Origin of the sequence: Enterovibrio gelatinilyticus (assembly GCF_028683095.1) — a bacterium.
GTDB lineage: Bacteria > Pseudomonadota > Gammaproteobacteria > Enterobacterales > Vibrionaceae > Enterovibrio > Enterovibrio gelatinilyticus.
The window spans coordinates 1-57,671 of record NZ_JAJUBC010000029.1; the positions used below are offsets into that span (position 1 = coordinate 1).

At 45.3% G+C, this 57,671-nt stretch carries 55 protein-coding genes and 1 pseudogene; 37 read left to right on the forward strand and 19 right to left on the reverse strand.

Translation table 11 applies throughout. The features are described 5' to 3' along the window. Positions 1-744: pseudogene (locus LRP50_RS25765) on the reverse strand (hypothetical protein); the annotation flags it as partial. 272 nt (positions 745-1,016) lie between these two features. Here LRP50_RS25765 and LRP50_RS19940 point away from each other — a divergent pair. From LRP50_RS19940 to LRP50_RS19955, 4 genes are read left to right on the forward strand one after another with little or no spacing between them, the layout of a single operon-like run. Continuing rightward, entirely contained in the window at positions 1,017-2,246 is a 1,230-nt protein-coding gene (locus tag LRP50_RS19940; RefSeq protein WP_274166205.1) for an ankyrin repeat domain-containing protein, read from the forward strand. Next, the gene (locus tag LRP50_RS19945; protein WP_274166206.1) at positions 2,243-3,151 is read left to right on the forward strand and encodes a radical SAM protein; all 909 of its coding nucleotides are present in this window, start codon (positions 2,243-2,245) and stop codon (positions 3,149-3,151) included. The genes LRP50_RS19940 and LRP50_RS19945 overlap by 4 nt, the downstream gene beginning before the upstream one ends. Continuing rightward, entirely contained in the window at positions 3,148-4,410 is a 1,263-nt protein-coding gene (locus LRP50_RS19950) for an AAA family ATPase (RefSeq protein WP_274166207.1), read from the forward strand. Before LRP50_RS19945 ends, LRP50_RS19950 begins: the two co-directional genes overlap by 4 nt. 2 nt (positions 4,411-4,412) lie before the next feature. Continuing rightward, positions 4,413-4,976 carry a uracil phosphoribosyltransferase gene (locus tag LRP50_RS19955; protein WP_064626280.1) on the forward strand — a complete coding sequence of 188 codons (564 nt, stop codon included), beginning with the start codon at positions 4,413-4,415 and terminating at the stop codon, positions 4,974-4,976. Between the two features lie 72 nt (positions 4,977-5,048). Here LRP50_RS19955 and LRP50_RS19960 read toward each other — a convergent pair whose 3' ends face one another. Further along, positions 5,049-5,516 (reverse strand): CreA family protein, encoded by a 468-nt coding sequence (locus LRP50_RS19960; RefSeq protein WP_061897517.1) that lies wholly within the window; start codon positions 5,514-5,516, stop codon positions 5,049-5,051. Positions 5,517-5,588: 72 nt separating this feature from the next. Here LRP50_RS19960 and LRP50_RS19965 point away from each other — a divergent pair, with 72 nt between their 5' ends. Then, a complete protein-coding gene (locus LRP50_RS19965) occupies positions 5,589-5,753 on the forward strand; it encodes a hypothetical protein (RefSeq protein ID WP_274166275.1) in 165 nt (54 codons plus the stop codon). Positions 5,754-5,990: 237 nt separating this feature from the next. On the opposite strand, the gene LRP50_RS19970 is transcribed toward LRP50_RS19965, so the two are convergent. Then, a complete protein-coding gene (locus LRP50_RS19970; RefSeq protein ID WP_274166208.1) occupies positions 5,991-6,320 on the reverse strand; it encodes a hypothetical protein in 330 nt (109 codons plus the stop codon). 245 nt (positions 6,321-6,565) lie between these two features. Here LRP50_RS19970 and LRP50_RS19975 point away from each other — a divergent pair, with 245 nt between their 5' ends. The 4 genes from LRP50_RS19975 to gltS all read left to right on the forward strand — a co-directional run bounded on the left by LRP50_RS19975 (position 6,566) and on the right by gltS (position 9,896). Continuing rightward, positions 6,566-7,021 carry a hypothetical protein gene (locus tag LRP50_RS19975; RefSeq protein WP_274166209.1) on the forward strand — a complete coding sequence of 152 codons (456 nt, stop codon included), beginning with the start codon at positions 6,566-6,568 and terminating at the stop codon, positions 7,019-7,021. Between the two features lie 209 nt (positions 7,022-7,230). Continuing rightward, positions 7,231-7,749 carry a hypothetical protein gene (locus LRP50_RS19980; RefSeq protein ID WP_274166210.1) on the forward strand — a complete coding sequence of 173 codons (519 nt, stop codon included), beginning with the start codon at positions 7,231-7,233 and terminating at the stop codon, positions 7,747-7,749. Positions 7,750-7,960: 211 nt separating this feature from the next. Then, positions 7,961-8,401 (forward strand): L-alanine exporter AlaE, encoded by a 441-nt coding sequence (locus LRP50_RS19985; RefSeq protein WP_274166211.1) that lies wholly within the window; start codon positions 7,961-7,963, stop codon positions 8,399-8,401. Between the two features lie 265 nt (positions 8,402-8,666). After that, a complete protein-coding gene (gltS, locus tag LRP50_RS19990) occupies positions 8,667-9,896 on the forward strand; it encodes a sodium/glutamate symporter (protein ID WP_274166212.1) in 1,230 nt (409 codons plus the stop codon). A gap of 148 nt (positions 9,897-10,044) precedes the next feature. Here gltS and LRP50_RS19995 read toward each other — a convergent pair whose 3' ends face one another. Both LRP50_RS19995 and LRP50_RS20000 read right to left on the reverse strand, forming a co-directional pair. Next, positions 10,045-10,398 (reverse strand): VOC family protein, encoded by a 354-nt coding sequence (locus LRP50_RS19995; protein WP_274166213.1) that lies wholly within the window; start codon positions 10,396-10,398, stop codon positions 10,045-10,047. A 27-nt stretch (positions 10,399-10,425) separates the two neighbouring features. Continuing rightward, positions 10,426-10,866: a DUF3291 domain-containing protein gene (locus tag LRP50_RS20000; protein WP_274166214.1), complete on the reverse strand. Its 441-nt coding sequence runs from the start codon at positions 10,864-10,866 to the stop codon at positions 10,426-10,428. A 541-nt stretch (positions 10,867-11,407) separates the two neighbouring features. On the opposite strand from LRP50_RS20000, the gene LRP50_RS20005 reads away from it, so the two are divergent. From LRP50_RS20005 to LRP50_RS20035, 7 genes are all read left to right on the forward strand, one after another. Next, on the forward strand, positions 11,408-11,959 hold the full coding sequence (locus LRP50_RS20005; RefSeq protein ID WP_274166215.1) for a PepSY domain-containing protein: 552 nt from the start codon (positions 11,408-11,410) through the stop codon (positions 11,957-11,959). Positions 11,960-12,059: 100 nt separating this feature from the next. Then, positions 12,060-12,317, forward strand: coding sequence for a hypothetical protein (locus LRP50_RS20010; protein ID WP_274166216.1), 258 nt, complete (start codon positions 12,060-12,062; stop codon positions 12,315-12,317). A 26-nt stretch (positions 12,318-12,343) separates the two neighbouring features. Beyond that, complete coding sequence (locus tag LRP50_RS20015; protein WP_274166217.1) at positions 12,344-13,078, forward strand: response regulator transcription factor; 735 nt, start codon at positions 12,344-12,346, stop codon at positions 13,076-13,078. Then, entirely contained in the window at positions 13,075-14,283 is a 1,209-nt protein-coding gene (locus LRP50_RS20020; protein WP_274166218.1) for a sensor histidine kinase, read from the forward strand. Before LRP50_RS20015 ends, LRP50_RS20020 begins: the two co-directional genes overlap by 4 nt. Before the next feature lie 377 nt (positions 14,284-14,660). Further along, a complete protein-coding gene (locus LRP50_RS20025; protein ID WP_274166219.1) occupies positions 14,661-15,032 on the forward strand; it encodes a hypothetical protein in 372 nt (123 codons plus the stop codon). 90 nt (positions 15,033-15,122) lie between these two features. Continuing rightward, positions 15,123-15,599, forward strand: coding sequence for a GNAT family N-acetyltransferase (locus LRP50_RS20030; protein WP_274166220.1), 477 nt, complete (start codon positions 15,123-15,125; stop codon positions 15,597-15,599). A 96-nt stretch (positions 15,600-15,695) separates the two neighbouring features. Then, the gene (locus tag LRP50_RS20035) at positions 15,696-16,181 is read left to right on the forward strand and encodes a GNAT family N-acetyltransferase (RefSeq protein WP_274166221.1); all 486 of its coding nucleotides are present in this window, start codon (positions 15,696-15,698) and stop codon (positions 16,179-16,181) included. 33 nt (positions 16,182-16,214) lie between these two features. Here the strand turns inward: LRP50_RS20035 and mltC are convergent, their stop codons facing one another. From mltC to LRP50_RS20055, 4 genes are all read right to left on the reverse strand, one after another. Then, the gene (gene mltC, locus LRP50_RS20040) at positions 16,215-17,318 is read right to left on the reverse strand and encodes a membrane-bound lytic murein transglycosylase MltC (protein WP_274166222.1); all 1,104 of its coding nucleotides are present in this window, start codon (positions 17,316-17,318) and stop codon (positions 16,215-16,217) included. A gap of 179 nt (positions 17,319-17,497) precedes the next feature. Further along, the gene (lhgO, locus tag LRP50_RS20045) at positions 17,498-18,688 is read right to left on the reverse strand and encodes an L-2-hydroxyglutarate oxidase (protein WP_274166223.1); all 1,191 of its coding nucleotides are present in this window, start codon (positions 18,686-18,688) and stop codon (positions 17,498-17,500) included. Positions 18,689-18,798: 110 nt separating this feature from the next. Beyond that, positions 18,799-22,545, reverse strand: coding sequence for an EAL domain-containing protein (locus LRP50_RS20050; protein WP_274166224.1), 3,747 nt, complete (start codon positions 22,543-22,545; stop codon positions 18,799-18,801). Between the two features lie 262 nt (positions 22,546-22,807). After that, positions 22,808-23,167 carry a nucleotide pyrophosphohydrolase gene (locus LRP50_RS20055; RefSeq protein ID WP_274166225.1) on the reverse strand — a complete coding sequence of 120 codons (360 nt, stop codon included), beginning with the start codon at positions 23,165-23,167 and terminating at the stop codon, positions 22,808-22,810. A gap of 233 nt (positions 23,168-23,400) precedes the next feature. Between LRP50_RS20055 and LRP50_RS20060 the strand changes: the two genes are divergently transcribed. From LRP50_RS20060 to LRP50_RS20090, 7 genes are all read left to right on the forward strand, one after another. Next, on the forward strand, positions 23,401-23,979 hold the full coding sequence (locus tag LRP50_RS20060; RefSeq protein WP_274166226.1) for a DedA family protein: 579 nt from the start codon (positions 23,401-23,403) through the stop codon (positions 23,977-23,979). Between the two features lie 47 nt (positions 23,980-24,026). Beyond that, positions 24,027-25,103 (forward strand): D-alanine--D-alanine ligase, encoded by a 1,077-nt coding sequence (locus tag LRP50_RS20065; RefSeq protein WP_420791243.1) that lies wholly within the window; start codon positions 24,027-24,029, stop codon positions 25,101-25,103. Between the two features lie 65 nt (positions 25,104-25,168). After that, the gene (locus LRP50_RS20070) at positions 25,169-25,732 is read left to right on the forward strand and encodes a DinB family protein (protein WP_274166228.1); all 564 of its coding nucleotides are present in this window, start codon (positions 25,169-25,171) and stop codon (positions 25,730-25,732) included. Then, positions 25,733-26,482, forward strand: a complete 750-nt coding sequence (locus tag LRP50_RS20075) for an NRDE family protein (protein WP_274166229.1) — start codon at positions 25,733-25,735, stop codon at positions 26,480-26,482. A 121-nt stretch (positions 26,483-26,603) separates the two neighbouring features. Continuing rightward, positions 26,604-27,032 (forward strand): YHS domain-containing (seleno)protein, encoded by a 429-nt coding sequence (locus LRP50_RS20080; RefSeq protein WP_274166230.1) that lies wholly within the window; start codon positions 26,604-26,606, stop codon positions 27,030-27,032. 15 nt (positions 27,033-27,047) lie between these two features. Further along, positions 27,048-27,479, forward strand: coding sequence for a YHS domain-containing (seleno)protein (locus tag LRP50_RS20085; RefSeq protein WP_274166231.1), 432 nt, complete (start codon positions 27,048-27,050; stop codon positions 27,477-27,479). 134 nt (positions 27,480-27,613) lie between these two features. Continuing rightward, positions 27,614-29,365, forward strand: a complete 1,752-nt coding sequence (locus tag LRP50_RS20090; RefSeq protein ID WP_274166232.1) for a lysophospholipid acyltransferase family protein — start codon at positions 27,614-27,616, stop codon at positions 29,363-29,365. Between the two features lie 211 nt (positions 29,366-29,576). Here LRP50_RS20090 and LRP50_RS20095 read toward each other — a convergent pair whose 3' ends face one another. Together LRP50_RS20095 and LRP50_RS20100 are read right to left on the reverse strand one after the other, a co-directional pair. After that, entirely contained in the window at positions 29,577-30,092 is a 516-nt protein-coding gene (locus LRP50_RS20095; RefSeq protein WP_274166233.1) for an outer membrane beta-barrel protein, read from the reverse strand. A gap of 271 nt (positions 30,093-30,363) precedes the next feature. After that, positions 30,364-31,071, reverse strand: a complete 708-nt coding sequence (locus tag LRP50_RS20100) for a DUF445 domain-containing protein (RefSeq protein WP_274166234.1) — start codon at positions 31,069-31,071, stop codon at positions 30,364-30,366. A gap of 167 nt (positions 31,072-31,238) precedes the next feature. Here LRP50_RS20100 and LRP50_RS20105 point away from each other — a divergent pair, with 167 nt between their 5' ends. Beyond that, positions 31,239-31,928, forward strand: a complete 690-nt coding sequence (locus tag LRP50_RS20105) for a hypothetical protein (protein WP_274166235.1) — start codon at positions 31,239-31,241, stop codon at positions 31,926-31,928. 9 nt (positions 31,929-31,937) lie between these two features. Here the strand turns inward: LRP50_RS20105 and LRP50_RS20110 are convergent, their stop codons facing one another. Beyond that, on the reverse strand, positions 31,938-32,390 hold the full coding sequence (locus LRP50_RS20110; protein ID WP_274166236.1) for a DUF1353 domain-containing protein: 453 nt from the start codon (positions 32,388-32,390) through the stop codon (positions 31,938-31,940). A 142-nt stretch (positions 32,391-32,532) separates the two neighbouring features. Here LRP50_RS20110 and LRP50_RS20115 point away from each other — a divergent pair, with 142 nt between their 5' ends. The 4 genes from LRP50_RS20115 (at position 32,533) to LRP50_RS20130 (ending at position 39,489) form a co-directional block, all read left to right on the forward strand. After that, positions 32,533-32,940: a DUF3047 domain-containing protein gene (locus LRP50_RS20115; RefSeq protein WP_274166273.1), complete on the forward strand. Its 408-nt coding sequence runs from the start codon at positions 32,533-32,535 to the stop codon at positions 32,938-32,940. A 245-nt stretch (positions 32,941-33,185) separates the two neighbouring features. After that, positions 33,186-36,029, forward strand: coding sequence for an ATP-binding protein (locus LRP50_RS20120; RefSeq protein ID WP_274166237.1), 2,844 nt, complete (start codon positions 33,186-33,188; stop codon positions 36,027-36,029). 778 nt (positions 36,030-36,807) lie between these two features. Beyond that, positions 36,808-38,004: an EAL domain-containing response regulator gene (locus tag LRP50_RS20125; RefSeq protein WP_274166238.1), complete on the forward strand. Its 1,197-nt coding sequence runs from the start codon at positions 36,808-36,810 to the stop codon at positions 38,002-38,004. Between the two features lie 393 nt (positions 38,005-38,397). After that, positions 38,398-39,489: an NAD(P)H-dependent flavin oxidoreductase gene (locus LRP50_RS20130; RefSeq protein ID WP_274166274.1), complete on the forward strand. Its 1,092-nt coding sequence runs from the start codon at positions 38,398-38,400 to the stop codon at positions 39,487-39,489. Here LRP50_RS20130 and LRP50_RS20135 read toward each other — a convergent pair. Further along, entirely contained in the window at positions 39,476-39,901 is a 426-nt protein-coding gene (locus tag LRP50_RS20135) for a MarR family winged helix-turn-helix transcriptional regulator (RefSeq protein WP_274166239.1), read from the reverse strand. The genes LRP50_RS20130 and LRP50_RS20135 overlap by 14 nt on opposite strands. Positions 39,902-40,327: 426 nt before the next feature. On the opposite strand from LRP50_RS20135, the gene LRP50_RS20140 reads away from it, so the two are divergent. Continuing rightward, on the forward strand, positions 40,328-40,651 hold the full coding sequence (locus LRP50_RS20140) for a DMT family transporter (RefSeq protein ID WP_274166240.1): 324 nt from the start codon (positions 40,328-40,330) through the stop codon (positions 40,649-40,651). Between the two features lie 61 nt (positions 40,652-40,712). Next, positions 40,713-41,102, forward strand: a complete 390-nt coding sequence (locus LRP50_RS20145) for a DMT family transporter (protein WP_274166241.1) — start codon at positions 40,713-40,715, stop codon at positions 41,100-41,102. A 110-nt stretch (positions 41,103-41,212) separates the two neighbouring features. Here the strand turns inward: LRP50_RS20145 and LRP50_RS20150 are convergent, their stop codons facing one another. The 5 genes from LRP50_RS20150 to LRP50_RS20170 all read right to left on the reverse strand — a co-directional run bounded on the left by LRP50_RS20150 (position 41,213) and on the right by LRP50_RS20170 (position 45,610). Then, positions 41,213-41,842 (reverse strand): bifunctional 4-hydroxy-2-oxoglutarate aldolase/2-dehydro-3-deoxy-phosphogluconate aldolase, encoded by a 630-nt coding sequence (locus LRP50_RS20150; protein ID WP_274166242.1) that lies wholly within the window; start codon positions 41,840-41,842, stop codon positions 41,213-41,215. 1 nt (position 41,843) lies between these two features. Further along, positions 41,844-42,779, reverse strand: a complete 936-nt coding sequence (locus tag LRP50_RS20155; protein WP_274166243.1) for a sugar kinase — start codon at positions 42,777-42,779, stop codon at positions 41,844-41,846. A 42-nt stretch (positions 42,780-42,821) separates the two neighbouring features. Beyond that, positions 42,822-43,214 carry a RidA family protein gene (locus LRP50_RS20160; RefSeq protein ID WP_274166244.1) on the reverse strand — a complete coding sequence of 131 codons (393 nt, stop codon included), beginning with the start codon at positions 43,212-43,214 and terminating at the stop codon, positions 42,822-42,824. 63 nt (positions 43,215-43,277) lie between these two features. Next, a complete protein-coding gene (locus LRP50_RS20165) occupies positions 43,278-44,717 on the reverse strand; it encodes an N-acyl-D-amino-acid deacylase family protein (RefSeq protein ID WP_274166245.1) in 1,440 nt (479 codons plus the stop codon). A gap of 29 nt (positions 44,718-44,746) precedes the next feature. After that, positions 44,747-45,610 carry a MurR/RpiR family transcriptional regulator gene (locus LRP50_RS20170; protein ID WP_274166246.1) on the reverse strand — a complete coding sequence of 288 codons (864 nt, stop codon included), beginning with the start codon at positions 45,608-45,610 and terminating at the stop codon, positions 44,747-44,749. A 168-nt stretch (positions 45,611-45,778) separates the two neighbouring features. On the opposite strand from LRP50_RS20170, the gene LRP50_RS20175 reads away from it, so the two are divergent. From LRP50_RS20175 to LRP50_RS20190, 4 genes are all read left to right on the forward strand, one after another. Next, on the forward strand, positions 45,779-47,044 hold the full coding sequence (locus LRP50_RS20175; protein WP_274166247.1) for an alanine racemase: 1,266 nt from the start codon (positions 45,779-45,781) through the stop codon (positions 47,042-47,044). 456 nt (positions 47,045-47,500) lie between these two features. Beyond that, positions 47,501-48,034, forward strand: coding sequence for a TRAP transporter small permease (locus LRP50_RS20180; RefSeq protein WP_274166248.1), 534 nt, complete (start codon positions 47,501-47,503; stop codon positions 48,032-48,034). Then, positions 48,031-49,305: a TRAP transporter large permease gene (locus LRP50_RS20185; RefSeq protein ID WP_274166249.1), complete on the forward strand. Its 1,275-nt coding sequence runs from the start codon at positions 48,031-48,033 to the stop codon at positions 49,303-49,305. Before LRP50_RS20180 ends, LRP50_RS20185 begins: the two co-directional genes overlap by 4 nt. 124 nt (positions 49,306-49,429) lie before the next feature. Continuing rightward, complete coding sequence (locus LRP50_RS20190; RefSeq protein ID WP_274166250.1) at positions 49,430-50,482, forward strand: TRAP transporter substrate-binding protein; 1,053 nt, start codon at positions 49,430-49,432, stop codon at positions 50,480-50,482. Positions 50,483-50,810: 328 nt separating this feature from the next. On the opposite strand, the gene LRP50_RS20195 is transcribed toward LRP50_RS20190, so the two are convergent. Beyond that, on the reverse strand, positions 50,811-53,372 hold the full coding sequence (locus tag LRP50_RS20195; RefSeq protein WP_274166251.1) for a methyl-accepting chemotaxis protein: 2,562 nt from the start codon (positions 53,370-53,372) through the stop codon (positions 50,811-50,813). Between the two features lie 545 nt (positions 53,373-53,917). Between LRP50_RS20195 and zwf the strand changes: the two genes are divergently transcribed. The 3 genes from zwf to gnd are packed head-to-tail and all read left to right on the forward strand — an operon-like array spanning position 53,918 to position 57,617. Next, entirely contained in the window at positions 53,918-55,417 is a 1,500-nt protein-coding gene (gene zwf, locus LRP50_RS20200; protein ID WP_274166252.1) for a glucose-6-phosphate dehydrogenase, read from the forward strand. Beyond that, positions 55,414-56,154, forward strand: a complete 741-nt coding sequence (gene pgl, locus LRP50_RS20205) for a 6-phosphogluconolactonase (protein ID WP_274166253.1) — start codon at positions 55,414-55,416, stop codon at positions 56,152-56,154. Before zwf ends, pgl begins: the two co-directional genes overlap by 4 nt. A 14-nt stretch (positions 56,155-56,168) precedes the next feature. Beyond that, positions 56,169-57,617, forward strand: coding sequence for a decarboxylating NADP(+)-dependent phosphogluconate dehydrogenase (gnd, locus tag LRP50_RS20210; RefSeq protein WP_274166254.1), 1,449 nt, complete (start codon positions 56,169-56,171; stop codon positions 57,615-57,617). Positions 57,618-57,671 lie beyond the last annotated feature (54 nt).

Consider the following 57,671-nt stretch of genomic DNA (forward strand, 5'->3'; position numbering starts at 1 on the left):
CTTGTGTTGGTGGTTATGATAGTGGGTTAATGTTGTCTGCGTTGTTACAATGTCACGGTTGATTTGTTCCAGTGTATGGTTAGCTGCTTTGATTCTTTCATTTACCTGTTCAAGTTCACTTAAAGCTCGTTGCTGTTCGTTCTCAATCGAGGATTGTTCAATTGATGCGATATTTCTGGTTAGGGAGTGAAGAGGCTTGAAAGAAAGCCAAGTACAACGTTTGTGAAATTGGTCATCTAAAACCTTGTCGCTTAGATAAGAAGTAAAGTCGGTAGATGGGACAGTAAGATTGCTAAGATTCAGCTCAATCACACTCTCGAACCGCTTTCTGAGATTAAGAATCTGGTTTTGGTCAACTTCGGAGTCATCTAACGTTACTGTAAGATAGATCGCTTGATTATCTTGCAGTGTTAGTTCGATTAGAGGTCTAGTATCTGTGTCGATTAATAGGGAGCAGTGTGTCACATCTACACTAATGCTGTTTGTGCAAGTGTAATCAATAGGTATGGTTAGTCGTTGTTGAGCTGAAATTAAATAGGTTAAACGTTCACAGATTTCGGATAGAACTAGGTGGTCGCATTGTTTATCTGAATGTTGAAATAGTTGAAAACTTTTCTCACGTTGGACGCTCTTACCGCAAACACGACAATGACCTGTTAAGTCATTGCTTTCCTTTGAGTCTATCAAAACCCCATTGTCATTAAGGCAAAATCGAATTCCCATTCTTTGAGTGCTACACAACATAGCTAAACTTCCACAAGATCAGATACATAGTCATATTGAACCAGATTTTAGAGTAGAAAAATATGCAATTCGATTGGTATTTAAGGAATTAATTACAAATTTGGTAAAAATGGCTTTCCAAAGGTTAACCACAGAATGCGTGTCACGCATAGTTACACGCTGTAAAGTATTTATACATCAGCCACTTGCTTCTTGTGCCTGTGTTAACGCCCTGTTATGTTTCAATACACATAAGGCGTTGAGTGCATAGCCAAAGGATATGAGTGTAAATTATGCTGACAGAACTAATCGGAAAGAACATCAAAACATTTAGAGACGAACAAAAGCTGTCTCAAAAAGAACTTGCGGAGCAGCTTAACGTGGCTAGACCTGTGATATCAAATTGGGAAAATGGGAAAAACGAGCCATCCTCGTCTCAGTTACTAAAACTATCGAAAATTTTCAAAACTTCAACTGATGAGCTAGTAGGTAATACTTCAATCAAGAAGAAGGTTATTGTTGTTGATACGTCTGCGTTGATCAAAAGACCATCGATCATTGATGAACTTGAAGAGTTCTTTGAAGAGGTCGTGATACCAGAAGTAGTGATTTCAGAATTGAATAATCTGAAAGACAGAGGCAACCCTTCTACAAAACAAAAAGCTTGGTTGGTAATGAAATCCATTACTGAGAAGAAAGAAAAATTCTGTATAGAAAAAAGCATCAAAACAGATGGAAACAATGATGAAAGGATCGCTGATGTGGCAATTAAGAGATCGAAAGCTTGCCCTTACGATGATGTGTATTTGCTAAGTGATGATATCTATTTTCAGTTCTTGACTAGAGAGCCAAGAAATCTCACAGCAATAACCCCCAATATGTACATAGAGAAGTTCCATACCGCAGACAACGATTATGATGTTGTGCGCTCCATTGAGTTCGGTTCTTTAGTTAAAGGAAAGAAACTTCAAGAAGCTATGGATTTTGATATGCAGGGCGTTGATGTCAATTTTCATAGTCCTGATAGTGGCTTAACACCATTGATTTGTGCTGTACGAAATCGTGACCTACCGATGCTCAAATACCTTCTCACACTAAAAGAAATCAATCTTGATGTGAGGGATAAGCACAAATACCGATTCTCAGCTATCCATCACGCAACACAGATTAAAAAAATTGAAATAATAAAGTTGTTGGTCGAAAACGGGGCTGATCTTGACTATGGGAGTGGAGGTAAGAATGCTGGTAATACACCACTAATGATTGCTGCGTGGAGTGGTTTTTTACAAGCGGCAGATTACTTTTTGTCTCACGATTCTTGTACCAATCAACAAGATAATAATGGCTACACACCTTTGATGAAAGCTTGTATTAAGCACGATATAAAAATGGTCAGAATGCTAATTGAAAAAACTGACTTGATGATTAGGTGTAGAAATAACAAAACAGCAGTTGACTATTTAGATGCTAACAACCCGAAAAGTAGTGATATATTTGAACTGTTTAAAGGATACTTGAAGTGATTGATAGAGCTTGTATATCTCTTGGAGAAAAATGTAACTTAAAATGTGCTTACTGCCACTTTCATAATGAAGATAATGGAAAGTTAAGTGGAATTTCGCAAGAGTTTACTACTGATGAGCTAATAAAAATAGCAAAAAACCTAAATGATTATGCAAGAATTAACAACTTATCCACTTTCAAAATTGGGATAGTTGGTTCTGGTGAGCCTATTTTGCAATATAGAAAAATTGTTGGCCTTATTGAGTATGTAAAAAATAATAATCTTGACCGATTAGCATTTTATACCATTACAAATGGAACAATATTAACAGAGAAAATGTTGGATTTTTTCTTGGAGCATAAAGACTCGATAAAAATGTGCTTCTCATTGGATGGTTATGAAGAGCTTCATAATTTAGGTCGAGAGAAATATAATGTTGTTTTTAATGGAGTGAAAAAGTATGAGTATAAATTTGGGCATAAGCCACCCATAAACTGTACAGTGCATAGCCAAACCATTTTGAATAAAACTAAACTTAGAACGTATCTTGAAGACAACAACTTTAAGGATGTAACGTTCTCACGCCTTTTCGATTCTCACGATGAAAGTATGACAGTATCAAAGGACGAATATCAATCTTTACTTGAAGATTTTAAAGGTAGTCAGTTCGAAGTACGTCAACTTGATGACAATAATAAAAAGAAATATGACTGTACAATGTATGGCACACTCTGTGGAGTAGGTCGTACCAATATTTTCATCACCAAACGTGGTATCTATCCGTGTGGCAGATTCTATGGAAATGAAGATTACAATTATGGAGCATTCGATATGGACCTTGAAAATTTGGAGTTTCAAATGGGTCAGATGAGGTCTCTAGAGGACGGTGAATGTTACTACGATAAATATGTTGAGGTTAAATGATGAAGTTAGCTATATACGGTGTATCCAGAGCTGGTAAAGACTATCTAATCAAGAATGTGATAGCTTATTTACAGGAAACTACGCTGTTAACTGCTATTCATATTGAGGGGTCAAAGACATTAAATGCTCTTGCGCAAGATATGTTCCAAAAACCCTTCAAAAGTCTTGAAGAATCAAGAAAAAAAACGCTACGAGAAAAATTCACTGAGATCGTGAATGAAAAAAATTCAGAATACGATCTCGTACTAGTAGATGGTCACTATTCTTTTATAGATGGTGATTCTTACAAAGTAGTCTTCACTGAACAGGATAAAAATGTTTACGACCACTTCTTCTACTTGGATACTCCATCAGAAATGATTGTAGAATTTTCAAGAAAAAGCACAGGAGAAAAAAGAAATTTAGATATTACTGTAGAACAAATAAGAAATTGGAAAAAGTATGAAAAATGTGAATTAGAAAAAATATGTAATAGTCACAGAAAAGAGCTAGTGATCTTAGATGAAGACACTAAGTCAACGATTCAGTTTATTTCTTTTTGGTTGGACTCATATACATCAAAATTTTGTAATCAATCCTTAGCTCTTAACTTTTATACTAGCTATAAAGAGTTACTAGAAAAATCAAATCAGGTTATCCTTGTTGACTGTGATAAGACTGTTTCAATTAATGATGGGACTTATGATTTTTGTAGATATTTAGGAATAAAAAAAGATGAGTTAAAATCTATATTTAGAAATGATAGGTATACTTCATACCAATTTTTTAAAGTTTGGAATCTATACAAAAAGCATAATCCTATGAAAGTGGGAGAATCAGCGACTCAAACTTTGGAAAATATAAAACTGAGCCAGAGCATATTCGACTATTTAACTAATCAGAAAGACTCTATTGTTATCGGTGTTACGTCAGGCGTATTTGATATATGGAACTTAGTTAACGAAAAGCATCAAATATTTGACATTTTGCTAGGAAACATTTGCAAGCCAGAAATTGAATATCTTGTTACGCCATTGTTCAAGAAAGAAATATCGAATCTACTAAGAGACAAAGGAAAACACGTAGTAGCCATTGGCGATTCGTTGATTGACATTCCAATGTTAGAAGCAGCAAATCAAGGGTATTTGGTTGCTCACGAAAAGTTAAACAAAGCAGTGGAGGCTTACTTAGCAGAAACGGAGTGTACAAATATCGAATCAATGTTTGAGGTTGGATTGTCATATGACCTCAATAAATGCTGTGAACTAGAAGAAGTATAATAATGTATGTATTAAATGAAAGCTGCCAAAATAATAATGTTGAACAATTGATTGATATTTGTAAGAGCAGTTCAATGTCGATGGGCTACAAACTTCGTACCGCACACTATCAGTTAGGAGAGGTCATTGCAGAACCAATAGCAAAATCTTCAAATCAACAACGAAACTATGCTGTATTGATTTTGATGCGGGCAGGTTTGTGCTTTGGTAATGGTATTGCAGACAAGCTTGAACAGCTAGGTAGCAATGTATCAATAATTTTCGTCAATGATGATCTGATTTCTAACGAAGACCTCGAAATTGTTAGAGACAAGAACATTATCATTGTTGATGCAGTAATAAATTCAGGTAAAAGTGTTTTTGGCCTGATTGACCAACTTCCAGATACGGACTCTGTAAAGCTCGCTACAACAGTGATCCCAAGTTCTTCGACTGAGCTACTTGAGAGCTATGATTTATATACTGTACGAGTATCAGATAACAAGTATGAGGGAGCAAAGGTTCAAGTCATCTCAGGTGGAAAGGGACCTGATACTGGCGATAGACTGTTTAATACATATAGCTAAGACATTTACCAAGCAAGAGCAGTATCATTTACCATATTGCTCTTGTTTGGTGTTTTATGAGTCAATAGAAAACTATTGGTCAGTATTCGCTACTATATAAGCAGCAGTACCCCATAGAGGGACTGTAGAAAGGCTGTGTTTGAAACTACCGTCAGTTTCCTTGGTGGTGTATGACAAATAAAGTAGGGTTTGATTCTCAGAGTCGTAAATTCTACGTACTTTCATTGTCTTAAAGAAAATACTTTTTGACTGCTTAAACACAACTTCACCAGATTTACTCTTGTCAATTTTGGCTATCATTTCAGGAGTAATATCACCTGTTTGACGGCAAGAAATGGAACTGTCACTTGGATCGGCAAGGCTCAAATCTGCTTCAATCGAAGCAATATGACACGTTACCCCTGTAACTTCCTCATCAACTAAGCTCGAAATTGAAATGTCCTTTAAGGTGAACCAACCCAAGCCTACGTCACCAACCTCATTATCTGAACAGCCAGAAAGCAGTCCTGAAAGGAATAGGGCAGTCATAAGTTTCTTCATACTAAGTCCTTGTTATTAAATATGTAAATTCTAACCTGGGGAGTTATGATTCATTCTGTTATAGTGTTGGTAATGGTTTATACATCTTTGGTGGTGAATAGACCTAAGCTTACGTCTCCCACTTCATTGTCTGAGCAACCCGTTAAGGAGAGCGCGAGTACTGAAGCCGCAAGTAAAGGGCGTGAAAAAGTACGAAGAGAAGCCAAAGCTGAAGTGTTAGGTCGCATAGCGGGATAACCTGCTTATTGGTTGGTTTAAAAAGAGTACAAACAATGATGCGTTTCACTTTAACAGTGGCTTGCACCATTTGTCTAACAACGACTTATCATTGCGCTTTACAGTCACAGGGCATTCACATAAAGCGGCAATAATCGCGCCGCGGTGAGGCGACGCGATGCAGATTTGTTAGTACTCAGTGATGCATGAGGGGAAACAGTGAAAGCGGGACTGCTTGGGTACAGTGTTCGAGCCTAGTTAGTTAAATTGAGCATCACCCGGCTTGCGATCCAAATTTTCGGGATTGAAGGTTTGGAGTTCATCATAAGCATCGCAGTAACTTGCCGTTAGGTTGTATTTCTCACGGGCTGCCTCGATTTTTCGTTCAGCGACTCGACGACTGTCGGCGCCATTACGATTTGAGCTAAAAATACGTTGCTGAGTAAACAATTCCTGCGTGAACTTTTGTTTACAAATTGACTCGTTTCTTTCGGTTACGACTTCCCCCAATGTTTCTTTCTTGGTTGCAAAAGCAGTGGATGTTGCCATAAGAACAAAAAGTATCGTTGTTACAAGGAGATAACGCATCAAGTGAACCTCATAATGAACCGCCTAGATTAAAGATAGTTCACGCATGACCGCCTCTCCAGTGCGACAAGTGAATGATTTTTGATGCAGTACAATTTATCCTCATTTGACGGCGAGATTATTTGTGTTGTTGAAAATGTGCGCAGATATCGGTGCGGGTTAACATTCTTGTGAAAAGACAGATGAAGCGAAGGAAGGTTTGGCGTTATCTTCTTCTTTTTGATGGAACGACAGTGACGTAGCAGATGCCAAAACAGGTTAATAGTTCATACTTACAACTCTTTATGCGTGAGTCAGACACCGCAGCCATGCTAAATATTGAGCAATTGCCAGATGTGTCAGACGTCGATGCGATTGCGCTTTTTGATTGGATGTCGAGCAAGCGGTCCTTTTCAAATGCTGACGTGAGTGGTCAGCGTTGGATCAAAACGTGCAGCGCAGGTTATGTGACTGAGTTGTTTTTGCATCTGGATGGGTCGTTGGAAGAATATACGCTCTTCAATCGACTCCCGACGAAAGGAAGTTGGAAGTTAGAACAAGGTGTTTTGGATATTGAAATCATCAAGGGTAACAATATCTACCAAAGCCGTGTGATTGCCAATAAATCGGTAAATATCCACTCTGCCATCGAATATAAGAACGGCGAATTACACTCTTATTTGAAGCTTGCCCATATCATGCCGGTTGCGCAAAGCGCGTAGACCTTCGTTCTGAACCCTCTTTCTCTGAGCATGCACAAAGCCAGCATTATGCTGGCTTTGTTTCGTTTTAATGCTAAGAAAAACACAGTATTGAAAGTAATCGGGTATCCGCACGTTCTGTTCTCAACTATACCTGAAGTTGTATACGGGTTTGGTGGCGTCCATGGTTAGGGATGTGATCATGTAAGGAATAAACAAGGAGTGAAGGTGTGCGAATAGGAATGCCAACGTGGGTGATTGTTGCCATAGGCCTTGTGCTGAATATTGTAGCAGCCTTGATGACAAACTTTGTGATTGATGACTTGGGCGAGGAGGCCGCCTTAGTGATTGAAACGCAAACCAACAATAACCAAATCATTCAACTCACATGGCAACAAGTCGACGCACTTGAGCGACGCCGTGAAACCATCACGATCATCTTGGCGAGTAGCACGGAAAATAACGCCTTAACTGAAATGTTTAGCAAACGATTGTTGGCATCGTTTAGTGACATGGCGGATATCAACATTTCTCTGCAGAACATGCCTATGATTATGTCCAGCATAGACAAGAAGCAGGATCTCCTAAGAAATAAGATTGATACGTTATATCTCGATAACCTTTCCTTGGCGGAAACCCAACGCGATTTGGGTGGGAAAATTTCGGCCTATCGAAACCTCGCATTGTTCTTACAGGTACTTGGGCTGGCGCTTATCATGGCAAGAGACCTTTCTAGGAAATCAAAATAATCCTATAAACACAGCAAGATACCCTTTCAATATGTCGTAGTGTTTAATTCTGGTTTTTACATATAAGTTAAAATTAAAAACTGTGTATTTCGATAAATATGTTGTCAAAATTTGCCCGTCTTTTGTTCTAATAGCCGAATAACGTGTTCACGTTTTAAGACTTTTTAGCAGCGTTTTGCTGCACTATTTTGATGCGATTTTGGGGTGAGAAATGAAAGGCGCTAACCGCGTTCGTTCTGTCGTGGCTGACATGTTTGCCATGGTGGTGTTTTGCTTTGTGACAGGCATGATGATCGAGATCTTCGTGTCTGGTATGTCATTTGAACAATCGCTGGCATCCAGACTGCTATCGATCCCAGTTAACATTATGATCGCGTGGCCTTACGGCGTTTTCCGAGACAGCATCCTTGCATTTGCAAAGCACCACTCGTCGTCTCGCTTGAGCAAACGTGCTGCGGATTTCTTTGCTTATGTGACGTTTCAATCGCCAGTTTATGCTGCCATTTTGTTTAGTGTGGGCGCAGAGCCGAGCCAAATTATTACTGCTGTCGCGAGTAATGCGGTGTTATCAGGCATCTTGGGCATGTTCTATGGCGTGTTTCTTGAGCGTTGCCGCCGAGTTTTCCGTGTCGAGGTGCTTACTGCGGTTTGATAGCGCTATGGTGCAACCGCACTGAATGTCAGCGAACGAGATTACTCATTGTCGATCGTTACCGATGATAAGCTTTGTCGCTGACCGTTTTTCAACAGCAAGTCTGTTTCTTCCGAACAGTCGTGCTTGTTGTAGAGTCACTCGCAAAATCAATCATCACAATCCCTCGCCCATATAACGGTCAGAATATTACTGTTTCTCTTTATTTTCGTGTGGTTAGCTATCTGCATTCATTAATCATCAACAATGATGGGTCAGATAAACAATGGACGTTTTGCTCGAACAAAATCTCATTCAAATTAATGCGTTCTTCGCCGTAACGATAGGGATCCTTGTGCTCTTTATTGGTCGACGACTTAACCAAGCGATTCCCTTTTTAAAAGAATTCAGTATTCCAGAACCCGTCACAGGCGGTATTTTGTTCTCGGTGCTTTTCTCTCTTTTCTATGCATTTACCAGCCTTGAGGTGTCATTTAACCTAGTGGCGAGAGACATTCTTCTCGTCTACTTCTTTACCACGATTGGCATTAACTCTAGTTTGAAAGACCTGATGCAAGGCGGAAAACCGCTGGTGGTTTTGCTGCTCATCACTATTGGTTACATGGTGATTCAGAACTTAACGGGCATTAGTGTTGCCAGTCTGTTTGGGCTAGATGCGCCTGTGGGTTTGTTAGGTGGTAGTGTTTCATTGATTGGCGGTCACGGTACGGCGATTGCCTGGTCACCGCGGATCGCCGAAGAGTACGGTATCTCGAATGCAATGGAAATTGGCATAGCGAGCGCAACCTTTGGTTTGATTCTCGCCAGTTTGATGGGGGGGCCCATTGCCAAGTTTTTGATCAATAAGCACCAACTAAAGCCGAATAGTGTTGAACCGTTAGATATTGGTTCTGCGGATAACAAAGCCCCAGAGCAAATCAACAGCTTTGATTTTCTTGATGCCGTGTTTGCCATTCATGTTTGTATTATCTTGGGCTTTGGAATCAATGAAGGTATTAGCCAGCTAGGTTTGCAGTTACCGTTATTTGTGAGCTGTTTGTTCGCTGGCATCATCATGACTAACATTGTGCCTAATTCATTTCCACGACTCACTGGTACCACATGGCCTTCACGTAAACCTGCTGTTGCGTTGCTTGCTGATATTTCGCTAGGCACCTTCTTAGCCATGTCTTTGATGAGTATGCAGCTATGGACGTTGATCGATTTGGCGGGGCCTATCTTTACCATTCTTGCTGCGCAGTTCTTGGTGGCGATTTTGATCAATATCTATGTGGTATTTCCCGCAATGGGGAAGAATTTCGATGCGGCTGTCATTTGTAGTGGTTTTGGCGGGATTTCATTGGGCTCAACACCGACAGCCATGGCTAACATGTCAGCGGTATCGCAACGCTACGGTAACTCTCACCTTGCGTTCATTATCGTGCCGTTAGTGTGTGCATTCTTTATTGATTTGGTGAACGCACTGATGATTCCGTTCTTCCTTTCAAGTTTCTAATGACAAGCAGGGCGTGGGAGAGATCCCAACGTCGCTTTCGCAAAGGAGCTGATTCACAAAAAGATAAAGCCGCTGATGCGGCTTTTTGCTTATTTTCGGCAATCTTTTCTTCTACATTGGGTATTGCTTTCTCATCGCTGAATACCGTTTATTTGTCTGACCAAACCGCCAGTTCATTGCCGCTTGGCTCGGTGAAGTGAAAGCGTCGTCCTCCAGGAAAAGAGAATATAGATTGGACGATTTTTCCGCCGCTTTCTTTTACTTTGTCTTGGGCTTCCTCTAATGCATCGCTGTACAGCACGATGAGCGCTGAGCCATTAGCCGTGCTTGCACTTTGATTCGCGCGAAAGAAACCGCCGTCTAAACCCTGATCGGCAAAGGCTGTGTAATCGGGGCCGTAATCGGTAAACGTCCAGCCGAAGGCATCTGAAAAAAATGATTTTGTCGCGTCTAAGTCGCAAGCTGGGAATTCAACGTAATTGATTTTTCCGTTCGGGTTCATGCGGTGCTCCATTGGGTGACGTGATGGTTAGGCTGGCGGCGAAAAGATGTCAGCGAACGTGAAGGCATGTTGGCTATCACCGTGTTCACGGAGATATTCCAAACGTTCGACGGCTTCTTGCAATGGTGGGATGTGCCCATCTTCGATCCACCACATGACATAGGTGTGCGTTTTGGGCTTTTCAAACCATTCACTACGACGTTTCATGATGTTCAAGTGGTGGGTTTTGAACATAAAGGTTTTCAACGATTCCACGGAGTCCCACACAGATAGATTGACTAATAGATCAGGGTCGTCAAAGACCTGAATGTCTGTCGCATTGCCCGAATCATCTTTCAGTCGCCACACAAAACCCGGAGATGCTTCCGCCATGGCATTCACTGGGTCAAGGTTATCGACAAAATCTTTCATGGCAGGATCATCCATCGGGGTTTTCGCTTTGGCTATGTTCAATTCGGCAAGTTGCATGACAGGCTCCATTATCGTGGCGACGAATGAAAACAGTGTCACGTCTGGGAGCGTGAGGCCATAGAGCATGCTATCAACCCGATGTTTGATCTCATTAATGTTGCAACGTGAAAACAGTGAAACTTAAATTGACGGCTCTGAGGCACAGTTTGGCCACATCACTTAATAATGGTGTGGAAGTAAGCAACGGCGAAACCTTGTTTTGTCGCTTAAACAAGGCAGTAAGCTCATCGACTTTTCTACATTGCGCCCTTAACAACTTAAAATTCAACATGCGTAATGTGTTGATATGAAGACCTATTCAAACGTCAGTGCCTACTGGCGTTTTTTATTTTTCTCCGCGTAATGCTCTGCGTTTATTCTTTCGTTTTTACACTGTAAAACCTCGATTTTGTGATTTGTTGTGAACAAGACAGCGTGCCACAGAGAACTTTACAAAAATGTATAGTTCAGGACAACTCTTTGAAAACGACACCGCGTAAAGTTATCTCATCGACAGCAACACAGACTGTCGCACAAAACCAATAACGAGGACGTGACCATGAAAAATACGATGAATTTTAAGCCTGCTGCTGTTTCTGTACTACTAGGTATGAGCACCATGATGGCAATGGGTGTCGCCCATGCAGATGATGCGCCTACTTCACTTAATCAAGATGCTGTCTCTTTGCTTCAAGCCGTAGAAATAGCGAAAAACGAAACGGGCGCTGTGCCATTGGAAGCTGAGCGTGACATGAAGAAAGGTCAGGCTGTTTATCAAATTGAATTAGCCACAACAGATGGGCAAGAGATAAAAACCTTGATTGATGCCCAAACGGGTGACGTCATTTTGACAAAAAAGCGTCGCGATCATGACCACGACGATCATGAAGACCAAGTGGAAAATGCGATGTGGCTGTCAGGGCTAAAAAATAACACCTACTTATCTTTAGAGCAGGCGGTTCTGAAAGCTGAAGCCGAGTTTGGTGGGAAAGCGTGGAGCGTTGATGTCGACGACCACTGGGGTGACATCACTTATGAAGTTGAATTATTGGATGCCAATGGCAAACGTGTAGAAACACACATTGACGCCATGATCAGCGCAGCTAAGTAAAACGCGAAGTAAGCAGTTATATCATCCTACAAGCGTGCTGTGGTAACGCAGCACACACTGAATACTGACGCTGATATTGTAGCGTCGATGAGGAGTCAATATGCGTAAACTGATGTCAAACCTATGGTTACGTGCCAAAGCAGTATCAAAACGAGTTCGAGAAAATGGCCTGACGACGGTTGTTGGTGTCGTGAGTTTTTCTCTGCTTTTCATGTTGGGACTGGTTACACTAGGAATCACACTGTTAGCGGGTGTCGCTGCCATAGTGATGGCTGCATGGAAACAGCGTCAGTTCGAAAATGACGTTGCTAATCCAACCCATAATAACGCTAACGACGAGCCAATTGCTGCGGTGTAATCCGCTGAGTGATAGAGAGAAAAGGCATGCGAATACTACTGGTTGAAGACGATGTGAGTCTCAGCAGTTTTGTTGAAAAAGGGTTTCGTGAAGCGGGCCATCATGTTGAAGTGACTGACAATGGCAAGTACGCGTTAACCCTTTGCATGACGGAACAATATGACGTTGCGGTAGTGGATCGCATGCTCCCAGGCCTAGATGGATTATCATTGGTCAAAGCGCTCCGCGCCGCACAAATCGGCACGCCGATTTTATTTCTTACTTCTTTGGGCGGTGTTGATGACCGTGTGGAAGGACTAGAAGCGGGTGGTGATGACTACCTAACCAAGCCTTTTGCCTTCTCAGAACTGCTTGCACGAGTAACGGCTTTATCTCGCCGCTCGGTGTTGAAAGCCAATGAAACCAACCCTGAATTGAGCTACGACGATGTCGTGGTCAATTTGTTCGAACATACAGCAACACGCCAAGGTGTGGCGCTTGATCTTCAGCCAAAAGAGTTTCGTATTCTTGAACTGTTCTTGCGCCACCCTGGGCGCGTGATCACGCGTACTATGTTGCTTGAGCATGTTTGGGATATTCACTTTGATCCTCAAACCAGCGTAGTAGAAACGCATATTAGCCGCTTGAGGAACAAACTCGAAAAACCCTTTGGGGATACCTTGATCCAAACGGTGCGGGGTGCGGGTTACAAGCTTGACCGCAAGATGCGAGCAAACAGCCTCGAAGAACCTCGTTTAGACGATCGCGGGGATGTGAAATGATCGCAACCTATTTAACGTCTCTCCGACGGCTGCTCTCTCGCCGTCGGCTTTTAGACCGACTCCCGTCTTGGATGAAAACCTCCGCGACCCAGCAAGGCTTAATGTTTGGTGCGGTCTCCCTGCTTAGTCTTGTGCTCATGGCGACGGTGACGTTTGTTTATGTTGAGCACGAACTGAGCAGCCAAAATCGTGAAATCGTCAAAGAATCTCTTGAGCTTGTGAAAGGGCATGAAAGAAAGATTGATGATGACCCCATCGAAGACGATGAAATTCTGGCAGTACTCACGTCAGGATTTATTCTCGCAGGTATTTTGGTGTCGCTGTTAACTACAGCCATCGTGATTGCTATGGGGCGAATGAGCCAAAAACGCATTAACCGTATTGAGCGTGTTTTGAATTTAGCTGCCGATGGCGATTTGTCTGCGCGTACAGGTGAACGACATACCTACAATGACCTCGCCCGAATCTCGGTTTCCGTCGATGAAATGCTATCTCGCCTTGAAGGCTCCGTCGCGGCAATGAGCGATATTTCTTCCAACATCGCCCACGAACTAAAAACGCCAATTACCCGTTTACGCCATAACCTTTTAACGTTGCGTGAAGAGGCCGAAGTGTTGAACGTGACAGAGCAAGACGTGTTTATGCTGGAGCTTGATCATGCGTTGTCCGATTCACAACGATTGGCTTCAATTTTTGATGCGCTTCTACGTATATCTCAAATTGAATCAGGAGCGCGTCGAAGCCGTTTTACACAGGTGGACTTGGTACAAATCATGGATACCGTGACGGAAATCTATGGTGATGTCGCTGAAGATGCCGGAATGCTGCTGGTGGTGAATCTGCCAACTGAACCGCTTTTGTTGCAAGGCGACAGAGAACTGCTTATTCAACAAGTCGCGAACCTGATTGAAAATGCCCTGAGATACTGCCCTGAAGGCAGCCAAATCAAGTTAAGTTGCGGCAGATCGTCAACCAGCCACGACGTTTGGTTAACTGTCGAAGATAACGGGCCAGGTATTCCCGAAGCGGAGCGAGAGCGTGTGTTTGAGCGATTATATCGCGTGGACAAAAGCCGTACCGATGGTGGTTTAGGCTTAGGGCTTTCTCTCGCCAAGGCCGTTGCAGGCTTGCATCACGGCACGATCACACTTACAGACAGCAAACCGGGTTTAGGCGTGAACGTGTCTATGCCTCAGGCATTTTAGTTTAGCGATTTGTCGGCAACGACAAATCGCTTTCTCGCTTTTAACTTCGTACTATATTCTCTACTCTGCAACAAAGCGTTGAACCCGATGTGCTTACAATTCAGTCAGGATGAATTGATAGTTTTGTATGTCTAATCATTAAGATAAAACATGCCTCTAAGAGTCGCTAACTGGATGTTAAAAGGCTTCAACATGCGTGCTTTAATCTCTAAGATTTCGACGTGTTATCTCTCAACCTTAACTCAATCAACGTTAACTCAATCAACCTGAGGGTCTCCCTTCGTGCGAGTTTGCAGACGCCTTGATCATAACGTCGGTAAACCTCGCTGAATCCTGCATCTTTAGGTTATTTGGGTATATACCAATAAGGAAGGTAAATGAACGTTCTAAAATATGTCGCTTTGTTATCTATCGCAGGGTCTTTTTCGACAAGTGCATTTGAAGTTGAGAAAGCAGACTGGGTCAACGCGATGAAAACAGCGCTACCCACCGCATTCTGTGCCCCCCAACAGTATTTCCGACAGTGCTTTGATGTCACTCCCGTACAGTGCGAAGAAACAGCGGCATCCGCAACACGAGTTTGCTTAACCAACTATCAAGATCAGTTGCCAGAAATTTTCGTGCAGCCCAAGGATGGATCTCATTGGGGAACCATCATAGGTACATGTGCGGGCGAAGCCTATATCGCGACACTTCCAGAAAAGTACTTAGAAAGTGAGAAATGCAATAATCCTGAAAATTGGCGATAGGAGTTATTTCTCCACTGATATGTGAATTAGTCATTTCCGAGTCGGTTTTTCCTAGCTTCCGCATGACTTTGTTAAGGGCAAAGGAGAAAAATGAAACCTGATTTATCGGGAAACCGAGTTGATTTAAGGACCATCCAAACGAGTGATGCCGACGATCTGTTTGAGATTTATGGCAATGCCCAAACCATGGAGTTTGCGTCAGACCCAGTGTTTAGTTCTCAAGGGATGATTCTGCAATTGCTGGAAAGCGTGGTACGGCTAGAGAAGTCCGGTGAGTCATTGGAATGGGCGGTGGTAGAGCGAGCCTCAAATAAAGTTATTGGGACGTGTGGTTTGCATAGTTTTAGTGAAGCTGACCACTCATGCGAAGTGGGTTGTTTGCTGAATTCAGAGTACTGGCAGCAAGGTTATATGTCAGAAGCACTGTTGTTGCTGTTTGCGTATGCAAAGTCATTCGGTATCAGAAAGCTAAATGCCGATATCGATGGTGATAACTTCCGATCTCAAGCTTTGTTTAAAAAACTGGGGTTTGACGTCAAGGGTGCAAGGTTGGAGTGCGTGTTGTGAACGCAATAATCATCACAAGGTGCATCAGGCAAAAGGTATCACTGCCGGGCTTTACGTGTCAGACTCTATACACGGGTTATTAATAGGGAAAGCAGTATGATTAGGGACATCACCAGAGAAGATTTTTCATTGTTCTGGCCGACTTTCTCCGCGGTAATTCAGGCGCAAGAAACCTATGCTTTTGACCCAAGTATGACGCAAGCACAGGCTTATACTTTATGGTGTGAAATGCCGCAAAAAGCTTTTGTCTTTGTTGAAAATGGACATGTTCTTGGCACGTATTATATTAAGCCAAATGCGATGGGGCCGAGTAGCCACATTTGTAATTGTGGCTATATGGTATCCAGTGAGGCCAGAGGCAAAGGCATTGCGCGTCGTATGTGTGAACATTCACAACACGTAGCCATTGAACTTGGCTTCGATGCCATGCAGTTTAATAGCGTTGTGTCGACTAATGACGCCGCCGTTAGGCTTTGGGAGAAACTCGGGTTTGCTATTGTCGGTACGATCCCTAAAGCCTATCAGCATGCTCAGTTAGGCTTGGTTGATAGTTACGTGATGTATAAGTGGCTGCGAAACTGATCAAAAAACGCCCCTTATTTGGGGCGTTAGTATTTATATCTTTCCTTGGCTGAAGTCTTTTTGGAAATACAGCACTTTTTGCAAGTAGCGCCTCGCTTCATCTTTCGGGTGCTCGGTGGTGAGCGCGTCGTACACCTGAGTCGGTGATTTCTGGTTCAACATCACCATGGCTTTCTTTCTGTCTGTGTGGAAGGTGGAAAGTACTCCACCTGTCCCGCTGTTATATGCCGAAATCATGCTGAAGTGGCGTGAAGATGGATTCGTTACTTCGCGCAGGTAGCGGGTTTTCAGAATATGCAGGTAAGCCGTACCAGTATCAATGTTACTTGCTGGATCGAAGAGGTATTCCTTGGTCGGCATGCCCGGCTTTTTCTTGACCAGATTAAACACATCCGCACCTGCCGTTTTTGGGATGACTTGCATTAAGCCGTAAGCACCAGCATGACTAACCGCGTATGGATTGAAGCTACTTTCGGTTTTGATCACCGCGTAAATCAGATCTTCGGGAATATCATAGTGCTTTGAAGCATCACGTACTAAATTGGCGTATTGGTATTCGCGTTGCTCAAGGTGGTCTTTCACCATATCAATTTGAACGTAATACGCTTTGCCTTGCTTAATTGCTTTGGATTGTAGCTTGTTCTCAATCATATAACCGGCAAAGCGATTGGCGCGCCACTCCCACTCAATGGATTTCCCTTCCTGGTCAACAATTTGCCCCATGAAGAAAGGTTTACCTGTGAGCTTTACATCTTTGTCGCTGAACTGTTCTACGTCTTTCGGATCGGCAGGCATCAGTACCGTCTGTACGATAGCCTTGTGCAGTTTTTCCATCGGTTGGTGCTGAGACACGGTTGAAACGTAAATTTTCCCCGCCTCAAAATCAATGTGTGCGCGTGTTTGATAGCCATCAAGATATTTCACATAGCGATGCTTACTGGATTCAACGTAATCGTCATCCCCCCAGTGTTTCTTGGCTTCTTTGGCGAGCAGCGAAAATAAGGTGGCGATCGCTTTCTTGTTGGCATCTGAGAGGGGCTGCCCAGCAATAGGTGGTGTAACAATGTCGTTGCTTTCAGGGGGTATCGCACACCCTGTGAACAGCGCAGTACATAGAAGGAGAACTGCTTTTCTCATGGCGATTTTTTATCTCTTTTTTAGCGTGAAGCGTGCTTTTATCAAATGCTAGGCGTAAGGCCGAGAGGGGCAGTGGCCCACTCTAGAATAGTGGCGACGATGCTATGCCCAGCCTTCAAAAAAGGAAAGGGATTTGTGGGAAATCGTGACGAAAGCACTGCCAAATCCGTCAGTTGACGTTAATTGGTCGATTTATCAACAATGTGGCGCGCAATAGGGAAGCAGGACGTTGCCGCCGGAGAGGGAGCATTACATACCACCAAGGAGCGCGCGGTCTGATGAAACAGGAAATCATCCACCATATCGCCGTTTTGATAAACGGCTTGTGCGCGAATACCGGAGGGGTAGGTGAGCAAGTCATCTTGATTAAGAGTTGGGCAGTATTTTTGGACTTCTTTTAAATAGCCTTGCTTCCATAAGCCGTTGCGAAGCTCTTTCATTGCCGATGAGAAGTTACGGCGAATCAGGCTATAAAAACCGCCATATTGCAGCATCTCAGCGGTATCTTTCATCGAAAATGAAAATCGTGAATAGCCTTCACGTGCAAGGCTTAATACAGCGTTTGGCCCAACGGTAACCGTTCCATCGATCATCTTAGTGAGATGGACACCGAGAAACGGGAGAGCGGGGTCTGGGATGGGGTATATCAGGCTTGAAATGATGCTGTTGTGTTGTGACGGTAATTGGAAGTAATCACCGCGAAAAGGCACCATTTGGAAGTCCGGCGTTTCGCCTAGCATTCGAATGATACGATCGGACATGATACCTGCGCAGGCGATGACCTTGTTGGCATGGAGTATTTGTGTCCCGGCAACTACCGTGACACCATCATCGGTTTCTTGAATATACTCGACGCTAGCATTGAACAAAACGTCCCCGCCATGGCTCTTGATCATTGTTCCGAGTTTTTCGCAGATCTGGCGGTAACTAACGATGCCTGTCGATGGCACAAATATGGCGCCAACCCCTTCAATATTAGGTTCTTTCTGGCGAAGCTGTGCAGCATCGAGTACGTCAAACGCTAAACCATTTTCTTTTGCGCGGACTTTCAATGCTTCCATTCGCTGGAGCTCAGTGGCATTGGTGGCGACCAATAGCTTTCCACATTCTTCAAACGGAATGGCATGTTCACGACAGAACGTTTTAATAGCCAGATTGCCTTCGGTGCAAAACTTGGCTTTCATGCTGCCCGGTGTGTAGTAAACACCGGCATGAATAACGCCGCTATTGCGACCAGTTTGATGACTCGCGACCTGCTCTTCTTTGTCGACAACGACGACGCTGGCGTTGGGGAAACGTGTCTGCAGTTCATGCGCCACGCTAAGCCCAACAATGCCTGCACCAATCACCAAATAGTCACAATCTCTCATTTGCTAGCCTTTGCGTTTAGTGTTTATCGCTAGCATTGAAAGTGATAAAGAACCAAATGGAAAGAAAGGATTAATGACTCTGTGATGAATACGTTTGAATTTTGTACGGTTCAGCTGGCTGATTTGGGGTAGATAAAAGAATGGCTCATCCCTACCTTTGATGAAGAAATAACGCGTGTGAGCGGCATTGGCTCACCGTAAACATAGCCTTGAGAGTAATCAAGACTCGCCCGTTGCACTTGCTGATAATCATCTTCGTTATTCACTTTTGCAGCTGCCGTTTTGACGTTCATCGAGTCACTGATTTGTTTGATCGACTCAACGATACGTTGCTCAACACGGCTCGACTTCATGAGTGATATGAGGCTACTGTCGATTTTCAGCATGGTGATGTTGAGCGTTTTTAGATAGCTAAAGACGCTGACGTCAGAACCGAAATTATCAATCGCGACCTCACACCCCAACTCTCTAAATGACGAGATAATCTCTCTGGCTTTTGCTTTATCAATCACAAGTGTACTTTGGTGGATTTCAATGCAAAGACGCGATGATGGCAATGGACTTTTCTTGACCAGTGCAATGCAATATTTAATGAAATCATCGTCATAGAAAGCGGGTGAAGAAATGTTGATGGCGATAGAAAGCCCGGCTTCTTGCAGTGCTTTGCCCTGTGTTTCTAATACCTCACAGAACACCCAGCGTTCAATGTTGATGAGCCGGCCCGTTTTTTCTGCGGCATTAAAAAATATATGAGGTAACAGCAGTTTGCCCTCATCAGTGATCATTCTAATGAGCACCTCATGCCACGTTGGAAGGTCTTTGCGATGAGCGACGATAGGCATACATAGCAAGGTGAAGGCTTGATTGGATATAGCGGTATCGATCTGGTGGAGTAGGTTGTCATTGCCAAATGAATGGCTTTTGTCGAGGGTATATTCATCAAAGGCAGCGACTCGCACGTCGGGAAGTTGTAACGCGGATGTCAATGCAACATCCGCGTGATAAAGAGATTGCAAAGCCGTAGTGTGTTGATCATCAATGACAGCCAATCCAATGACACTCGTAATTCCAAGGCTTGGCGAATCATGCTGATACTGAAGATTATCAAGCCTTGAGGTGATATTTTCGGCTCGTTCCTTCGCGTCAACGAGAGAATGCTGAGGCAGAAGTACAGCAAATTTGTTGTCATCGATTCGAGCCAGGTACTCATCACTTTTTATCTCGGTTTTGAGCAGCAACGCTGACGACTTGATGATTTGCTCACCAGCAGGCTTACCGAGAAGATCTGATAGCGTTCTAAGCCCTTTTAATTTAATAACAGCGACAATGTGTTCAGCTGATTTTCGAGCCAGTGCGTCGATATGATGCTGCAGTACACCTTCAAAATCTTTGCGGTTCGGAAGTCCCGTTAACGTATCCACTAATATGTGTTTGTTTGACACATCGACCCAACTCGCTTTGGATATGTGCTGAAGGGTAACGATCCATCCTTCTAAGACATTATTGTTTGATAAGGCGGGCTTGGCACACAGAGCGATTTGAATATCGATCCCTGTGGCAGTTTGTAACCAAAAAACGTTGTCGATGGAGAAATACTCTCCGCGAGCGCTGTTAAGTATCTGTTCAAATGACAGTAATTGGTCTCCATCAAACAATGAAAACAGAGCATCAATGGGTTTGCCTATGTCACTTTCATTGCAATGCACAATGTCGTACGTTTGCTCATTAAACGACTGAATGTTGAGGTTAGCATCCAATACGATAATGCCATCGTGAGAGGCATGAATTGCTGCTGACAGTAGGCTGTTGGTGTCATGATGTGTGGTTGAGTCAATATTGGGTATAGGCGTACAGATACCGACAAGGCGTTGAGGATCGTCGCGGGTTGCTTTTATCATGATGTAGTAGCAGGTGTCTTCGGGGAGATTGGCAGTTCTTAGGACATCGGTCTGGTAGTGATCTGAGTACTTGGACGGAGACGTTGTGACAAACAGTGCATCAAACTTCCGTTGATAGTCAGCATGCAAGAGATTGCGCCATGATTGCTTGTTGATGGTGTCGTTGGTCGTTAAACCAAAGAGCGAGTGCATTTCCGCATCCCAGATAAGCTCATCCGTATCTCTGTGGTACTCCCAAATGGCAATTTGGCCAGCTTCTAATTGATGGTTTAGCGCATTTCTGTGTGCGCTCTCAGGAGCTTTATTGCGCTCATGGCTTATGTCGGTGATAGTGCCGATGACTGTGTCAACCACGTCATCATTCTTGTTTTCCACCGGTTGGCTGCAGTCGCGGATCCACCGATAGGTGTTGTTGTCATCCAATATGCGGTACTCCATTGCCAAGGCTTCAGACCCTATTTGGCTCATGGAATGTTGATATTCTCTCAGATCTTCGGGGTGGATGCGCGCCATCCATTCATACATTTTCCTTATGCTCAAAGCGTTAATGCCAATCGCCTGAAAGGCATTCTCAGACAATTGAATATACTTAGTATTCGTTGCCATTTCATACACAGTGATACGGTTGATGCCCAAAGCAAACTCAAACTTCTGCGACCACAAGTTACGTTCTGTATCAATCCGCCGCTCTTTGTCGATATTCCTAATTTGATAGATGAAACTGGTGACTTCACCTGACCAGCGATCTCGGACCGCTGACACGCCAATTTGCGTCCAAATCACGAGTTTTTTCTTTGTGAGTAAACGAGCTGAAACTTGAAAGTTGGACGCATTCGCCATGATCAAGTCATGGCAATGTTGGTGAACGATTTTTCGGTCTGAATGAAAAATGAAGCGGTTGAAGTCTTTACCATCCATCTCGTCTGCATTCATATCAACCATTGCGAGAAAGCTTCGGTTGGTGGTCATCACCTGTCCGTCTGGCAACACCATCACCATCCCGACAACAGACACGTCCATGGCATCCGAAAATAGTGAGGCTTTTTCATCGCTCATTTTTTGTATCTGTTGTAATCGAGCCGATTTCACCGCAAGCAAGATGCCTATCAACATGGCACCTGCAACAGGGGGGAGTAAGTGTGACGACACTGTTTCAAATACTCCTTCAGCAAGGTTTGTTGACGGTGAGACCAAAAGCACATCGAGTATTAATGAAACTGCAAACGCACTAGTGAAGGCCGATAGTCGGTCAAGCATTGAGCTTGCAAGCGTCAGCGTGAACGCAATTGCAATGAAAGGATACGCAACGTGTGAAAGGGAATAGCCACAAAGCAATGTTATCCCAGCAATTAAGATGAGAGTCTTGGGGGAGACGAGTGAAGAGGGGAGGTGATAGGGCCGATTTAACAACACAAAGGAAAAGGGGGTGATGGCCAAGATACCTATGACATCTCCAAAATACCAATTTGAGACAATGTCGATAAAGGGAATTGCCAGCGCCTTATGCAAGATGTAACCGCCACTCAGGGCCCCCAGTAACGGGCTTAAGCAAACCACTAACAACACAAAAAGGTAAAATGCAGGCATTGAAATGAATGGTGATGATGTGCGGTTGATATACGCCAGAGCGACGGTGCCAGCTGCAATGGTTGATGTGTTGGCGAGCGAAAGCAGAATACTTTGTATTAGTGCATCACCGAACAGAATATTGGCGAGCAAAATAGCCAAAAATGCGGTGCCGAGGAGAACCCATCGTTGAGATTTGGGAGCAAGCGTAAGAAGCGTGATAGCAAGTCCGTTAGCATACCAAGTGAATGCTGAACTGCCGGGTTGGCGCAGCAAATAAATGGCGAGGAGTGCTGTGAATAAACACCCAACAAAAACAAAGACCACGCGCGTGAACAAAGCACCATCAGAAAAGTTGTCTGTTGAATGTTCTTGCTCGCTAACGAATGCCATTTACATTCCCATGATTTCAAGTTGAAAGTTGTGTGGATGACAGCTAGCCAACCACCGTGTCCACTGCCGAGGGCTTGGGTTCACCATGCGCTTTGTACTCGCAGAGACAATGCAATGTATTTGCAAGTGAATGCACATAAGTAAAAGTCTAGCGTAAGTCTCATAAATGGGATGTGGATTTAAAATTGATGCCAGCGAAGACCGTTGGCATCAATCTGTGTGCGGGTGATGGGTGACGATGGGTGAGATATGTCGTGAATATTTATAGCTCGTTGTATTTGACTGCGCGTCCGTAGCATTTATCGACGGGGTACTTCTCATTGTTTAGTGCGAGTTTTTTGTCGCAGGCATCTTCAAGATTAACGTGGCACTTATCAGCGATGCGAAGCAGATAAAGTTGAATATCTGCCAGCTCGTGAGCTAGCGCTTCTTTTTTGTCGGCAGGGAAATTTGCCGCTTGCTCTGGTGTCAGCCATTGAAACAATTCTGCGAGTTCCCCTACCTCACCACTCAGTGCCATGACAAGATTCTTCGGATTGTGAAATTGCTCCCAGTCACGAGCTTTGGCGAATTCGGTCATTTCGTTTTGCAACCGGAGAAAAGGAGATGTTGTTTTAGTCATGGTGTGTTTGCTCGTTCATTAAATTTACGCATCAGTGTGTCACGATCATTCAGCAACGCAACTCTTCCAAAGTTTAGAGAATAAGACATTTGCAATAGTGAGTGCATGGTACAAATTTGGCGTGTTCAGTGTCCTATTTTTGTGAATTTAAAGAGTTTATGAGCAATCTGAAAGCGAATTGCTTTTTAACCTGTCTACTCTCTAAGAGATAAGCAGCCGAACAGGGCAACATTTTGAATGACGTAACAATAACCCTTTTGCAATATTCGCCGTTGACCCTTTTTTTCGCGGTGATTTTGTTGTCGTACTTGCTTGAAGATCTCGCGATTATTACTGCGAGTGTGGCAGCGGCTCAAGGTGTTATGACGGTTCCAATGGCGTTGTTATCCATTTTTGTAGGAATCGCGAGCGGCGATGTGGGTCTTTATGCACTGGGTGTATGGGCAAGAAAATGGCGTCGGTTGCGTGGCTTGTTGCTCACGAAACCCAGCGTGCGTTTGATCCGCAAAAAACTGCGAGCTAATCCCGTCAGCAATCTTTTCCTTATTCGCTTTGTCCCCGGACTGCGTTTTGTGGGTTTCTGCTTAAGCGGCTTTTTCCGCGTAGGATTGCGTGCTTTTTTGCCCGCGGTACTGCTCGCAACGGCATTGTGGACAGCTGTGGTGTTCACCTTGGTGTACCAACTGGGCGAAATTGAATGGATCCATAGCAATCTAAGTTGGGGACTGATTCCGGTCGTACTGATTCTGTTGTACGGCGTTAACCGTTTTGCTGGAAACAAGCTTAAGGAGAAAGCAGTTTGCACAGATTAAAACTGGTGGACGAGAAGACAAATCCCGCACTGCCCATTAACCATGGAATGCCACCGCTCAACATGAAAGGCAAAGCTGTGTCTGCCTTTGAGTTTTGGCCTGGATGGATATTTTATGCACCTGTAGCGGTGCAGTGGATTTGGTATGGCATTAAATATCGCAGTGCGAGCTTGCCACTGATAGCGAACCCTGGCATTGAACTTAGTGGCATGGTTGGCGAGTCAAAAGACGCCATTTTGTCTCTTGCCGGTGAACGCGCCAAACCTTGGATTCTGCCTTATGTTATGTGGGAAAAGAATACCACGTCGGCGGAATCTCAAGCTCACCAAGCTCTTTCTGCTCTGCACGATGCGGGCTTGGGTTTTCCTGTCGTCGCGAAGCCTGATCTGGGTTGCCGTGGTGCGGGTGTGCGGCTGGTGGAAAACAAAGCAGAGCTGGAAGACTACTTACGTCTGTTTCCTGATGGCGCGCGCTTAATGCTGCAACAAAAAGCGCCATATAACGCGGAAGCTGGTGTGTTTTACGTGCGTTATCCCGAGGAAAAACGAGGGCGGATATTTTCGTTAACGCTGAAATATAACCCTTTCGTTGTCGGAGATGGTCAACGCACGTTAGCAGAGCTTATTGATGATGATCCCCGTGCCAGCAAAGTGCGCCATTTATATCGTGACCGCCATGAAGACAAACTGAATCTTGTGCTGGCTGAAGGCGAAACATTTAGGTTGGCGTTCGCAGGGAGTCATAGCCGAGGCGCTATATTTAGAAATGGCTGTGAATTTATTACTGATGCGCTGGTGGCGCGTTTAGATGAAATTTTTGATGACTTTCCCGGGTTTCACTACGGACGGATAGACCTCAAGTTTCGTGATATTGAAAGCCTAATGCGTGGTGACGATTTTGCGCTCATCGAAGTCAATGGAGCAAGCAGTGAAGCCGCACATATTTGGGATAGAGAAGCCTCCTTGAAAGAGGCTTTCTCAACCCTACTCGAGCAGTATCGGATCCTGTTTGAAATTGGCGATTTACAGCGTAAATCGGGGCATAAAGTGCCAACACTGGGTGAGCTTTACAAGGCATGGCAACGGGAAAAAGCCTTGGTGCGTCATTACCCGTCAACAGACTGAACGAAGTGATGCGCGAAACAATAATGAATCAATCCAATTTGTGTTTTAAAGATGAAGGGGAAAGCATGTTAGCAAAGGATGTCGTGATGAAGTCCAATTTAGGTTCTTGTTCCACGTCGCCTGCTGAAGTGATTGGTGGAATGGATGTCGCGGCGCAATCTTTAGAACTGTTACATCAACTTTCTGATGCGCAATATAACCATGTCGCAGCACCATATCTGCAGAGCAGTATTGGCCAGCATATGCGCCATATCCTCGATGTTTTTCATGCCATTACGGTTTACCCTAGGTCCGATTTTATTGATTACGATGTTCGTCGACGCGCACACCCTGTTGAAAAAGAGAAAGCGATTGCCATAGCCGAGTGGATTTCGCTTTGTGACTGGCTTGATGCATTGAGTGAGGATGACTTGCTCTCACTCGTCAATGTCAGTGGCGAAGTGAGCTTGACGCATCATGTCGCGTCAGTGACCCATTCCACCCTTGGGCGTGAACTCTCTTTCGTTGCCAGCCATGCGGTGCATCACTTTGCTTTGATCCGTGTGAGTTTGTGCGCTCAAGGAATATCGAGCGCTGAGACGTTTGGGATGGCAGCTGCGACGGCAACGTATTATCGAGAGGGCGATTAAATGTGCACAGTTAGCTGGTTATTGCATGAATCGGGTTACGACGTCTTCTTCAATAGAGATGAGCAGAAGGGGCGGGCGATCGCGCATCCACCCCAGTTGTTGTCACAGGGTAATACATCGTTCTTGATGCCTGTTGACCCCGATGGAGGCGGTACATGGATGGCGACCAATCACAATGGTTTGTCACTCTGTCTGTTGAATTATTACCAAGGCGACATTCCTGAATTACCGTTAATTAGCCGCGGCTTATTGGTCAAAATGCTCGCGCCGTCATTGATGGTTTCTGATGTGGTTTCCACTTTGAATAATCTTCATCTGGGATCCTATGCGCCTTTCACGCTTTTGGTATTTGCGCCTGACCTTTCTTCGACTCATGGTCATGTCATTGCTTTTCAGTGGGACGGTCACGTGCTTACGCAAAGACCAAGTATTGAACCTATGATTTCTTCGTCTGTTGCGTTTACTGAAGTGATGCAAGCTCGTCGACAGGCACATAACATCATTATGACCGAGCCACGTACCATCGAAAAAGCGTGGGAGTTTCATCGGAGTCATGTCCCCGAGGCTGGTTATAAATCGGTTTGTATGCATCGGGACGATGCGAACACAGTGAGTTTTACTCACCTGAAAGTGACGCCTGAGCACGTCGAAATGATTTATGTCGATGGGCCCCCTTGTCAAAAGGGGGAGGCTGTAAGGACATTGCTTGGGCGGCAATCGTTATCGTTGCGACTGGCTGCGAGTGATTAACACAATGACAGATGAGATATCGGTGAAAACTTGATGAGAGTTTTGATGAAAATTCTGAAAGGAAACAGGTGTAGCTCGGTCATATATACCAAGCCATCAATACATAACATGGAGAGATGATATGTCTCGGATATTATTACTGATTTCACTGTTTTTTTCGGCAGCCACCTTCGCTGCTGATGAAGTATACACAGGCTTTTTTAGCAGTAAGGCGTTAAGTGGCTACGACACCGTTTCTTACTTTGAAGGTGGCCCTGTAAAAGGTTCATCTAAATTCAAAACAGATTACAAAGGCGCTGAGTGGCTGTTTTCAAGTCAAGCTAACCTCGACAAGTTTTTAGCAGATCCAGAACAGTATGCACCGCAATACGGCGGTTACTGTGCGTGGGCCATTGCCGAGAAAGATGATCTAGCACCGGGCGACCCAGCTTACTGGGATATTGTTGATGGTAAGTTGTACCTCAACTACGACAAATCGATAAAGAACAAATGGGAAAAAGATATTCCCGGCTTCATTGTTCAGGGTGATTTGAACTGGGCAAAACGTTAATTAGGGAAGATATCTATGAAATCATTTTTATTGTCTATGTTTGCTCTGATTTTTTCGACGAACGTGTTTGCAGCAAAAGAAATTTATACAGGCTTTTTTGGCAATGACGCGGTGAGTGGTTACGACACCGTCTCATTTTTTGATGGTACGCCAACAGAAGGAAGTTCGACGTTTAAGACTGAACACGATGGCGTGACTTGGAAATTTGCTAACCAAGCTAACCTTGACAAGTTTTTGGCAAATCCCGCGCAGTATGCCCCGCAATACGGTGGTCATTGTTCGTGGGCCATTGCCGCGAATGACGCACTAGCTCCGGGAGATCCAATGCTTTGGAAAGTGGTAGATAACAAACTTTACCTCAATTACAACGAAGAGACGTTTGAGACCTGGAATCAAGATATCGAAGGTTTCATTGAGACTGGCGATAAAAATTGGGCAAAACGTTAATTCCCATCAACGCGTAAGCACGTTTCTGAGTCGTTGAATGAGTAGCTGTTAGGGACTTATCACTATCACTTTGCCAATAGGCGAATAGCAAAGAAATGCAGTGCCACCATATTGCGTTTCATTAGGGAGAGAGAATGAATACAAGTCCTTTTCTGTTACCAAGAAAAACGCCTTTTGGCATGGTCGAAAAAACGCTGGAATCAATGACTGGCCTTCGTACCCTAGACAAGTATTACCGCCTCCGCCCTGAAGGTATTGATACTGACAATTTTCTTACCTATACCCTCGATGTGTTGGGCATTGACTATCACGTTTCTTCGCAGGACATCGGTCATATTCCGATATCAGGAAGTACCGTGGTTGTCGCGAATCATCCGTTGGGGGGCGTAGAAGGGGTCATTTTAGCCAAAGTGCTGCGTGAAGTGCGGCCTGATGTCAAAGTGCTAGCAAACTATTACCTTAAACGCATTCCTGAACTGAGTGACTTGTTCATTGGTGTTGATGTATTTGAAGGTGAAAGTGCTAGGCGCGCTAACATGCGCGCGTTGCGTGAAGCACATCAACACGTCAGTGATGGTGGCCTGTTGTTGGTTTTTCCTGCGGGTGAAGTCTCGACGTTTGACGAAAATGGTGTGTTGAGTGACAAAGCGTGGAGTCGCTCTGTGGCCGCTATTGTCAGAAAGCACAAAGCGACAGCCCTGCCGATATTCATTGGTGGGCGGAACAGTCGAAAATTCTATCGTGCGGGTGTCATTCATCCACTGCTTCGTACCGTGCTGTTAGGAAGAGAGTTGCTTAATAAACGTGGGCAACCCATTTCCTTAACGATTGGCGAGCCCATTAAGTGGAAAGAGTGTCGCGGCTTTGAAAGCGACGATAGCCTCGTTAACTACTTACGACTGAATACCTACCTGTTACATCAGGACAAAGCCCTCGAAGCCCCTTCTGATATTCATGATGCAGAGCCGATTATTGATGCGCTAGGTGTTGATGTCATTGAAGAGGAAATCAGACATTTGCCAGATGATGCCAAATTACTGTCCTCCGGCGAATTTGATGTGTACTGCACAACCAGCGAACACATTCCTCGTATACTCAAAGAAATCGGTCGAATGCGTGAAGCCAACTTTCGTGCTGTAGGCGAGGGAACAGGGCTTGCGTGCGACTTGGATGAATACGACACCTATTATTTGCACCTCTTTATTTGGGATAGAGAAGCGCAGAGTATGGTTGGCGCATATCGTCTAGGGGAAGTGCAAAATATAGTTAAAAAACAGGGGATTGAAGGGTTGTACTCACGGAGCCTATTCCAATATGATCAGCGCTTTGTGGACAGCATGAATGTGTCTTTGGAGATGGGACGTTCGGTGATCGATGCAAAGTATCAGCGCAGCCTATCGGCACTTCTTTTGCTTTGGAAGGGCATTGCAGAATACGTAAGTCGTCATCCGCATATCACCACACTCTTTGGCCCTGTCAGCATTAGCAATGATTATCCTATAAAAGCGAGGCGCTTATTGGCAGAAAGCCTCAGCGTTCATCACTACGATGATGATAAAGCCCAATTGGTAAAACCCACCACACCATTAGAAACGTCTGATCCTGTGCCTTGGCATACCACTATGCTGACAGCGCTAGGTGACATGCAAGTGCTCTCTCGTGTACTCAGTCGAATGAGTAGCGGTTTAGGGGTGCCCGTATTGTTACGACAATACTTGGGATTGAATGGGAAACTGGTATGTTTTAACGTCGACCCCGCGTTTAACAATGCGCTAGATGGTTTGATTGTGGTGGACTTGCGAAATGTTCAAGCCAAGACGCTAGGGCGCTATATGGGCAAAGAGAAGGCGGAGACGTACCTTGCGATTCATAATGCTTCGAAGTAATGCGCGCACTAAAGCGGATGAGTGAGTTGCCTGGACTGCGGGGAGCGAGAACGTGAAATCTAGCGTCAATCTCTAAGGGTATATGTGATAACACAAATAAAAACAGCGCCGAGAGCGCTGTTTTTGATTCTGTCATTCACACGCGTTGCGCGAGAGTGGGTATCGTTATTCTCTGACCTGACACTTCGCGTTACGAGTGACGTTGAAGCACTTAGAAATTTAGACGTGCACCAATAGAGACAGTGCCAGTTTCGGCGTTGCCGCGATCTTGATATCCCACTTCTATGGCCATACCTGGACCAATCGCAGGCGCTAAGCTCAACCCAACAGCGCCGAGTAAACCATAGCCATCTTCCACTTCAGTGCCATAAGTGTTTTCGTAATAGTTAGCGCCACCGCGAACGTAAACATCACCGAGCACAATAGGCACACGCACTTGTAAAGCGAGCGGCACAGAGACTGACGTGAAACTTTGGTCGATGCCACTTTCATCAGGAATATCAGCGGTGGTTTCACCGTAGCCTGAATAAATACTGGTCATACTGGTGAGTTTAAGGTTGCCCGTGACAGACCAGAAAAAGCCCGTCGCGCTGCGGCCTTTGTACTTCACATTGGCAACACCCGCATCTGCACCAACGGAAAGTGGTAACACCAATGCTGAAGCAGAAGATGCAAACAGCGCACCGATAAGCGCAGACGCTAACGTGTAAGTCCTTATTTTGGCCATAAATTCACCTCGTGTGAAAGACAGTTATAGTGTCGCAATTTCGCGACAAAAGAATATGCATTTAGTGTAGAAGTGAATCAGTGAGGTTGTGGCGCACGCGAAAGAAATTTCATAATTAGATCATGTATTTGTGACTTGTGCCTAAGAGATGTTAGTGCCACAAAAAACGGCACCCTAAGGTGCCGTGATATGTTGAACGTTTTGCTGACTAGGTTTTAGGTGACTATTTTTTTAGTGGCTATGTTATCAGTGACTTTGTTAATTGCGTCAACTAGCCTGCAATTAGCGCGGAGACTACGCCGATCAGACCACCAAATACCCCACCCCATACCACTAGCCAACCGAGATGTTTGCGGATCATCTTTTGAACGATATCTTTGACCATGTTTGGTGTTAGCTCGTCGAGGCGTTGTTCAATCACGGTTTCAATGTTTGCTGTGATATCGCCTAGCATTTCAGGTTGTTCGATTTGGCTTTTCAGGGCTGCACGGAAGTTGTCCTGCTGAGTAATCTCGATGACAGATTCGCGCATCTTTTCCACGAAAGGCTCACGAAGCGGTGTTAGGGCTTCTGCGCCACCAAACATCATCAGCATACCGCCAAATTGACTGTTGTTGATCACATCCACTAAGCCATCAAACGTTGGGTTAAAATCAATCTTTTCGATCACGGGATCGAGGTTGAGGTTTGCCCCGTCTGACATCTCTTTGTTCAAGAAGCGGTCAATATTCTCCTTGGTAAAGAACTGATCCATCATGAGTGAGCGAATGCCTAGTTTGAAAGCTTCAAAACGCGCCTGAATGACACCTGAGCCATAAAGCCCCGGCACTTTCTCAAACAGCATATGTACCGCAAGTAAGTTGGTCAGTGAGCCGGACAGCGCGAATAGACCGCCATAAAGTGCGATAGGTTGGTCAAGGAAGTAGCCTGCAGCGAAAACAGCGACTGCAATGGCATTGGTCAGAAAACTTTTATTCATGGTTTGCCTTGGGAGAATAATTTGATTGGCGCGATTTTATAGGATGGTATGGCGAGTCACAATATCGTGATTTTATAGATTTAACCCTCATACCCCATGTCGCACGCTTCCCAAACGGTAATACTGCCACCTACACTTTTTTAGGACTCGATAGACATGAGGTAAAAATGATACGTCGCCTATGGTTGTGTACGGCATTGGTTATGGTCTTAAGTGCTTGTAGCAGTACCAGTCGTCCTTTTGAATTTAAAAATCTCGCCAAATCGGACATGGATTTGATCACGGATATTCATATCATGGAAATCCGCGATTTAGTGCAAGAACTTACGATCAAGCTCTACAAACGAAATCCAAGAGAACTCGCCAAAGTCAGCGACATGACGGTCAATGATCGGCTCGAATCTTTCATGACGGTCAAGCGACCGCAAAATGGCTACGTGGAACTGGGTGGCGTGGATGGGATTAACGCCTTGCATCTTGCTTTCTCAGAGACGTTTAACGGCGACCGCGTGTTTGCCATGATGGTGGGGATCACCGGCATGATAAGCAGCAGCTATAACAACCAACTTGAATTCTATTTGCTTGACGATATAGACCAGCAAAAACTCTATAACAGCGCTCGCAACCTCGAAACCGTTGCATGGTTACTTAACACCCGCAAAAATATCAATGGCGAGCTCATGCTGTTAAGCAATGGCATCGCCGTTGATGGTACACCGAATTACAGCTATGAACGCGTCCTCGGTCAGATGATCGTGATACAAGACATGATGGCGACAATGGTCGCCGATAGTACCAATCGCACCATCAATCAGGTTGTGCATGGCATGGCCTCAATGACGTTCTTTCCAATCTGATAGTTGGCGTTACTTAGCGTCGATGATTTCTTTAGGAAAGCAGTACTTACTGACATTTTTTTTGTTTTTAACCAGTTCGTAGAGTGTTCTTAAATAGGCTTTATCATCCTCGTCATTGTCCCAAAAAAATCGCCCTCCAGCCCTCACTGCACTCCAGATCATGTTAGCCCGAAGGTTATCGACGCCATTTTGGCAAAGCAGCGTATAGAGAATGCTATCTGCTTCTTTGCGAGAAACTTGATGGTTGTAAAACAACCAGTCGTGAACCAATGCAGGCATCATAATGTCCGGATGAAAGGGAGTGAAAGTGATTTGCCAAGCCGCAGATGGAATAGTGGCGCCGTCATAGCGAAAGTACTGCGGGACAAGGATATTGACCCCATTAACAGTGATCCCGAAATCCTTCGTAAGTTCATATTTGTTGGTGAGTGCGCTAGGTTTGAGTCTAGGTTGATTGATCATGATGAACCCCTTGCGGCCTGTATAGGATTCTAGAGTATGCAATTGAGAGTACTGTCTTCGTATCAAGGGTGGGAGTTCTTGCGAAATAGACGCTAGCAGAAAGAAACTCTGCGGTTGGTGATGACCGACGTTCGTACAATGGATTTCACAAAGTTTAGTACAACGGTTTTCACAAAGACTAGTACAACGGTTTTCACATCGATTAGCACGACGGTTAGTGCAACGGAGATGGAATGAAATTTATTCCTCATTAGAAACCATCATCTATGTCTGGTCAGCGAATAAAACGCGCAACAGTTTTTGGGGTAATCCCTTTTCTCCGCGTTCGTTCAAAATGTTAGCGGCAAACGGCGGTGTTGAAAAAGGAGAGTGGCAGTACGTTAGCCGTAATGTGCGTGAAGACTTTCAGCGTCTTTATGGCGAGAATTATCGAACCTTGAGCGCAGTGTCGATTATGTCTGACAGTGACAATTCCAAGAGTCGAAGCGCAGCATATATGTCGACCATTCGCTTCTCATCATCACCGATCACGCCTTTCAACTTTCCTTAGCTTCGAACGTAACCTTGCAAACCCATCCCAAATAGGTGGTTCTGATCATGAACTTTCAATGTTCAGCTAACCTTACAGTGAAGAAATATACATATGATATGGGTTGTATAAGATTTGTTAAGCCGATGTAGGGGGTGACTTAACGGCAGGGCATGTTTTGCTCTATACCCAAACAACCTGAGTCCTTGTCCGCATATTTTGGCCTTGGTGATACATCACTGATGGCCTTGGAAAAGAATAAAGACATGAAGCTGACGACAAAACTCCCTGCGATTTTCTTTCTCTTTGGTGTGATGATCACTGGCATTGTGGGCAGTATGATCTTGATGGGAATAGAAACACTTCAAACAGTGATGCTGGTTGCACTTGTATTACTCTGTACGTTAATGGCATTCGCCCTGGCCCAGCGTATTGTGGAATCGGAACGTCACAGTCCTCTCAATGATGACCAGAAATTTCTGCAGGATATTCAACACCACGCCATCGAATTTTCCGCCACGGGTATTATTGTCAGCGATGCTCGTCAAATAAAAAAACCGATAATCTATGTCAACCAAGCATTTGAAAGACTATCAGGATACGCAGCCAATGATATCATCGGTTCGAACATCGACATGTTCCACGGTGACGAGTTTTGGTTGAATGCGTCGGCTTCGGTTGTCTCGGATGACCACGGTCAGCCTAAATTTGTCATTAACTTATTGGAAGACAATACTGCGCGTAAAGAAGCCGAATTGGAGTTAGTTCGAGCCCAAGAGACGCGAGATGAGCTACTCCGTGGGATGAAATTAGCGTCGAACGCGGGGGGGATTTGTAATTGGTCATTGGATATTAACTCCGGTGAACTGCGATGGGACAAGGCCATGTTTGATCTTTATGGTTTGTCAGACTCCAAGCCTTTAACGTATGAGGATTGGCGGTCATCGGTTCACCCAGATGACGTTGAATATGCCGAAAAAGAAGTCGGTAACGCGCTTGAAGCCAATACTTTGTTTAACGCAGAGTTTCGAATTATTCATGGATTTACTGGTGAAGTGAGGTGGATAAAAGCCGCAGGCGATGTACACCGCAATCCGAACAGTGAGCAATATACATTATTCGGTATTAACCTCGACATTACGGATGAACGTATTCTTCAGAAGAAATTAGAGCAGGAATCCCAAACAGCCTTGCAGGCAAGTGAAGCGAAATCTCGGTTTCTTGCCATTATGAGCCATGAAATCCGTACCCCGATGAACGGAGTTATTGGCATGATTGACTTGCTACGAGAAAGTGAGTTGACGCAAGAACAGCAGCGCATGACCACCACCATTCGGGATTCCTCGTTTTCACTGTTAGATATTATCAATGATGTGCTCGATTTCTCGAAAATTGAGTCTGGCCAAATGGCATTAGAGTACCGAGATACTGATCTCCTCAATGTGATCGAAAAGACCTTAGATCTGCTCAGAGTCAGCGCCCAAGCAAAAGGTGTCACACTGCAAATTCGGCATGATTTTCGTATACCAGCGTTGATAAAAATGGATTCGATCCGTATTCGGCAGGTGTTACTGAATTTAGTGGGCAACGCGATCAAGTTTTCACATAAGCCCGAACGGGAAGCTTCAGTCACAGTGTCTACGGAATACATTGAAGAGAATACGTCGTTACGTATTTCTATTGCCGATGATGGTGTTGGCATGACACCTGAGAAAATTAGTAAGCTCTTCAAACCATTCACACAGGCTGATAATTCGACCACCCGGAAGTTTGGCGGTACAGGACTTGGATTGAGTATTAGCAAATCATTTGTGGAGATGATGAAAGGGCAGATTGCTGTTACCAGCCAACCAAGCTTAGGTAGCACATTCACCATTACGCTACCTTTAAACCACAGTGAGTTTGACGACACCTTGTTACGTGATTATGACTTTAGCGATTACACATTTGTAGTGATGGTTAAAGACAGCGACATATTCGAAATGTGCTCGCATATTATCTCTCAGTGTCAGCCAAAACGGGTGATAAGAAAGATGCCTCACTCACTGGATAATCATAGCCGTGTCATTGTTGTTACCTTAAACGAGCCAATGAATATCCATGATCTAACGCTAAAAAATATAGTTTTAGACGCTGAACAGTCTGACGTATCAGGCAGTGTTACCCCTCAGCTTTATTACTTAGGTAGTAGGCCACTTAATCCCAGTGAAATGATTGTTGCTGCCGCAGTGCTATGCGGGTTTAGAGAACCTGACAGCAAGACTGTGGAACATACTCTGTTACGCCATTCGAGCAATAACACTGAAGACTACGATATTGATAAAGACAATATTGTCATTCTGTGTGCGGAAGATCAGCCGACAAATCGCATGGTGTTGGAGCGCCAATTGACCAGTCTCGGTTATCGCTATGAAATGACCTCAAATGGTGTTGAGGCATTGGCAGCGTGGAAGTCGGGTCAGTACCCCATTGTTTTGACTGACTGTCACATGCCGGAAATGGATGGATTTGAGCTGGTGGCTGAGATCCGCCGCTTGGAGGCTGACAAACACCATAAGACGTTGATGATCGCGATAACGGCAAACGCTTTGGTTGGGGAGGAAGAAAACTGTGAGCAAGCGGGAATGGATGACTATATTGCTAAACCTGTTGAGCTTGAAAAGCTACGCTCGGTGTTAGCCGCAAATATCAGAAATCACCCAATGAGAACGTTTGCTTCACATGAGAATTTACCACCACGGTCTTCAATACCAGAGACAAATATAGAGGCCGAACTCATTGATTTCGAACATTTACAAAACGTGATCGGTACGGGTGATAAGAAGATGATCGATGCCGTTCTAAGCATTTTCTGGGAATCACTAATGTCTGATCTGGTTTTATTGGAAAACGCGATATCGGAGAAGGATACTGAGCAGATTGGTGTGCTTGCTCATGGTATTAAAGGTTCAGCTGCATCGAGTGGCGCGCTGCCTTTGAGTGTATGCTTTCAGGAAATGGAAGCATGTAAGGCTGACGTGATAAAGGTTAACCAGCTACTTGCTAGTGTGAAGGGCATGATTGCGGGTATTGAAGAAGTACTTCTTCAAGAAACTAACATCAAGGTGTGACCTTGATTGTGATTGCCATCAGCACCGCGACGACCCAGCATCGACACTTATTAGCTGTGATTGAAGGATTTCTCTCGCTAGATTAATGCAGATGTTGAGCTGGAATTTTCGCCGTTGTCAGAGTGGGACAAAAGCGCTTCTTTGATCAGAGTTGTCGGGCATTTAGTGCAGGATTGCATATGTGTAGTGTTTCATATTTCAAACTCGCCTACACCCAAGTATCTTCAGGCTGCTGAGTATAAGTTGGAAGCGGTACAACCAAAAAAATGAGAGAGACTGCAATTAATCTTGAGGGATTTGACTCAAATCAAAAGTAGCCATTGCAAGGTCTCGATATGTAATCGATTGACTTGGTAACATATGCTTTCATTCTTTATATAAAATAACTGCAACATTACTGTTAACTAAATTATTAATTGAGAGTGATGGTTATTATTTGACGGTGCTTTTTTCACGATTTTAACTGTTTGTGAAAGCAGTGTCTGATTTACCATCATATAATACTGGTATCATATTAATATTATTAATTTATATTTTTCATCTAGTTAAGTGTGATTGCATTCATACTCTCTACTTTATAAGACAAATAGATGTAAATTTTTTGCCCAATTAGTGGATCTCAGCTAATAATTTATGGGAGCATGCGAAAAGTCTGATATAGAATAAATGTCAATACAGTGACTTTATTTGTCGATTCTTAATGAGAAACTCAGAACTTAAAAGATTTTATAGGGACGTTGGGTTGGTGAACCATGTGAGTAACACAAAGACTATCGCTGTGATTGATGACTCTGAGTCTGTGCTGATGCTAATTCGTAGCATGTTGAATCGTCTTGGCTATGAAAAAGTGAGTTGTTTTTCTAGCCCTCAATTGGCCCTCAAAGAAATTAATTATGAAATCGCGCGATATGATGTTGTATTCACAAACTTAGGTATGGTCGATATTGATGGAATGTGCGTTATTCGCGAATTGGGAAAAATGAAATACCGCGGCGCAGTTTGCATTATATCAGATCTTGAAAACCGTGTGACGGAGTTGGCTGCAGAGATTGCAAAACTTCAGTGGATAAACCTTCTAGGGAGCATCCCAAAGCCGATAACTTTATATGCGTTAGAGAGAGTATTAAAAAAGGCAGATACCAAGAGCGACGTCAAATTAAATCAAATTGAACTCATGCCAAAAGACGAACTTATTGAACACATTATTTGCGGTCATGTTGTTCCTTACTACCAACCAAAAGTGAATTTTCTGACCAAGAAGGTTGAAAGTTTGGAGGTGCTTGCGCGTATTGTATTTCCTGAGTCGCCATACTGTATCAATCCATGCTGTTTTATTAGTACTGCTGTTCAGTACGGGCTCATTGATCTGCTTACTGCCTCAATCGCTGAACGGACCGCACTGGAAATAGATGAGTTGTCATCAATATTTGGTGGTGAAGTTAGCGTCGGGATTAATCTTTCTGCGACGCAATTGGACGATTTGAGCATTCCCAATCGACTGGGGGCGCTGTTTAAGGCGAAAAGCGTTTCTAACTCTCGTGTCACATTAGAAATAACCGAGGAGAGTTCCTTGCAATCTCCTGAGCAGCTTGAGTCTCTCAACCGACTTCGCATGCAAGGATATGGTGTTTCGCTGGATGACTTTGGCACGGGATACGCCAATTTCCTCCATTTACGGAATTTACCTTTTACGGAAGTCAAAATTGATAGATCGCTAATTACTAATATTCATCTGGATCATTTTGGTCAAACCATTGTTCGTTCATTAGTGGATTTTACCGTCCAATCAGATTGTGTCATCGTCGCTGAAGGTGTAGAAAAAGAGGAAGAATTGAAGTACCTCATCGAGAACTATCCGTCGATGCTGATCCAGGGCTTTCTAATTTGTCGTCCCAAAACGCTGAATGAATTAGCTGAGTGGTATGGCGATTGGCGTTGCGATAATGTGTTAGGCGGCTATGCGCAGTCGAAATAATTGTTACTAGAAACACGCGTTGCGATGGCACTTTTTTGTGCATTTATCACGTTCTTTACCTTTCACTATTCTCCCTTATTTGCTTGTTAATTCACGTTTGTTTGTTTCATCGTAAATCATCGGTGTACCGTCAATTCCTAACTTTTTATTGCGCATAAATTTTGCTTTGTGATTAGAGTAATATACTCAAACATCCTGAAGATGCAGGATTCAGCGAAACTTACAGACGTAGTGATCTAGACGTCCCTTGCCCATGTAGTGATCTCCATCAAAAAGGGATAATACCGAGCATCTTCTGGTTGATTGGTTATAGTCCACACAGGATTTATGTGTGGTTAACTCAACCGTGCACGAATGCGTGAAGGGAATTCAATGAATAATGGCAATATCGCGATGGGTAAGTGGGTAAAAAAAGCGAGCGTTAATAATACTCACCAGTCATTCAAAGCGTTGCTTGGAACAGATCTTCCTATTATTCAAGCGCCGATGGCGGGCGTGCAAGATAGCGCCCTAGCCATCGCAGTGAGCGAAGCGGGTGGGTTAGGATCTTTGCCCTGCGGCATGTTGAATCTCGATCAAATCGTGAGTGAACTTGAGGTCATCAGTGCCGCGACGACACAAGCTTACAATCTCAATTTCTTTTGTCACCGAATGCCTGCGTTCAATCAACGCCAACATGCCGAATGGCGAGATGCGCTGACGTCATATTTTGCCGAGCTGGATATCGACCCCACAAGCTTGCCAATCACAACCAACCGTTTGCCGTTTAACCATGATATTGCTGATGCCATTGAGTCATATCGTCCGCCGATTGTTAGCTTTCATTTCGGTTTGCCCGATCATACATTACTGGCCCGCGTAAAAAGCTGGGGGACAAAGGTCTTGTCTTCCGCAACGACACTTCAAGAAGCCATGTGGTTAGAAGCAAACGGCGCTGATGGCATCATCGCGCAAGGCTTAGAGGCAGGCGGTCACCGAGGTATGTTTTTGTCTGAGGACATCACCACACAAGTGGGTACTGCGTCGCTCGTGCCTCAGATAGTCCAGAAAGTGAATCTACCGGTGATTGCGGCTGGTGGTATTGCAGATGGTCGTGGTGTGCAAGCGGCAATGCTATTGGGTGCACAGGCCGTACAAGTGGGTACAGCCTATTTGCTGTGTGCTGAAACCAAAACGTCTACGCTTCACCGCTCAGCGATTCTGAGTGAGCTGTCTCAGCACACTGCACTCACGAATATTTTCACGGGTAGGCCAGCTCGTGGCATCGTTAATCGAGCAATGAGAGAGCTTGGATACATGCAGCCACTCGCGCCAACGTTTCCTTATGCCTCTATCGAGGCCGCTCCCCTCAGGCGCCAAGCCGAGCAGCAAGGACGTGATGATTTCACACCGTTATGGTGCGGACAAAACACCTCAGGCTGCAAAGCGATTTCAGCGGGGGAGTTAACTAAGGCGCTAGGGAAGTATTCTGTCACTCTTCAATAATTTGACGAAGGCAGTCAACGACTTTACTGTTTTCCTCTTCTTGGCTAGCTGAGTCTAACGCCGCTTTGATGTAGCTGGCGTAGTCATTCTCAGCCTGGCTTTGGACTTCTCGGCCTCGCCCAGTTAGTACGGTATAAACACCTCGTTTGTCTTTTGGGCAAAGATCTCGAAGGGTATATCCACCTTTTTCTAGTCTTTCAACAAGGCGAGTGACAGAGCTCTGATTCAACCCTAGAAGTTTGGCGAGTTCTTGCATCCTCAATTCGGCGTCTGCAGCGTTGGAAAGAAGCGTTAGTGCTCGATACTCTGTTAAGCCAAGCCCGTGCTCACGTTGCATCTCTTTTGCTATCTGATTTTCGACGCGATCAACGACGATCTTAACTCTTTGCCACAACGAGTACTGCAATATCATTCTGCGATTCCTAGCGATTCCTAGCGATTATGCGTAGGGACTTGCTTGCCCCAACGTTGCTTTCATTTTAAGTATGTATATACATGCAAAATCTTAAAATCTGAGTATAACAAGCGGTAATAATTTGTGAAATGCTCCGCACTGCAAAACAAATCAATCAAAGTAAAACCTCGTGCTATCTCTCTTTCTTGTCGCGAGCAAATGTTTGGATTTGTGCGGTAAAACTAATTAAATTCCTAATTTTTAATGAGTTAAATAAAAAACAGCATAACAAAAAACCAACTGCCTATAAGTGTCCATCAACAAACACTCAACTACTTGTACGTGCAAGTATCTTGACAGCATCATTGCGTTATTACTAATATGCTTGCACATGCAAGTAAATGTGTTGCGTGAGAATTGTTATCTGATAGGGAGAAAAGAGACATGTTGAGTTGGTTATATCTTGGAACGGCGGTCATTTTTGAAATTGCCGTTGCTATTTCGGCAGGAAACGCAAAAGGATTTACTCATCCTAGTTGGACGGCGGCGACGCTATTGAGTGGCGCCGTCGCGACTTATTTTCTCAGTTTAGCGTTACTTGAATTTGATGTGGGTATTGGCTACTCAATTTGGACATCCACGGCAGGAGTGGGAATCGTCATTTTGGGCGCTTTATTTTTCGGTGAGCGACTTGGAGGGAAAAAGCTCTTGGGTATCGCTCTCGTTATTGGTGGTGTTATTGGTTTGCGAATGAGCGGTGCTGCGTAATCGCCACCATATTGACCCATTTAGCCACAATTGTTCATTCATGATTTTAAAGGAATAAAAAATGACGTCGAAAACTAAGAAAGTAAGCACCACATATGCTTGGGCAATGCTTCTACTTGCTGGGGTATTTGAGATTGGTTATGCGTTGAGCGTAGCAGGGAGTGAGGCATTTACGATTCTCAATTGGTCTGTTTCAGCGGTCGTCTTCTTCCTGTTGACGCTTTACTCACTGAGTGTTGCCTTGAAATCTATAGATGTCGGTATCGGTTATGCCGTATGGGCGGGTATCGGTGCAATAGGTGCCTCTGTGTTTGGAGCAATCGTATTCGATCAAACCTTGTCTCTTCTCCAAGCATTCTGGTTATCTGTCATTATTCTTGGGGTTGTTTGGTTAAAGCTCGCTAGCAGTGAAAAAGCGCAGGTTGAACCGTCCCGTTTGGTATCCAACTAACAAACTGTATAGATAGAGACTGGTGGTGGTCATCAACTATCGCCAACATCAAAAAGCCCGTCGTAAAGACGGGCATACAGACAGACTAGAAAACGAAAGGAGGAAGAAAATTAGCGCGTGTGTTCGACCGCTTCGCGGACAAGGCGACCAATCTCATCCCAATTACCCGCTTCAATCAGTTTAGGCGCGACCATCCAAGTACCGCCGCAACAAACAACCCGATCGATCCCAAGATAATCAGACACGTTCGCTTTGCTGATCCCACCCGTTGGCATTAGGGTCACGTTGACATAGGGGGCAAGTAACGATTTGACCATCGCGATGCCGCCAGAGGCTTCTGCAGGGAAGAATTTCATCATGGTCAAACCGAGCTCTAAGCCTTGCTCGATTTGACTTGGACTGTTAACGCCCGGCACCATCGGAATGCCGATTTCTTGGCAGTACTTCACCGTGTTTGGGTTCAGCCCTGGTGCCACAATAAACTCTGCGCCAGCCGCTTTGGCTTTGTCGACTTGTTCGGCGTTCAACACCGTCCCAGCACCAATGCACATGTCAGGATATGCCTCACGCATCAAACGAATCGCTTCTGCCGCAGCTTCTGTTCTGAAGGTGACTTCTGCAACAGGAAGGCCGTTTTCAACTAACGCTTTGGCAAGCGGTACTGCCTGTGCGGCATCATCAAGTTGAATCACGGGAATGACTTTGAATTCGTTGAGTTTAGCGACTAAATCTTGTGACATGTTAGGCTCCTGTAAGGTGAAAAGGTTCGGTATGGGCGATGGGAACAATGGCTCCCGGAAATTGAATCACGACACCCGCGAGTGCATGACCAAGTTCTGCGCATTCTGTGGGGGACTGTTGAGTGAGATACCCCGCGAGAAAACCCGCAGCAAAGGAGTCTCCTGCCGCGCAAGTGTCGACTACGTTTGTCACATGCGTCGCTGACACTTCAACACGTTTGGCATCGGTTTGTAGATCGGAAATGACCACGCAAGGTTCGCTGCCTCGCTTAATAACAAGCTGCTCGCAACCAAAGGATTTACACCGTTCAACGATCTTGGTGTCACCCCAAATCAGCATGTCATCATCTTCAGTAATTAACGCGACATCGGTATGGCGCAATATATCGCGATACCATTGTCTCGCTCGCGTTGCTGACCAAAGTTGCGGGCGAAAATTGTTATCAAAGAAAACGGTTTTGTTTTGTATCTTTAGTCGCTTAACACATAACAATAAACGGGCTTTGGCTTCGTCAGATAGAATCGCAAAGCTGATCCCGCTTAGGTAGAGCGCATCAATGTCTTGGTTTTCTATGGCATGTTCAAGCGGCGAAATCGCGTCGAAATAATGTGTCGCTGCGCTGTCAGTGCGCCAGTAATGGAACGAACGCTCGCCGTGTTCATCGGTTTCGACGAGGTACAGCCCCGGATTTTTGTTGGGGACACGAGAGACAAGATCGGTATGAATGCCTTCACTGTGCCATGCAGTGAGCAGATCATCGCTAAGAGCCTCCTCCCCAAGCCCCGTCGCATAGTGGATATTGATAGGGTGATGGGACAACAATCGAGCAAGATACAATGCCGTATTGAGTGTGTCGCCGCCGAAGGTTTTGTTCAGGGGCTTGCCGCTTAATTCGACCATGCATTCGCCAAAAAAGGCAATGTTCAATGTTCTCATCTTGCTCGACTCCGATCCCATCTGCTTATTGATTCTTGCGGATTACACGCGATCAGCGCGATAGCAAGTCACGTCGACTTCTACTTTCACATCAACAACAAGGTCGCACACCATGCAGATACGTGCTGGTGGGTGTTCGCCAAAGAACTCTCTGAAGACTTTGTTGAATGATTGGAAATAACGCGAGTCCGTTAGCACCACTTTTACATGCACGACGTCGGCAAGGGTGTAGCCAGCTTCTTCCATGATATCGACACAGTTTTGGATAGCGAGACGAGACTGATCGACAATGCCCCCTTCCACCACCTCGCCGTCTGTCATCGGTGTTTGGCCTGACACATAAAGGAAACCGCCCGCTTCTGTTGCTCGTGCGAACGGAAGGTGTTGTCCACCTGTGCCTGTGCCACCTTCGACACCGTAACGTTTAATAGTCATGTTTGTTTCTCCAGATAGTTTGGTTATTAGGCTATGGGGCGTTATTGCGCGGTTATTGAGTGTCTATTTAATACTGCGAGCCAGAAAGCGCCCAGATCGGCTCAATACGCCCTGTTTTTCGGTATAGGCAATATTGCCATTAACGATGACCGCCAAGATCCCTTTTGCCGCAGCGATGGGATGGTCGTAGCTAGCCACGTCGGAAATCTCGTTTTTATCAAAGAGCACCAAGTCAGCGAAATTCCCTGTTTTAATTTCACCGCGCCCCGCTAATTGAAAGCGTGCTGCAGACAGCCCTGTCATCTTGTGAATCGCGGTTTCAAGCGAGAAAATGTTGCGTTCTCGGCTGTAGTAGCCCAACACGCGAGGGAAAGCACCCCATAAACGCGGATGTGGATGCGGGTCGTTGGGCAAGCCATCAGAGCCAATCATGGTGAGCTTATATTTCAGGACACGCTCAACATCTGCTTCATCCATACAGTGGTATACCGCGCCTGCGGGTTGCAGTGCTTGGGCGGCGTCCATCAATGGCAGATCCATATCTTGAGCGACTTGTTTGAGTAGTTTGCCCGCATGTTCGGGCAAGGAGTCACTCCACGTGATGAAAATATCGATATCATCGGTGACTTGTTTCAAGTCGAGCGTGGAAGAGCTAGCCGAGTAGGGATAGCAGTCGCAGGCAATGTCCTGGTGTGCTGATGCACTGTCCATTTTTTTCAGTACATCATGGGTGCGGCCCCAGTTACCTGCTCCTGCACATTTTAGGTGTGAGATGATCACTGGCACTTTGGCTTTTTGGCCGACGCGAAAGGCTTCATCCATCGCACCTAAAATACCTTCGAACTCGGTACGCATGTGAGTGGTATAGATGCCGCCAAACTCGGAGAGCTCCATAGCGAGTTGCTGCACTTCTTCTTCTGGTGAAGATTTTGCGCTGGCATAGGCGAGTCCGCTGCTCAGACCAAGAGCTCCTTGTTCTAATGCTTCACGGAGTGTTTTACGCATTTGGGCAATTTGCTCATTCGTTGCACCGGTAAACAAATCGTCCATGACATTGTTTCTAAGGGTCGTGTGCCCGACGAGCGCAGCCACATTGACAGCAGGCTCGGCGTTAGTCACGGCTTTGGCATAGGATGCAAACGTCGGATATTGAAAGTCTGTTTGTTTACCCAATAGGTTCATTGGGTCAGGCGGCGCTGCAGTGAGCGTGGCAGGGGAGGCACTAATGCCACAGTTTCCCACTATCGTGGTGGTGATGCCTTGGCTGATTTTCGGTAAGCATTCTGGTAGCCGGATAACGTTAGTATCGTCATGGGTGTGTACATCGATAAAGCCGGGTGCGAGCACTTTGCTTTGTGCATCAATGTCGGTCGGAGCTTGCACGCGAGAAAGGTCGCCGATAAAGGCGATCTTGTCGTTTTCAATGCCCACATCCGCTGAGTATGCTGGCGCATTCGTTCCATCAATAATGGTGGCGTGACGAATGATGATATCAAGCTGCATCTTGGTTTCTGTTCCTTTCTAAATACGCGCTAATCACCTAGCGGCTGTCTATCTACGCCTCCGCGATGAGCATCTAGCGCGAGTTTTAGTCGGCGAAGACGGTCTCTTGAGCGGCGTTTGTGGCTCACGGCCAATTCCATGGCAAGAACATCAATTAACGCAAGCATGGCGTAACGTGAAGCAGATGGTTTATAAATAAAATCAGTTTCTTGTGTCACGATAGGGAAAACCAAATCGCTGATATTCGCAAGCGGTGAACCCTCGGCAGTGATGGCAATAATCTTCACGCCGTATTGCTTCGCTAACTCGGCAGTCTCAACAATGGTCGGCGTGAAGCCAGTGGTCGACATCATCACTAACACATCATTCTTATCGGCAGTCGAGGCGACCATTCTGACTAACAAGCCATCGTTATACGCGACCACGGGGTAGCCTAATCGGAAAATACGGTGCTGGAATTCTTGTGCGCCCATCGTAGAGCCGCCGCCCATGCCAATAGAAATAATTTGTCGTGCACCGTGTAACCATTCAACAGCAAGTTTAACGTCTTCTTCTTTAAGAATTTTTCGATTGATATCCATGGTGTGTTTAATGGACTCATAAACCCCTTGAACACCTGTCGTGTCGATAGGGTCATCGATAAAACGCGAACCAACAGCCAGTGATTGTGCCAGTTTGATTTTTAAATCGCGGACGTTCTTACATCCCACGGCTTTAGCAAATCGAGTGATTGTGGCTTCACTGACTCCTGCGCTGTTTGCCAGTTGTGTAATGCTGGCATTCGCTGCCATCGATAAGTCATCCATAATGAGCGTGGCAACTTTCTTTTCGGCATCTCTTAACGCGTTAAAACGCTCTGAAATACAAGAAATAATATCGATTTCAATGGGCATAACGTTCACCTGTTCGTTGAGCAAATACTAGATTTACTGCAAAAATAAAAAAGTGAGAAAGCGCACATTTGGCGCGGTAATGTTTGATAGTTTCTAACATGGGAAATACTGTAACGCACAATGAAGCCAGTTTCCACAGGCTTGTAGGTCATGTTTGGAGAATTTGATATGGACGATAAAAAGCAAACTTGTGATAGTAATTTTCAGGCTGCGGACGCGGAGACCTTTCCTTTTGGTACAAAAGGTGTGCCTATTGGACGCCAAAAGCAAGGCCGTTATTCGCTAAAAGACGAGCAGGTGAGCTTGCCTTGCGCCGTTGTCAGACAAGGTGCGATTGAAAATAACCTGCAATGGATGCAGTCGTTTGCCCATCATCACCATGTCAAACTCTGCCCTCATGGCAAAACCACCATGTCCCCTGATTTGTTCAAACAACAACTTGAAGAAGGAGCCTGGGGGCTGACCGTGGCTTCACCAGCACAAGCCGAAGTTGCTGTAATGGCGGGGGCGACAAACATCATTATTGCAAACCAAGTGGTCGGTAATGTGAACATGCAGATGGTCGCTGAGCTTATCAAGCAATATGGCGTGGTGGTGTACGCCTGTGTAGATAGTTTGAGCAATGTGCATTCATGGCAGGCCATTGCTGAACAAGAACAGGTGACGGTCCCACTGTTTATTGAGTTAGGTGTGCAGGGTGGACGATGTGGCTGTCGACATGCAGAGGATGTTCATGCGATCGCCGCGGAAATTCAAGCCTCGCCCCATCTTTCTTTGAGAGGGATTGAAGTTTATGAAGGTGTCATCAATGGTGAGCATGCAGAGCAAGATATTCGTCAATTCTTGCAGCTGGCGATTTCATTACTTGAAGCACTGAAGTCCAAATATGCGTTGAAAGAAGCTATCGTTTCCGGTGCAGGCTCTGCGTGGTATGACGTGGTTGCTGAAGAGTTCAACGCGCTAAATGGGATAACGGGTGTAATTCGCCCTGGCTGCTATGCGATTCATGACACGGGTATTTATGAGAGTGCGCAAAACCAGGTTCAAGCGCGCGCGAGTGCGAGCCAAGGTGTTGCTTGCGATATTAGCGGCGATCTTGTGTCGTCGTTAGAGGTATGGGCGCACGTGGTTTCTGTGCCCGAAGACGGTAAGGTGATTGTTGGTATTGGTAAACGAGATGTCGCCTTTGATGCGGGCTTACCGACGATTGAACGCTTGATTCGTGAAGGGGTAGAGCAGCCGTTACCCGTAATGACTGCCACCAAAGTGATGGATCAACACATGTTCGTGGAAGCGCCTAATGGCGGATTGAACGTGGGGGATATTGTGGTGATGTCTACGTCTCATCCTTGCCTAACGTTCGATAAATGGCGCTTTATCGGTGTTGTTGATGAGCAAGATTGCGTGGTTAATTGGATGCCTACGTGCTTTTAGTCGACAGCGATGTTGATTAGTGCATCACCTTAGCTAAAACCACCTCATTCGTTACAATATTTATCAAGCTGGCATCGCCGGCTTTTTTGTGTTCGCGGTGAGCAAGTTCAAATTCCCTTCAAAAAAAACGACCGAATAATTAGGTTACTTTCTGCCAAATTTTGTATTCAGTACGGGTAACTCGCTGTTTTTCATCACTGGCGAGAATGTTATTTTCAAACATGGTTTTTCAACATCACTTTTTCCGTGATTTATTAATTTGTATTTTAATCAGTGCTTTACGTTTGCAATTAGGTAAATATGTTTGAAAGTATCACGCATTGCTGGTTTTGTGAGCTCCGTCGTATTTGCTGGCAACGTAAATTGTTATGGTGAAAAAATCAACTGTAAGGCCATTGTAAATACATGGTTAATCTCTTTGAGGGGAGAGCAGTCAGAAGGAAGGACTGAAGGTTTATGACATTACCCAACAACATCATTACGACAACGAAGAATCGGCTTAATAAAGCCAATCAGATGTGTGTCGCTATCTTAACCACGCTGCTGATATTGGACGTATGGGTTGGTGTATTAGATCGCTATGTTCTAAAGCTTCAACTGGTGTGGGTAGAGGAAATGGCGCGTTATCTGATGATATGGGCCATCTTAATGGCCGTGCCTTGTTGCACTGCGGGTCGCGAACATATGGGGCTCGAATTTGTCACCGCGCGTTTCCCTGACATGGTTCAGAAAGTCATTAAGCTTTGTGTTGGCGCGTTAACGTGCGCTTTCTTCTTCTACATTGCCTATCTCGGCTATGCCTTTACGGAAAAAGGTATGCATCAACTTTCCACTGTCTTTGCTATGCCAATGTCCTATGCCTATGCCGTGATCCCAGTAACCTTTGCTTTAGCGGGTATTCAAGCATTTCTTGTATGGCTTGAGGACTGGTACGCACTCAAATTATATCTGTCTGATGGTTCCGACCACTTGCAAGGAAATCGCTCATGATTGGTTTATTGTTCGCCGGGCTAATGTTGCTGGGAGCGCCTATCGCAGTTGCGCTGGGTGTCGCGGGGCTTGTCGGTATGCATGAAATTGGTGGAGCTCACTTTGCCTCACTGGCACCGAGTAAAATTTTTAACGGGCTAAATATTTTCCCATTTCTAGCGATGCCATTTTTCATTCTTGCGGGTGAAATTATGAATCACACTGGCATTACGAATCGTTTGGTGAACCTTTCAGAGGCTTTGGTGGGGCACTTCCGGGGCGGGCTCGCTCATTCAAACATGGTGGCATCGGTGTTCTTTTCCGGCATTACGGGATCGGCGACGGCTGACGCCGCAGCATTTGGTCGCACATTAGTGCCTGCAATGGTTAAACAAGGTTATAGCAAAGATTACGCCTGTGCAGTGACCGCTGCCGGCTCGATCATTGGCCCGACTATTCCACCTTCGGGTTTGATGGTGGTTTATGGTTCGCTCATGGGTGTCTCGATAGGCGGTTTATTTGCCACGGGTATTCTGCCGGGCTTGTTGGTGTGTTTTGTTTGTATGGCCATCATTGGGGCGATGGGTAAGCGAAAAAATCTGCCTAAAATCAATAAGCAAGCATCACTCGCTGTCGTGCTCGATCACTTTAAGAACTCTCTGTTGGCATTGCTGATGCCGATTATTATTCTCGGCGGCATCGTATTCGGCATTGTTACGCCAACGGAAGCGGCGTCCATTGCTGTCGCTTATGCGTTGATTGTTGGTACTTTTATTTACCGCAACCTTACGTTCAAAGCGCTGTACCAAATGATCATTCGTACATCGCAAATATCCGCGGTGATTTACCTCATCATTGGGTCAGCATCCATTCTCGGCTGGTGGCTGAGCTTCAATCAAATCCCACAGATGATCGCAGACATGTTCATTTCACTGTCTGACAATCCTGATGTGATCCTCGCCTTGATTATTGTTCTTTTACTGACAGTAGGAATGATCATGGATATCAATGTGATGCTGGTAATTTTGGCACCCATTTTGATTCCGCTTACAGCAGAAATTGGCATGGATCCACTCCATGCGGGCATCGTATTTATTCTGGCGTTGAATATCTCCCTGATGACCCCACCGATTGGCGCCTGTCTGTTCGTTCTTTCGTCCGTCACTGGCGCCAAAATAGAAGGGATATCTAAAGAGTTGATGCCGTTTCTCATCGGCCAATTAGTGCTTCTTTTCGGCATTGCTTTTCTACCCGATATTGTCTTGTTTATCCCAAGATGGCTTGGGTACTAAGACATGTTGGCTATGCAACACAGAAATATAAGCGCACTGCGCATGAACCAAAACACATAAGTAGACATTGAGTAACGGAAATACCTGATAGATGACAATCAAATTTCATAGTCACGGAGTCAATATGAAAACACTAACTAAAACACTTGTTGCTACTGCGCTTGCTGCCAGTCTAGTCACCGCCCCTTTCGCAATGGCAACCAAGGTGTTACGCATTGGTCACGATAACAAAGCAGACATGATGGAAAACCCTGCTCATGCGTTCACGGGTGTATTTAAGAACATTGTCGAAACAGCGACGAATGGGGAGATTACCGTACAGGTTTTCCCGAGCAATCAATTGGGTAATGCCAAAGAACATATCCAAATGGTACGAGATGGCCAACTTCAGGGCACGCTGTCTCCGGTTGGCCCTTTAGCGGGTTATTACCCTCGTATTGGTGTGCTTGATGTGCCTTTTGCCTTCGACAACAACGCATCGACCTATGAAGTGTTGGACGGCAAATTTGGTCAAACGCTAGCGGGTGATATTGAAGCGGAAATGAAAGACGTGAAAGTGCTAGGTTTCCCGGATACAGGCGGTTTCTTTTCAGTGACAAACTCTAAGCGCCCAATTAAAGAACTGGAAGATTTTAAAGGCCTGCGCATTCGCACAATGACATTGCCAACCCACCAAAAAATCATTCAGTCTCTGGGGGCGGAAGCCTATCCCTTGTCTTGGGGCGAGGTGTATTCATCGCTACAAACTGGCGTGATCGATGGTCAGATGAACCCAGTGCCAACCGTATCATTTGCGAAGTTTAATGAAGTGCAACAATACCTAACGCTAACCAACCACTTGTTTGCCCCGTACACTTTCATGGTCAACAAAGACTTTTACGACAGCTTGACTGACAATGAGAAGAAGATTGTTGCAGACGCTGTTGAGATCGCCCTAAGTGCTAACCGCGGTCTATCTCGCTTAATTGAAGCTTCTGATGATCGTGGTATTGCTGGTTTGAGCAAAAAAATGAAAATTAATGCACTGACGGACGAACAACGTCAATCCATGCGTGAGGCAACTCAGCCAGCCGTAAAAGCCTACATCAAAGAAACACATGGCGCGAAGGGCGAAGAGTTACTTAACTTGTTCCTTGTGGAAGTAGATAAAGCGAACCAATCGACTTATTTGCAGTAACGCTCATATCGCGAACTTGATTGGCCTTCAATCACTGTGATTGAAGTGAAATAGAGCCCTAACTTCGGTTGGGGTTTTGCGAAATATAGGGATGACGAAAAGCCCAGCTTTACATCACTGATAGATATAAATATGACGAGAAAACTTGCAATCTACAAGTCATTGAAGCCATCGTTTGCGCGACACTTACCCACAGAAACTGTGCATAAAATAAGCGGTTTCTGAGGCATTAAATCAGACGCTTACGCTAGCTAGGTGCAGGCGAATAGGTGGTTTACACATTCGCACTGTTGGCTTGTGTGGGTCGCAATAGCGGCGGCAGTGCGCACTAAAAGTCACCCCAATCCTCATCCGCTTTAGTATTTTTATTCTCTTTAGGGGCCGCTGAGTTCACAATTGCAGGTGTTTTTATCTCCTCATTGGTTGAAAAGAACGCCAACAATGACAGCATATACCGCGCTTGAGAGGCCATAGTGGCACTGGCTGTCGCTGTTTCTTCGACCATGGTGGCGTTTTGCTGTGTCATGGCATCCATTTGATTGACCGCGGTATTGACCTGTTGAATGCCAAAGGCTTGCTCATTGGCGTTTTCTGAAAGCGTCACAATAATAGTGTTAACGTCGCTTACCGCTTTTTGGATTTCTTCCAGCGTATCCCCTGAACGGTTGATCAGCTCAGAACCCAATTCGACTTTTTGAACGCTGTCTTCAATCAGCGTTTTGATTTCTTTTGCGGCAGTTGCGCTGCGTTGCGCCAGAGATCGCACTTCGCCTGCTACCACTGCAAACCCCCTTCCTTGATCACCCGCTCTTGCTGCTTCAACCGACGCATTCAATGCCAGTAAGTTGGTTTGGAAAGCAATGACATCAATCACGCTAATGATTTCGGCAATTTTACGGCTGGATTGATTGATTTCACTCATGGCGTTGACCGCAGACGATACAACATGACCCCCTTGTTTGGCCTTTATATCTGCGCTTCTGGCGAGTTCGCAGGCTCGAGTGGCATTATCAGAACTACTCTTAAGGGTTTGTGTCATTTGTTCCAAACTGGCCGCGGTTTCTTCCAAGTTAGAAGACTGCTCTTCCGTACGTTGGCTGAGATCTTGGTTTGCTGCGGCAATTTCCTCAGCACCATTAGATACGCCCGAAGCGGATTGGCGCATGTCCACAACCACTTGATCGAGTTTACGAATGGTATTGTTGGCATCAGATTGCAATTTCTGGAAAGTGCCTTGGTAGTCACCACTGATTTCCCCTTCGAGTCTGCCGTGAGAAAGGGCATCAAACATGTTAACGGTTTCCGATAATGCACTGTGAAGTACATCCATCAATTCGTTGAGACCTTGCGCCACATACAAAAAGAAGCCGTCCTTGTCGGACTCTTCGATCCTTGATGAAAGCTCGCCGTTTTTGGCCTGATTGATGATTGTTTTAATGTCTCGTTCCGACATTCGTTCATTGGTTCTGTCTTGCCATTCGATCACAGTGCCGATGCGCGATTTGTCCTTGTCAAAAACGGGGATCACCGTGATGGTGAAATGCAAATTACCCAGTTCCACGTCTTCCGTGTGTGAATGCGTCATATCATTGAGTATGTTGGTTCTAAAGGCCGAGAACGGGGCAAAAGTTTCCAGAGCTGATCCCATGACTTTGTCGGAACGAAAATCATGAATACATTCTCGAATGCCCGATTCTCGCCCATTGAAAAGCAACGAGGCAGCGTCGTTGATATACACAATATCGTGCTCAGTGTTTGCCATGATCACACTGGTTTTTACGTTATCGAGTGCTTGTTTGATTTGAGTGAGACGCGAGGATTGCCTTTTTTCTTCTTCGTATTTGGATTTTAGGTCGGCCAAAATCCAAACCGCGAAAGATAGCGCAATAAACACCGCCAAGCTCGAAGTGAAGAGCAACCAATAAAATTGGTTATATTCTCTCGCGATGCGCTCTTCAACAATCGTGCGTATCCAAGGTAGCGATTCATATACGAGTATGCGTATTTTCTCGATGGCATCCGTTCCGCTGCTCCAAACTACCTTTGAGGTTAATGGGGTTTCTCCTGATGAAAGGAAGGCGAGCATTTCTTTAGAAAACTGCTCAATCGAGACTTGAGCATCCGAAGAATAACCGCGTAAAGCTTGGTCCATTCGTGGATCGGCAAGGAAGGCTTGTTTCAACTGATAAGCCACTTCTGACATTCCAATGCCAGCTGCCACTTTAGTAAGGTTATTGAGCTGGGCGTTGGTCACCGTGTCCCCTGATTCAATTTTCGCTAACATGCCAGAGCCTTTACCGCGAGTAATGCCTATGATTTCCTGCTGCTGCAGAGCAAAATTGGTTGAAAGGTCGATTAAGTAGGCACTGGTGGCTTCAGAATCAAAAGAAAGCCCAGACTTATCGGACAAACTGGTAAGCAACTGGCGGAGGTTTTGAACGGCGTCAGTGTATCGTTGAAACACCTCATCGGGTGTCCCTACGAGCTCATTGTTTTTCAAGGTCTCCCACTGCAAACGAATCAGATTCACTTCGTTGGTGACATCGAACTGGCTTTTGATGCTCGCGTCATTTGCTAGTGAGAACAAAAACGCGATTTTTTCATCTACGCTTCGTTGCGCCAATCGAATGGCGGGAAGTACCTCTTCTTCACCATTTAAATAGCGGTTGGTGTTGCCTCTGACCTGTTGAATGGGGGTGATCAATTCATAGATTGGCCAAACAAGCTGCAGTCCCTGTAATTCTTTCTCATGGTTTCGTATCACAGAGAGGTGTTGCTGAACGGCGGAGAGCATCAAATAAGAAATAGTTAGGATAAGCAGAGTGACGACAATGCCGATTTTTGATTTCACGCTTAATCGTGCGATAAACGAAGCGCCAGATTTGACCATGACATGTCTCCCCAAATTAGCCCAATGAGCGAAAATGAACAAAACGGCGTACTGTTTGCTATTGATTTATAAAGATAAAACGCCGAGCACTCATAAAAAATAGCACACGGAATGTGATGTAGGTCATTTAACTTGATTTTGCTTGAGTTCGCATTGCCATTTTATAGGTGGGGGATTCGTTCTGTGGTTTGATGGTCCTGAGTGCCGTTATCCAAGAAGATCATCAAGTTTCGTGTTTTAGCAATGACTTAACCCTGCGACAGGCTTTTAGCTTTCATTATTTTTGCGCAGAAAAGGCGAGATCGGTTTGTTTCTTGCTGCGTCTATCATTATTCTGTCGCCCTACGTGAAAGTCATGGCGGCAAACAACGTTCAATTGTTGTGCATACGAGCTTCAATGGCTCACATAACGTATGTAGAACAGGGTTTACCTATTATTTTGATAGGTAAAAACGACTATCACTTTTCTTCTTAGTGTTTATAGTTTTATCACTAAAAAAATGAATGACTTGCTCTGAGGGTTTTGGGGCAAGTGGGATAGCATTATGGTCAAACCAGAAAATAATTGTATCGTCATCTTTGGGGCGTCGGGTGATTTGACCCATCGCAAGTTGATTCCCGCTTTTTATCATCTTTTTGCCAATGGACTGTTGTCAGAAAAGTTTGCCATTATCGGGGTGAGCCGCACGCAATTTACGGATGCGGAATTCCAAGCAAAACTCAAAGATTCGCTGACAGCCAATGAAAAAGTCGACCAGCAAATGCTGACAGATTTCCTTCAACGCGTGCATTATCAGGCAATCGACACGTCTAACGTTGAAGATTATGCGAAGCTAAAAACGCGATTAGAAGACATTGAGCAAGTTTATGAGACGGGTGGCAACACCACGTTCTATTTGGCAACTCCGCCAAGTCTATACAGTGTGATCCCAACAAGCCTTGCGGCGCATGGCTTGAACACGGAAAACAATGGCTGGAAACGCTTGATTGTTGAAAAGCCTTTCGGTTACGACCTTGCTACCGCTGAAGAACTCGACAAGAGTCTTCACAACTCCTTCAAAGAACACCAAATCTACCGTATTGACCACTACCTTGGTAAAGAAACCGTCCAAAACCTCCTGGTTTTCCGTTTTGCTAACGGTATGTTCGAACCGCTTTGGAATCGTAACTTCATCGATTACGTTGAAATCACTGCGGCAGAATTTCTCGGCGTAGAAGAACGTGGTGGTTATTACGATGGCGCGGGCGCAGTGCGTGACATGTTCCAAAACCACTTGCTGCAAGTTTTGGCGATGGTGGGTATGGAACCGCCAGCGGTTATTAACGCAGATTCTATGCGTAACGAAGTGGTGAAAGTGCTAAATAGCCTTCAACCTCTGACCGAAGAAAAGTTGCAGAAGAATCTCGTACTGGGACAATACACCGAGTCGGATGTGCGCGGCGCTCACCTGAAAGGCTATCGCCAAGAAAATGGTGTTGCGGATGATTCGCGCACAGAAACGTATGTTGGCTTGAAAATGTTTATCGACAACTGGCGTTGGAACGGCGTGCCGTTCTATGTGCGCACAGGTAAGCGTTTGCCAACTCGCGTGACAGAAGTGGTGATTCACTTCCAGAAAACGCCGCACCCAGTGTTTGGCGCGAATGCCCCAGAGAACAAGTTGATCATTCGTATTCAACCTGACGAAGGCATTCAAATGAGCTTTGGTTTGAAAGAACCAGGCGCAGGCTTTAAAGCCAAAGAAGTTTCGATGGATTTCCATTACGACACGCTTGAAGAAACGCAAATGCTAACGGCTTACGAGCGCCTATTGCTCGATTCAATGAAAGGCGATGCCACATTGTTTGCCCGTACAGATGCAGTAAGAGCATGTTGGGAATTCGTACAACCCATTTTGGAATACAAGGAAAACCCAGAGCACCTATACGGCTACGCCGCAGGGACATGGGGACCGAAAGAAGCCGACGAACTGCTTTATGAAGAAGATCGTTCATGGCGCTTCCCTTGTAAGAACCTAGCAAGCACGGATTATTGCGAACTATGAGTAATATGAATTACCGCGTGTTTGACGACAGCCAACAGGTCGTTGAAGCGTTAGCAAATAGCCTGCTGGAATACAGCGAAATGGCTCGCCCTGTGCACATTTCCCTGTCTGGCGGCAGCACGCCATCACAGCTTTTCAGCTACTTGGCGAACTCTGATTACGCGACTCGTATTCAGTGGCAAAACCTGCACTTCTGGTGGGGCGACGAACGATGCGTCGCGCCAGAAGATGAGCAAAGCAACTACGGCCAAGCCAAAGCGCTATTATTTGACCACATTCAAATCCCAGCCGAAAACATTCACCGCATTCGTGGTGAAGATTTTGCAGCAGCCGAAGTGATCCGCTTTACGGAAGAAATGCTAGACACCATTCCGAATGCAGAAGGCGCAGTGGATCAAGAAGGCGTGCCTGCTTTTGATTGGATCATGCTGGGCATGGGCACAGACGGGCACACCGCCTCGTTGTTCCCGGGCAAAACAGATTACAAAACCACAGAAATCGCGACCATTGCATCACACCCAGAGAGCCATCAGCTCCGTGTGTCGAAAACCGCGCATCTGTTAGAAAACGCAAAACGCATCACCTACTTGGTATTGGGCGCAAGCAAAGCATCGGTATTGAAAGAAATTGCCGACAACGCGCCAACGGCAGAGGCTTACCCTGCAGCGCAGGTTCGCTCAACAGCGGGCACCACCGAGTGGTATTTAGATTCAGACGCAGCTCAAGAGCTGGCCTAAGGAGAAATAGATAAATGAAAGCTGATATTGCAGTCATCGGACTGGCCGTGATGGGTCAAAACCTGATCCTGAACATGAACGACCACGGCTTCAAAGTCGTTGCCTTTAACCGTACTGTCGCCAAAGTGGACGAGTTCCTTGAAGGCCCAGCGAAAGGCACCAACATTGTAGGTGCCACTTCACTAGAAGACATGGTGAGCAAGCTAGAAACGCCACGTAAAGTGATGTTGATGGTTCGTGCTGGCGATGTTGTCGATCAGTTCATCAACGCACTAGTCCCACTGCTAGACGAAGGCGACATCATCATTGATGGTGGTAACACCAACTACCCTGACACCAACCGCCGCGTGGCAGAACTACGTGAAAAAGGCATCCACTTTGTGGGTACTGGCGTGTCTGGTGGTGAAGAAGGCGCACGTTTCGGGCCTTCAATCATGCCTGGCGGCAGCCCAGAAGCATGGCCTTTCGTGAAGCCAATCTTCCAAGCGATTGCAGCGAAAACTGACGACGGCGAAGCATGTTGTGACTGGGTTGGCCGTGAAGGTGCAGGCCACTTCGTGAAAATGGTTCACAACGGTATTGAATACGGCGACATGCAGCTGATCAGCGAAGCCTACCACTTCATGAAAGAAGGCCTAGGTATGTCGCATGATGAAATGCAAGCGACCTTCGCAGCGTGGAACAAAACCGAGCTAGACAGCTACTTGGTTGAGATCACCGCAGACATCCTTGGTTACCGCGACGAAGACGGTGAGCCATTGGTTGAGAAAATCATGGATGCAGCGGGCCAAAAAGGCACTGGCAAATGGACAGGCATCAACGCGCTTGATCTGGGCATTCCATTGACCCTGATCACCGAGTCAGTATTCGCACGCGTATTGTCTTCACTGAAAGACCAACGTGTTGAAGCAGCGGCGCTGTTCGACAACCCAATTCAGCCGGTTGAAGGCGACAAGTCAGAGTGGCTAGATGCCCTACGCCAAGCGTTGCTTGCATCTAAAATCATCTCTTATGCGCAAGGCTTCATGCTGATCCGCGAAGCGTCTGAAGCGAACAACTGGGAACTGAACTACGGCAACGTGGCGCTGATGTGGCGTGGCGGTTGTATCATCCGCAGCGCATTCCTTGGCAACATCCGTGATGCGTTTGAAGCAAACCCAGAACTGCCGTTCCTAGGCACAGATGCGTACTTCAAAGACATCCTACAAGGCAGCCTGCCAGCATGGCGTAAAGTGGTGGCTAAGTCGTTCGAAAGCGGACTACCAATGCCATGTATGTCTTCTGCACTGACCTTCCTGAACGGTTACACCACCGCTCGCCTTCCAGCGAACATGATTCAGGCACAACGTGACTACTTCGGCGCGCACACTTACGAGCGCACTGACAAAGCACGTGGCGAGTTCTTCCACACGAACTGGACTGGTACAGGCGGTAACATCTCGTCTACCACCTACGACGTGTAAGCACCGCGTGCAAATCGCCTTTTAAGCAAGGCGAAAATTGAAAAGGGCAGGATG

Excerpts from the sequence above, each read along its gene's own strand:
- LRP50_RS19940 (WP_274166205.1), top strand. The coding sequence starts at position 1,017 with ATGCTGACAGAACTAATCGGAAAGAACATCAAAACATTTAGAGACGAA.
- LRP50_RS19950 (WP_274166207.1), top strand. The coding sequence starts at position 3,148 with ATGATGAAGTTAGCTATATACGGTGTATCCAGAGCTGGTAAAGACTAT.
- LRP50_RS19955 (WP_064626280.1), top strand. The coding sequence starts at position 4,413 with ATGTATGTATTAAATGAAAGCTGCCAAAATAATAATGTTGAACAATTG.
- LRP50_RS19960 (WP_061897517.1), bottom strand. The coding sequence starts at position 5,516 with ATGAAGAAACTTATGACTGCCCTATTCCTTTCAGGACTGCTTTCTGGC.
- LRP50_RS19965 (WP_274166275.1), top strand. The coding sequence starts at position 5,589 with ATGGTTTATACATCTTTGGTGGTGAATAGACCTAAGCTTACGTCTCCC.
- LRP50_RS19970 (WP_274166208.1), bottom strand. The coding sequence starts at position 6,320 with ATGCGTTATCTCCTTGTAACAACGATACTTTTTGTTCTTATGGCAACA.
- LRP50_RS19975 (WP_274166209.1), top strand. The coding sequence starts at position 6,566 with ATGCCAAAACAGGTTAATAGTTCATACTTACAACTCTTTATGCGTGAG.
- LRP50_RS19985 (WP_274166211.1), top strand. The coding sequence starts at position 7,961 with ATGAAAGGCGCTAACCGCGTTCGTTCTGTCGTGGCTGACATGTTTGCC.
- gltS (WP_274166212.1), top strand. The coding sequence starts at position 8,667 with ATGGACGTTTTGCTCGAACAAAATCTCATTCAAATTAATGCGTTCTTC.
- LRP50_RS19995 (WP_274166213.1), bottom strand. The coding sequence starts at position 10,398 with ATGAACCCGAACGGAAAAATCAATTACGTTGAATTCCCAGCTTGCGAC.
- LRP50_RS20000 (WP_274166214.1), bottom strand. The coding sequence starts at position 10,866 with ATGCAACTTGCCGAATTGAACATAGCCAAAGCGAAAACCCCGATGGAT.
- LRP50_RS20005 (WP_274166215.1), top strand. The coding sequence starts at position 11,408 with ATGAAAAATACGATGAATTTTAAGCCTGCTGCTGTTTCTGTACTACTA.
- LRP50_RS20010 (WP_274166216.1), top strand. The coding sequence starts at position 12,060 with ATGCGTAAACTGATGTCAAACCTATGGTTACGTGCCAAAGCAGTATCA.
- LRP50_RS20015 (WP_274166217.1), top strand. The coding sequence starts at position 12,344 with ATGCGAATACTACTGGTTGAAGACGATGTGAGTCTCAGCAGTTTTGTT.
- LRP50_RS20020 (WP_274166218.1), top strand. The coding sequence starts at position 13,075 with ATGATCGCAACCTATTTAACGTCTCTCCGACGGCTGCTCTCTCGCCGT.
- LRP50_RS20025 (WP_274166219.1), top strand. The coding sequence starts at position 14,661 with ATGAACGTTCTAAAATATGTCGCTTTGTTATCTATCGCAGGGTCTTTT.
- LRP50_RS20030 (WP_274166220.1), top strand. The coding sequence starts at position 15,123 with ATGAAACCTGATTTATCGGGAAACCGAGTTGATTTAAGGACCATCCAA.
- LRP50_RS20035 (WP_274166221.1), top strand. The coding sequence starts at position 15,696 with ATGATTAGGGACATCACCAGAGAAGATTTTTCATTGTTCTGGCCGACT.
- mltC (WP_274166222.1), bottom strand. The coding sequence starts at position 17,318 with ATGAGAAAAGCAGTTCTCCTTCTATGTACTGCGCTGTTCACAGGGTGT.
- lhgO (WP_274166223.1), bottom strand. The coding sequence starts at position 18,688 with ATGAGAGATTGTGACTATTTGGTGATTGGTGCAGGCATTGTTGGGCTT.
- LRP50_RS20050 (WP_274166224.1), bottom strand. The coding sequence starts at position 22,545 with ATGGCATTCGTTAGCGAGCAAGAACATTCAACAGACAACTTTTCTGAT.
- LRP50_RS20055 (WP_274166225.1), bottom strand. The coding sequence starts at position 23,167 with ATGACTAAAACAACATCTCCTTTTCTCCGGTTGCAAAACGAAATGACC.
- LRP50_RS20065 (WP_420791243.1), top strand. The coding sequence starts at position 24,027 with ATGCCACCGCTCAACATGAAAGGCAAAGCTGTGTCTGCCTTTGAGTTT.
- LRP50_RS20070 (WP_274166228.1), top strand. The coding sequence starts at position 25,169 with ATGTTAGCAAAGGATGTCGTGATGAAGTCCAATTTAGGTTCTTGTTCC.
- LRP50_RS20075 (WP_274166229.1), top strand. The coding sequence starts at position 25,733 with ATGTGCACAGTTAGCTGGTTATTGCATGAATCGGGTTACGACGTCTTC.
- LRP50_RS20080 (WP_274166230.1), top strand. The coding sequence starts at position 26,604 with ATGTCTCGGATATTATTACTGATTTCACTGTTTTTTTCGGCAGCCACC.
- LRP50_RS20085 (WP_274166231.1), top strand. The coding sequence starts at position 27,048 with ATGAAATCATTTTTATTGTCTATGTTTGCTCTGATTTTTTCGACGAAC.
- LRP50_RS20090 (WP_274166232.1), top strand. The coding sequence starts at position 27,614 with ATGAATACAAGTCCTTTTCTGTTACCAAGAAAAACGCCTTTTGGCATG.
- LRP50_RS20095 (WP_274166233.1), bottom strand. The coding sequence starts at position 30,092 with ATGGCCAAAATAAGGACTTACACGTTAGCGTCTGCGCTTATCGGTGCG.
- LRP50_RS20100 (WP_274166234.1), bottom strand. The coding sequence starts at position 31,071 with ATGAATAAAAGTTTTCTGACCAATGCCATTGCAGTCGCTGTTTTCGCT.
- LRP50_RS20105 (WP_274166235.1), top strand. The coding sequence starts at position 31,239 with ATGATACGTCGCCTATGGTTGTGTACGGCATTGGTTATGGTCTTAAGT.
- LRP50_RS20110 (WP_274166236.1), bottom strand. The coding sequence starts at position 32,390 with ATGATCAATCAACCTAGACTCAAACCTAGCGCACTCACCAACAAATAT.
- LRP50_RS20120 (WP_274166237.1), top strand. The coding sequence starts at position 33,186 with ATGAAGCTGACGACAAAACTCCCTGCGATTTTCTTTCTCTTTGGTGTG.
- LRP50_RS20130 (WP_274166274.1), top strand. The coding sequence starts at position 38,398 with ATGGGTAAGTGGGTAAAAAAAGCGAGCGTTAATAATACTCACCAGTCA.
- LRP50_RS20135 (WP_274166239.1), bottom strand. The coding sequence starts at position 39,901 with ATGATATTGCAGTACTCGTTGTGGCAAAGAGTTAAGATCGTCGTTGAT.
- LRP50_RS20140 (WP_274166240.1), top strand. The coding sequence starts at position 40,328 with ATGTTGAGTTGGTTATATCTTGGAACGGCGGTCATTTTTGAAATTGCC.
- LRP50_RS20145 (WP_274166241.1), top strand. The coding sequence starts at position 40,713 with ATGACGTCGAAAACTAAGAAAGTAAGCACCACATATGCTTGGGCAATG.
- LRP50_RS20150 (WP_274166242.1), bottom strand. The coding sequence starts at position 41,842 with ATGTCACAAGATTTAGTCGCTAAACTCAACGAATTCAAAGTCATTCCC.
- LRP50_RS20155 (WP_274166243.1), bottom strand. The coding sequence starts at position 42,779 with ATGAGAACATTGAACATTGCCTTTTTTGGCGAATGCATGGTCGAATTA.
- LRP50_RS20160 (WP_274166244.1), bottom strand. The coding sequence starts at position 43,214 with ATGACTATTAAACGTTACGGTGTCGAAGGTGGCACAGGCACAGGTGGA.
- LRP50_RS20165 (WP_274166245.1), bottom strand. The coding sequence starts at position 44,717 with ATGCAGCTTGATATCATCATTCGTCACGCCACCATTATTGATGGAACG.
- LRP50_RS20170 (WP_274166246.1), bottom strand. The coding sequence starts at position 45,610 with ATGCCCATTGAAATCGATATTATTTCTTGTATTTCAGAGCGTTTTAAC.
- LRP50_RS20175 (WP_274166247.1), top strand. The coding sequence starts at position 45,779 with ATGGACGATAAAAAGCAAACTTGTGATAGTAATTTTCAGGCTGCGGAC.
- LRP50_RS20180 (WP_274166248.1), top strand. The coding sequence starts at position 47,501 with ATGACATTACCCAACAACATCATTACGACAACGAAGAATCGGCTTAAT.
- LRP50_RS20185 (WP_274166249.1), top strand. The coding sequence starts at position 48,031 with ATGATTGGTTTATTGTTCGCCGGGCTAATGTTGCTGGGAGCGCCTATC.
- LRP50_RS20190 (WP_274166250.1), top strand. The coding sequence starts at position 49,430 with ATGAAAACACTAACTAAAACACTTGTTGCTACTGCGCTTGCTGCCAGT.
- LRP50_RS20195 (WP_274166251.1), bottom strand. The coding sequence starts at position 53,372 with ATGGTCAAATCTGGCGCTTCGTTTATCGCACGATTAAGCGTGAAATCA.
- zwf (WP_274166252.1), top strand. The coding sequence starts at position 53,918 with ATGGTCAAACCAGAAAATAATTGTATCGTCATCTTTGGGGCGTCGGGT.
- pgl (WP_274166253.1), top strand. The coding sequence starts at position 55,414 with ATGAGTAATATGAATTACCGCGTGTTTGACGACAGCCAACAGGTCGTT.
- gnd (WP_274166254.1), top strand. The coding sequence starts at position 56,169 with ATGAAAGCTGATATTGCAGTCATCGGACTGGCCGTGATGGGTCAAAAC.